The sequence below is a fragment of the Enterovibrio qingdaonensis genome, assembly GCF_028683135.1.
GTDB lineage: Bacteria > Pseudomonadota > Gammaproteobacteria > Enterobacterales > Vibrionaceae > Enterovibrio > Enterovibrio qingdaonensis.
Window position 1 is genome coordinate 57,672 of sequence record NZ_JAJUBB010000015.1, and the last position, 57,671, is coordinate 115,342.

Below are 57,671 nucleotides of genomic sequence, written 5' to 3' on the forward strand. Positions count from 1 at the left end.
GCTTCAACAACGGCGTCGATATCGCCCTGACTGATGGTTTGTTTTCCGTAGGGAATCATGCTTGTTGCTCGAATTCCAGAATCTGCTCGACAGTCAAAAACTCAGGGTTAGTCCCCGAGTGATACTCGAAGCCTGCAGGCACAGGTTCACCGATTTCGCCTAGTGGGTTTTGCGAGTAATCATAGTCTGCAGAGTAAAACTTGATGGTTGGACGCATCACGTAGTGGTCAGAAAACTCTAACGTTAGATGTGAGTCGTCGCTTGGACACATAATTTCATGCATCTTCTCACCCGGACGAATACCAATTTCTTTAACTGGTGTGCCGTTACCATAAGCGGTGGCCAAATCCAGTAGGCGAACAGAAGGGATTTTCGGCACGAAAATTTCGCCGCCCTGCATACGAGCAAAGTTCTTCAGTACGAAATCTACGCCTTGTTGAAGCGTGATCCAAAATCGCGTCATGTCTGGGTGTGTGATTGGCAGTGACTCTGCACCTTCTGCAACCAGCTTTTTGAAAAATGGCACAACAGAGCCGCGAGACCCTACAACGTTACCGTAACGAACAACCGCGAATTGCGTTTGTGCGCCACCTGTCATGTTGTTAGCTGCGACAAACAGTTTGTCCGAACACAGTTTGGTTGCGCCATAGAGGTTATTTGGGCTGGCTGCTTTGTCGGTAGACAGAGCAATGACCTTTTGAACGTTATTGGCAATCGCAGCACGGATGATATTTTCGGCACCGTGAACGTTGGTTTTGATACATTCCATCGGATTGTATTCTGCCGCTGGAACCTGTTTCAGAGCAGCTGCGTGAATCACGTAGTCGACGTCATTCATTGCCTGCATCATGCGGTCAGCATCGCGCACATCGCCGATGAAATAACGCATGCACGGGTCGTTGAACTCTTGCTGCATTTCGAACTGCTTGAGCTCATCGCGAGAAAGGATGATCAGTCGCTTAGGCTTGTAATGCGCGAGAATGGTCTTGGTGTATTTTTTCCCGAAAGAGCCGGTACCGCCGGTGATCAAAATTGACTTGCCGTTAAACATTGCAATCCTTAAGCGTTTGTCTCAGTAATTAAATGAATTTTAACGTATCGCCGTTAGATAGATCGCAGAAAAATACGCACTCCGTGATTGGTTGTCCAAAAAAAAGCAACCCATTGGGTTGCTTCGGTGAAGTTTTGTGTAATTTGATTACTTATGACGCTCTTTTAGCTTATTTGCTACGTCTTCCAGCGAGAAGCCTTGATCTTGCAGCAGCACCATCAGGTGATACATCAGGTCTGCGGATTCGTTAATTAACTCCTCCTTATCGCCCGACGTCGCTGCAAGCGCGACTTCGACGCCTTCTTCGCCCACTTTCTGCGAAATGCGCTTGGTGCCCTTTGCATACAAGGACGCCGTATAAGACGTTGAAGGATCGGATCCTCGACGGGATGCCAACACCTGCTCCAGTTGATGAAGAAACACCAGAGAGGGTTTGTTTGCGTCGTCTTCACCCCAACATGTTTCGGTGCCCAAGTGACAGGTTGGGCCGATGGGGTCAGCTTGAACCAGCAGGGTGTCTTTATCGCAGTCGACAGAGATGTGCTTAAGCTGCAGCACGTTACCTGAGGACTCGCCCTTGGTCCAAAGACGCTCCTTTGAGCGGGACCAGAAGGTGACTTGTTGGGTATCTAGCGTTTTAGCCAAAGCGTCTTGGTTCATGTATCCCAGCATGAGTACCGCACCGCTTTTGGCGTTCTGCACGATGGCAGGGATCAAGCCTTGGGTCTTTTCCCAATCGATTTGCTCCGCCAGGGCAGCATTTCCTTGTGTCTGACTCATAAGCGGATCTCCACGTTTTGTTGTTTTAAGTATTTCTTGAGATCACCAATATTGATGATCTGCTTGTGGAACACGGACGCTGCGAGCGCACCGTCAACATTTGCTTTTTCAAAGGCGTCAGCAAAGTGAACCATTTCACCCGCGCCGCCAGAAGCAATCAGTGGAACATGGCAGACTTCGCGCACCATGTTGAGCTGTTCAAGATCGTAGCCGTTGCGCACACCATCTTGGTTCATCATGTTCAACACGATTTCACCCGCGCCACGTTTTTGCACTTCCTGGACCCAATCGCGCGTTTCCCATTGGGTTGCTTTGGTACGGTGTTCATCGCCCGTGAATTGGTAAACCTGATATTTGCCGGTCTCTTTGTCGTAGTAAGAGTCCACGCCGACAACGATGCATTGCACACCAAACTTTTCTGCAAGTTCAGTGATGAGCTCTGGGTTTGCCAGAGCAGGGGAATTGATGGAAATTTTGTCTGCACCGAATTCCAGAATGCGTTTTGCGTCTTCGGCTGACTTAATACCGCCTGCGACGCAGAAAGGGATGTCGATGACTTCTGCGACACGCGCTACCCAGCTTTTATCGACGACACGGCCATCACTGGATGCTGTAATATCGTAAAACACCAATTCATCCGCGCCTTCTTCCGCGTAACGCGCGGCTAAAGGCACGATATCACCAATGATTTCGTGGTTACGGAACTGAACGCCTTTTACCACTTGACCATCACGAACATCTAAACAAGGAATTATCCTTCTTGCCAACATGCGAATGCCTCCTCAGCGGTAAATTTGCCGTCTAGCAGGGCACGGCCTACGATGACCCCAGCCACGCCAGAACCTTTCAATGCTTCGATGTCAGCGAGTGAGCCGATGCCACCGGAAGACTGGAATTGCACTTGCGGGTAAGCCGCACACAGGTCTTTGTAGAGTTCGACGTTAGAGCCTGCCAAGGTGCCATCGCGGGAAATGTCCGTACATAACACGTGCTTAAGACCAACCTTCAGAAAGTCTTCGAGCAGTGCTTCAATGGTTACGCCAGAATCTTCCTGCCAGCCAGAGACGGCGACAATTCGGTTGCCTTCCTCGTCAATGTTGATGTCCAGTGCCAGCACGATGTGTTCTGGGCCGTACTTTTCCATCCACCCTTTGACGATTTCGGGTTGTTTAACGGCAGTCGAACCAATCACGACGCGCTTTGCGCCAGCACGCAGCAGCTCAACGACATCACTTTCTTTTCGAACACCGCCGCCAATCTGAATATTGGCAGGTGTGCTGGCAATCAGTTTTTCAATCAGTGGCAGTTGACGAGCGGTCGTATCTTTTGCGCCCGTCAGGTCAACGAGGTGCAGCCAGTTTGCGCCGGCATTGTGATAAATCGCGAACTGTTCGCTTGGGTCGACTTTATACTCAGTGACCTGTCCGTAATCGCCTTGATAAAGGCGGACGACTTGGCCTTCAATCAAATCTAATGCAGGAATTATCATCCTTATAACTCCAAAAAGTTCTTAATCAGTTGCGCGCCCGCTTTGCTTGAACGCTCTGGGTGGAATTGCACACCGTAGTAATTTCCACTTTGTACGGCAGCGGTGAAAGGCTTGCCGTAATCGCATTGGCCGATGGTGTAATCACCAACAGGCATGGCGTAGCTGTGTACGAAGTAGAAGTAGCTGTTCTCAGGAATATCTTTGAACAGCGGGTGATTATCGACTGGTGTGACGGTATTCCAACCCATATGGGGCAGGGGAAGAGTGTCGGTTTCCATCAAGGTTGTGTCAGCATCGACATGACCCAGGCAGTTCACTGTCTCTTTCCCTTCCTGAGAAGACTTACCGAGAAGTTGCATACCAAGACAAATGCCTAAGAGCGGCTGCTTAACTTGGCGGACAAGCGCGATCAAATCGCGCTCTTCTAGGTTTTTCATGGCTTCGGTTGCGGTGCCGACGCCAGGTAAAAACAGTTTGTCAGCGGCTAGCACAACGTCGGGGTCGCGACTGATAGTCACATCGTAGCCCAAACGCTCAATGGCGAAGCGTACTGAGCTGACGTTGGCACAACCGGTATCAATGATAACGATCTTGCTCATTACAACACCCCTTTACTGCTTGGCAATTCATTACCTTCCACGCGAATTGCCTGACGCAATGTACGGCCGAACGCTTTAAACAGACTTTCTACGATGTGGTGCGTGTTGTGACCGTCTGATGAAAGGTGCAAGGTGCACGCAAGCGTATCAGTCAACGAGCGGAAGAAGTGTTCCACCATTTCGGTAGAAAGGTCACCGACTTTCTCTTGCGAGAAGGTAGCATCAAATTTCAGGTAAGGACGACCAGACAAGTCGAGCGCACATTGTGCAAGGCATTCATCCATCGGAAGACTGAAACCAAAACGGCCAATGCCGCGTTTGTTACCTAGGGCATCTTTCAGAGCCTGACCTAACGCCAGTGCCGTGTCTTCCACTGTGTGGTGGTCATCAATGTGTAAATCACCGTCAACGGCCACTTCCATGCGGAAGCCGCCGTGCGTGGCGATTTGATCCAGCATGTGGTCAAAGAAACCAAGGCCAGTATTGATGCTGTTACCGCCGCTTTCATCAAGGTTCACGGTGATACGGATGTCAGTTTCTTTTGTGGTACGGACAACCGTTGCAATACGCGGGTTGGTAGTCAAATCCTTAAGGATTTTCGGCCAGTCCATGGTTTCAGGGTTGTACTGAATACCGCGGATAGCCATGTTCTCTGCCAGTTGGATATCGGTCTGGCGATCGCCAATGACGGCAGAGGTTTTGAAATCCACACGGCCTTGCTGCAGGTAGTCTTTGACCAAGCCGAGCTTAGGCTTTCTGCAGCTACAACCTTCGTGGTCGAAGTGCGGGCAAATCAGTACGTCGGCAAACTTCACGCCTTGAGATTCGAAAATCTCCATCATCATGTCATGCGGTGCATCGAAGTCCGCTTGTGGGTAGCTGTCAGTGCCCAAGCCGTCTTGGTTGGTCACCATCACCAGCTTGTAGCCTGCATCCTGCAAAGCCAGCAGTGATGGGATGACGTACGGCTCTAGCTTGAGTTTGTCGAGACGGTCAACCTGAAAGTCCACAGGTGGCTCGACAATCAAGGTGCCGTCACGGTCGATAAAGAGGATTTTTTCTTTCACAACAAATTCCTTTTTGTTTCGCGCTTTTATGCCAACTGTTGGCGGATAAAGGTTAGCGTTTTTTCACACTCTTCACGGTTACCGACGCTGATACGAATGCAGCCTTCGATTGGAGAGCGGCGAAGAATAATGCCGTGGTCCCAAAGGGCACTAAACAGCAGTTCCGCGTCAGGGAATTTCACTAGCAGGTAGTTGCCGTACCCATCAAACACTTCCACGCCAGAGAGCATGGACAGGCCTGCTTGTAAGTATGCGCGATTTGCATTCAAATCCAGCACTTGATACTTCATGCGTGCCAGACCTGCTTCATTTAAAGCCTGACAAGCAATCTCCGTCACTGGTACTGGCACAGGGTATGGCGCGATGACTTTTTGCATCAGCTGAATGATTTGCTGATTCGCAAGGGTGAAGCCACAGCGCAGACCCGCTAGCGCAAATGCTTTAGACAGGGTGCGAAGGATGGCCAGATTAGGATAGCGAACCAGAAGATCAACCGTTGACGCTTCCGGACAGAAATCGATATAGGCTTCATCCATCACGACCAACGCACGACCCGCCGTCATTTCCAGCAGTGCTTCAATGTCGTTGCGGTCAATCAGGTTGCCGGTCGGGTTGTTTGGGCTACATACAAATACTAACTTCACGGTGTCGAGGTTCTTCTCGATTTCTGGCAGGTTAAGCTGCCAGAAATCCGTCAGTGGTACCGTCTTACGCGCAACACCTGCTGTTTCAGCACTGATGCTGTACATGCCGTAAGTTGGCGGACAGAACAGAATGCTGTCTTCGCCCGTTTCACAGAAGGTGCGAACCAAAAGCTCAATGCTTTCATCCGCTCCGCGCGAGGTCAGTACTTGTTCTGGGCGAACACCTGCATACTCAGCGTAAGCACGGATAAGCTCTTCTGGCTGACAGGTGCTGTAGCGGTTTAGACCTGCACCATTGATGGTGTATTCGTTGTTAAACGGTGATTCATTGGCATTCAGCCAAACATCACCAGAGCCACCCAAGCGGCGGGCAGACATGTAAGGGGTCAATGCCTGAACATCCTTACGGGCTAATTTTTCAATGTCCATAGAAACCCCTGAAATCACTGTAACTTGTTGAGCTTTTCGACGCGGATAGTCACTGCATTGCGATGTGCGTCCAAGCCTTCTGCATTGGCCATCGCTACCACGGTTGGTGCGAGAGCCTGTAATCCATTTGCAGACAGTTCTTGCACTGTCATGCGCTTACTAAAGTCCGCCAAACCCAAGCTTGAGTATGTGCGTGTGTAACCATAGGTTGGCAGCACGTGATTGGTACCTGAAGCGTAATCGCCAACAGATTCCGGTGACCATGCACCAAGGAAAATTGAGCCTGCATTGTCCAGTAGTGGAAGAAGCTCTCGTGGGTTCTTGGTTTGGACAATCAGGTGTTCAGGACCATAGTTATTCGAGATAGCAACACACTGTGTGAGGCTTTCCGCGATGATGATCACGCTTGAACCCAATGCTTGGCTGGCAATGTCAGCTCGGGTTAGCTGCTTCAGTTGTTTTTGAACCGCATCGGCGACTTTCTCTGCCAGCACGGGGGATGGCGTGACAAGAACCACTTGAGAGTCTGGGCCGTGCTCAGCTTGGCTTAGCAGGTCTGCTGCAACGAAATCTGCGTCTGCATCTTCATCTGCTATGACCAATACCTCTGAAGGGCCTGCGGGCATATCAATGGCTGCGCCAGCGTGATCATTGCTAACTTGACGTTTAGCCTCGGTCACGAAGGCATTGCCGGGACCGAAAATTTTATCGACTTTGCAGACGGTCTCGGTGCCGTAAGCCATCGCCGCAACTGCTTGGGCACCGCCAAGGTTATAAACCTGATCGATACCACAAAGCTTGGCAACGTAGAGAATCTCGTCAGCAATCGGTGGCGGTGAACAGAGCACCACTTTTCTGCAACCAGCAATTTGAGAAGGCACGCCAAGCATCAATACGGTAGAAGGCAATGGTGCGCTGCCGCCAGGGATGTACAAGCCGACACGGTTTATCGGGCGGGTAACTAATTCACAGACGACGCCTGGCATGGTTTCAACCGTCAGCGGTTCCGGTTTTTGCGCTTTGTGGAAACAGGCGATATTGTTGTAAGCCTGTTTCAATGCCGTCTTGATTTCTTCACCAAGACGAGAAGCCGCAGCGTCGATTTCTTCCTGAGACACACGGATGTTCTCTGGCACGACTTTATCAAATTTCTCGGTCAGTGCTTTGAGCGCGGCATCACCACCAGTGCGAACATCATTAATGACCGATGTTACCGCGTCTGTGATTGATGCACTTTCTGAAATAGCAGGACGTTCTAACGCTTTCTCCTGCTGTTGTTCACCGAGTGATTTCCAAACCACTGTTTTCATGGCTTACTCCATCATCTTCTCAATTGGCAGCACCAGAATGGAGCTTGCACCCAATTCTTTTAGCTTTTCCATGGTTTCCCAGAATAGGTTTTCGGTACTGACCAGATGTACAGCAACACGCTGTTTGTCGTGTGCCAAAGGTAGGATGGTAGGGTCTTCTGCTCCTGGAAGTAGTTCAACAATCTTCTCCAGCGTTTCGCTTGGCGCATGAAGCATGATGTACTTAGACTCTTTTGCTTGAATCACACCGTTGATACGGGTCAACAGGCGGTCGATCAGTGCGGCTTTGTCTTGCGCAAACTCGCCAGTACGTTGAATAAGAACAGCTTTTGAACGGAAGATGACTTCAGCTTCTTTCAAGCCGTTTGCTTCTAGCGTTGCACCTGTCGACACCAAGTCACAGATTGCGTCTGCTAGACCTGCGCGCGGGGCAACCTCTACTGAACCATTCAGCATACAAGTGCTGAATTTCACGTCTTGTTTATCGAGGTAGGCCTTAAGAATGTTTGGATAGGTCGTGGCGATACGTTTGCCAGCCAGATCTTGCGGGCCGTTATATTCTTGGCCTTTTTCAATTGCTACGGAAAGGCGGCAACCGCCAAAACCAAGTCGGCGAAGTTTATTGAATTCGCTTGGTTCACCCAGCGCAACACGCTCTAGTCGAACTTCTTCTAGCTCGTTTTCGCCAATGACGCCAAGATCTACCACGCCATCCATGATGAGGCCTGGAATGTCATCATCACGCACTAGCAGGAGGTCGATTGGCATGTTTTCAGCGTGAACCACTAAGCGGTCACCCGAAAAGTTTATTTTCACACCGCATCGCTTGAGCAGTTCCTGACACTCTTTCGCAAGGCGGCCTTTTTTCTGAATGGCAATTCTTAGACGTTCTGTTTGCATGATCTATTCCCTGTATCTTTTCGCTCGACCCTATTTCCTTGAAGTCTGAGCGCAATTTTTAAAATCCTAAAAAGTAAAAACCCCCGGAAGGTGCTCTTCCGGGGGTCTGAAACTTGTGTTCGCTTTGATGACCGTGGAAGAACTTTTCCTCGTCTTCCAGTCGAAACCAACTCTCCCGAAAGACTACTCAGGATGGTGATGATGGTGAATGGTCATTAGCGATTGTTGCATACTGCTTATCTCGTTCCGTGATTCAAATTTGCAGGACGTTTTAACGTCTACTTGGTAATCACACTAACAAACTCACTAAATATTGCAACAAGTAATTGAGGGATTTTGCCATTTAGCGGTGCTGTTAACACAGAGCAGTGAAAAGTCGGTATTTAGGCAGAAAAGGACGTCGTTAGATGAAGGGTAAGTGACGGTAATTTTTAAAGATAATTGCAAGCGAAGGCGGGGCTAAGCGAAGTGAGCGCATACCCAAAATGGTTTTCATTATATGTATATATCTAGCAAGCTGTTCTTCTTCTTTTGGGTTTCTGTGGAAGACTGCTCTTGCTCGACCTCTTCGCGTTCTTCTTCCTCAGTGATTTTCTGCTGTTGTTGTTTCGCTTTATCTTGCTTCAGAACCGTGTGCACCTTTTGGGGGGCAAGGTCTGTAATTTTGGGGAACCAAGTCATCGCAATGCTCCATGATTTGCTCCCCCAACTTATCGGCTAATTATTGAACTTCTTGAGTGTTTTTTAACCGCAGCACTTTTTGTGCTTTTTACCGCTTCCACAAGGGCAGGGATCGTTACGGCCTACTTTCTCGGCTTTTGGATATTCGCCATCGATATAAAACCACAGATTCTTACCGTTTTTTTCTTCGTTCAAGAATCGCGATTTTTCATGCAGGGTGTATTGCTTCCCGCCATCAACATAATGGGCCTTAAATTCGACGAAGCCTTGCGTTCCATCGGCGTCAACAGAGCTGTTGAGCACTTGAAGCATCAGCCATTCGCTGTTGATGGAGTCGGCAATAGCATCTCGATGTTGCTCCGCGCCGCAAGACGGATGGTAGGTATTGACGACATAATCGACCAAGCCTTTTACATGTGCACTGTAGCGGGAGCGCATCAGCTTCTCAGGGTGATCGGCTTTGGCGTGATCTAGATGGATAGGTTCACAGCATTGACTGTAGTCAGCCTGACTACCACAAGGGCAAAGTTCTGCGGTCATGAATAGGACACCGAATTAATAAAAAATCGCGCCTATTCTCTGAATCGCCCTTGCGTTAGTCAAGCTGTTCAAGAGGCTAGAAGGTTCTTAGGTACCAGTCGTATTCGAGCGTTGTAATATGTTGCTCAAACTCTTCCAATTCCTTCTCTTTGCAAGTAACGAACACATCAATGAAATCAGTGCCCATATACTGACGGAGAATGTCACAGTCACTGAGTTCGCGCAGCGCATCACGAAGGTTATTTGGCAAAGGAGTATTTGGCACATCGTAGGCATTACCGACGATTTCCGCAGGAGGCTCAATGTTGTTATCTATGCCATACATGATGGAGGCAAGGAAAGCACTCATCATCAAGTAGGGATTTGCATCCGTGCCAGCAACACGGTGCTCGATGCGTGTGGCAGCCGGGACATCGCTTGGGATGCGCAGTGCTGTTGTACGATTTTCTACGCCCCATGTCGCCGCATTGGGGACATAAAAGTCAGGGCTGAAACGGCGATAAGAGTTGATGTTTGGACACAATATGGCGAGATATTGTGGAAGTAAGGTCAGTAACCCTCCCAACGCATATTTTAAGGTGTCGGTCATTTCACCTTGCTCTGCAGGTTCAAACACATTCTTGCCATCATCATCAAGCAGGCTGAGGTGAAGATGCATGCCATTTCCCGCTTGATCGGCGTAGGGCTTGGCCATGAAGGTGACATCATATTCGTGGTTATGCGCTACTTGTTTTATGACACGTCGAAGCAGCAGAGCGTGGTCACAAGATGCAAGTGCATCGTTAGTATGCTTCAAATTAATCTCAAATTGCCCCGGTGCGGATTCCGCCACAATGGTGTCGGCAGGCAAGCCTTGAGCACGTGCAGCATCAATGATTTCAGTCAACAGGTCGGCGTATTCATCAAGATCGTCCAGAGAGTAGACCTGGGTGTTTTCGGGGCGCTTACCCGTTACAGGGGAAATGGGTGGAAGAGGAGCCTTACCTTCTCCCTTGGCATCGATTAAATAGAACTCCAACTCAAAGGCTGACACTGGCGTCAAACCGCGCGCTTTCATTTGTCTCAGCGTACGGCGAAGGATCATTCTTGGATCGCCAAAAAAGGGCGTTTCAGGGGTTTCGTACATTTCCAAAAGTAATTGAGCAATGGCGCGTTTTTGCCATGGTTGACGCGTGAGTGAACCGGCGACGGGAAAACAAATGGCGTCAGATTCGCCAATCTCGAGCCCTAATCCTGTTTCTTCTACAGGCGTACCTTTGATGTTCATGCCATAGATGGAAATGGGGAGTGCGATACCTAATTCATACGCTTTAGTCAGTTTGTCTTTCTCGACACGCTTGCCTCGGACAATTCCGTTCATATCCAAAAGCAATAGGTCGACAAAATCCACATCTGGGTTCTGTTCTAGAAACTGAACGGCTTCGTTTATATCGGGCAAATTGGTATCTGCCGAGGTAAACATTTCCCTGTCTGTTTGATATCGCATGCGTCACCTGCCTGGGTGTAAATTATATCAATCACTCCTAGTGATACCCCTGAGTGAATAGTAAACCGCCCATCTTGTCAACTGAGATCACGGTCACGCTTTGTCTATTTTGGCTTCAAATCAATGCGATAAGGCCTTAGGAATTGGTGAGTTACCATTGTTAAGAAAATGTTTAATAATTCGTCAAGAAGTGTTGATTAGCTCACTTGCGTCATTTATTTTTAACGTGTAGCGTGTGAAAAAATGAACGCTTTGTTCAAGTGAACCATGCGTAATAGGAATAGCCAGTACCTTTCTAGGGATAGATATTTGAGGTGTTTATGCTCCAGTCCGTGATGCCACTTGTCGGTGTTACAGCGTGTACCAGCCAGCTAGGTCTGCATCCTTTTCATATTGCAGGCGATAAGTATGTGCGGAGCGTGGTGGACGGCGCAGGCTGCTGCCCGATGATCATTCCTGCGTTGGCTGATGCCTTACCCATGGATCGTCTTCTCTCAAACCTTGATGGGGTGATGTTTACGGGATCACCTTCAAATATCGAGCCTCACCATTACGATGGTGAAGCCAGTGACTCAGATACCCATCATGATCCTGCGCGTGATGCCACCACATTGCCGATGCTGAAACGCGCGGTTGAGCTTGGTATTCCAGTGTTGGCGATATGCCGCGGCTTTCAAGAAATGAACGTGGTGTTTGGTGGGTCACTTCACCAAAAACTGCACGACGTAGGTGGCTATATTGAACACCGCGAAGACAAGACCGCAACCGTGGGCGTGCAATATGGTTTATCTCACACAATTACAATTGAACCGGGGGGTGTGCTCTGCGAGGCGTGGGGCCGTTCCTCTGCTGACGTTAACTCTGTTCATACTCAAGGCATAGACAGATTAGGCAAGGGATTGCGGCCAGAAGCTTACGCGCCAGATGGTCTTATTGAGGCTGTCTCTGTCATACATGCTAAACAATTTGCTTTAGGGGTTCAGTGGCATCCTGAGTGGGAAGTCACAAAAAATCCTTTTTATTCAGCTATCTTCGAAGTATTCGGAAACGCCTGTCGGCTGAAGGCAAAGGAACGTGAGACAAACTATGAACAAGCTTAAGAAATGGTTAAAGGACAACGAAATCACTGAAGTTGAGTGTGTCGTCAGCGACCTGTCAGGGATTGCTCGCGGTAAAATTGCACCTGTCGATAAATTTCTCCACGAAGGAGAAATGCGGCTGCCTGAAAGCGTACTTTTACAAACAGTCACGGGTGACTATGTCGATGACGATTTGTATTACGCACTGCTCGATGAAGCAGACATCGACTTCATTTGTAAACCCGATGAGGATGCGGTTTATCTGCTTCCTTGGACGATTGAGAAAACAGCACAAATCATTCACGACACCTTCGATAAGATGGGAAATCCTATCGATCTTACGCCTCGTAACGTATTGAAAAAAGTACTTAAGCTTTACGAAAACAAGAATTGGAAGCCTGTCGTTGCACCTGAGATGGAGTTCTATCTCACCGCGCGTTGTGATGATCCCGATTTGCCTCTAGAGCCACCGATTGGTCGCTCAGGTCGCGTAGAAACCGGGCGTCAGTCATTCTCGATTGATGCGGCCAATGAATTCGACCCACTGTTTGAAGACATGTATGACTGGTGTGAAACGCAGGGACTTGCCATTGATACCTTGATCCATGAAGAGGGTGTGGCGCAGATGGAAATTAACTTCCGTCATGGTGACCCGCTTGTACTCGCTGATCAGGTGTTTTTGTTTAAACGTACGTTACGCGAAGCCGCACTTAAACATGAAGTCGTGGCAACGTTTATGTCCAAACCCATAACGGACGAACCGGGTAGTGCTATGCACTTGCACCAAAGCATTGTGAGCACAGAAACCGGCAAAAATATATTCACCAATGAAGATGGCACCAGCTCGTCGCTATTCTATGGGCACATCGCAGGACTTCAGCAATACATTCCGCAAATGCTTCCTATGTTTGCACCGAATGTGAATTCTTTCCGCCGATTCCTTCCTGATACGTCTGCGCCAGTCAATGTGGAATGGGGAGAAGAGAACCGCACTTGTGGCCTTCGAGTTCCAAGCTGTTCACCACAAAGCCGCCGTGTCGAAAATCGATTACCGGGCGCAGATGCGAACCCGTATATTGCCATTGCGGCGAGTTTACTTTGCGGCTACATCGGCATGGTTAAAGACCTTAAGCCAACGCCACCCGCGCAAGGCAGAGGCTACGAGCTTCGCAGCCCCACATTGCCTTACACCTTAGAAAATGCGCTTGAGCGAATGGAAGACTGTGATGAAGTCGCCGAGTACTTGGGTGAGTCCTTCGCCCGTGGCTACATCGCGGTTAAGCGAAAAGAGCAGGAGAATTTCAAGCGAGTGATCAGCTCGTGGGAACGCGAGTTTCTGCTACTGACAGTGTAATAGGGGACAACCTAACGGTTGCGATTAAATCACCAACAAGGATGTGGGAGGCGATATGACTCACGCCGTACAAAATCTAGATACACGATCTCTGCAAGCATTGGACAACGCACATTATTTGCACCCGTTTAGCGACCATAAATCGCTACGAGAAAAGGGTGCGAGAATGATCGTGCGAGCGGAGGGCGTTTATATCTGGGACAGCGACGGCAACCGCATTCTTGATGGTATGGCTGGCCTTTGGTGCACCAACATTGGTTATGGCGAAAAGCGATTGGCTGATGCCGCTTATCGCCAAATGATGGAACTGCCTTACTACAACAGTTTCTTTCAGTGTGCGCATCCGCCAGTGGTTGAACTGGCAAAAGAGATTGCCGCATTGGCGCCTGATCATATGAATCAAGTGTTCTTTACGGGGTCTGGTTCTGAATCGAACGACACAGTTCTGCGAATGGTACGCCACTATTGGTCGCTCAAAGGTCAACCCGACAAGTTTACGATTATCGGTCGTCATAACGGTTATCACGGTTCAACGGTTGCCGGTGCCAGCCTTGGTGGTATGAAAGCCATGCACAAACAGGGCGGCCTTCCTATTCCTGGTATCCACCATATTCCTCAACCTTATTGGTTTGGTGAAGGTGGCGATCTTTCCCCGGAAGAGTTTGGTATTCAGGCTGCGCAGGAATTGGAGAAAGCGATTCTCGACATCGGTGAAGACAAAGTGGCTGCCTTTATCGCTGAACCCATTCAGGGGGCAGGTGGTGTTGTTATCCCTCCTTCTACCTACTGGCCTGAAATCAACCGTATTTTAGCGAAATACGACATCTTGATGATTGCTGACGAGGTTATTTGCGGATTTGGACGCACAGGCGAATGGTTTGGTAGCCAATACTTCGGTATCAAGCCTGACTTTATGCCAATCGCCAAGGGGATGACATCAGGTTATATCCCGATGGGAGGTGTCATAGTCAGTGATCGCGTTGCCAATGCCTTTGAAGAAAAAGGCGGTGACTTTAACCACGGTTATACCTATTCAGGTCACCCCGTTTCGGCCGCGGTCGCATTAGAAAATCTCCGTGTGATGAAGGAGAAAAACCTCGTCCACTATGTCAAAAATGACATTGGCCCTTACCTTCAATCGAAATGGCAAACGCTGGCAGAGCACCCGCTTGTCGGTGAAGCGCGAGGTGTGGGGTTAGTTGCTGCGATTGAGCTTGTGAAAGACAAAGCAACGCGTACACGATTTGGTGAGGACGTGGGAATTGGTGAGGTTTGCCGAGACTTCAGTGTCAACAATGGCCTCGTGATGCGAGCATGTGGTGACACCATGATCATCAGCCCCCCTTTGGTGATCACGCATAAAGAAGTAGATGAATTGATTGAAAAAGCCTGGTTGGCATTGGATTTGACGCTATCGCATTTGCAGGCTCAGGGGGTTGTTTAACGCTTGGTTAAACAACACCAAAACGGTTCAAAGTGCTAGTGCTCTCGAGCACTAGCAAACCATCAACACTGATTTAATAAAAGCTAATCAGTGAGGAGCTAACTCCGAAAAGGAAGAACCCAAAGGAGAGAACATGAAGATGGCAACTCGACTAAAGGTCACGGCAACCATGCTTGCAGGCCTGATGGTTTCAACTGGGCTACATGCTGAAGAAATCCTTCGTATTTATAATTGGAGTGATTACATCGCCGAAGATACGATTGAAAACTTCGAGAAAGAAACAGGCATCAAAGTCACTTACGATGTCTATGACAGTAACGATGTACTCGAAGCGAAGTTGCTCTCTGGCAACTCAGGCTATGATCTCGTCGTACCGTCGAACAACTTCCTTGCTAAACAAATCAAAGCCGGTGCATTCCAGCCGTTGGATAAGAGTCTATTAACTAACGGTGGCAACCTCGATGCGAAATTGATGCAACGCCTTGAAATGGCGGATCCCGGGAACCAATATGCGATTCCTTATATGTGGGGGACGAATGGTATTGGCTATAACGTCGATAAAATCAAAGAACGCCTTGGCGATGACATTCCAGAGAACAAACTGGACTTATTGCTGGATCCCAAATACGCCGCCAAGCTAAAAGATTGTGGCATAGCTATGGTCGACTCTGCGGATGAAGTGATGCCGCAAGTACTGCAATACATAGGCAAAGATCCAAACTCTACGGCAAAAGGCGACTACAAAGAAGCGGGCGAAGCGCTGGCGAAAATCCGTCCCTACGTGACGTATTTCCACTCTTCTCGCTATATCACTGACCTTGCAAATGGTGACATTTGCCTTGCTTACGGTTTTTCTGGTGACATTTTCCAAGCGGCGTATCGTGCTGAGGAAGCAGGGAATGGACAGGTCATTGACTATGCCATTCCAAGTGAAGGTGCGCAGCTTTGGTTTGACATGATGGCGATCCCTGCTGACGCGAAAAACGCGAAAAACGCGCATGCATTTATGAACTACATTCTGCGTCCTGAGGTTATCGCGCCGATCACTGACTATGTGGCGTATGCCAATCCAAATCCGGCATCCAACAAGCTGGTGGATCCTGACGTCCTGAATAACCCTTCCATCTACCCTCCTCAGGAAGTCATGGCGAAGTTGTTCGTGTCTGAAGTCTTGCCACTCAAGATCAGTCGATTGAACAACCGAACCTGGACCCGAATGAAAACTGGCCAGTAAGGAAAAGGGGAGGGCCTATCGTAGGCTTTCCCCGTTAATCACAGTCTGAGTAGTAACAGGGAGGGACGGAGTGTGACCAGTCCACAAAGTACCGGTAACGGCAAAACGACACAGGAATTACTGCGAATCGATCGCGTCAGCAAGCTCTTTGGCGATGTTCGCGCAGTTGATGATGTCTCACTGACCATCGAGAAAGGCGAAATATTCTCTTTGTTGGGGGGCTCAGGGTCGGGAAAATCAACCTTGTTACGCATGTTAGCCGGGTTTGAAAAACCCTCCAGCGGTCGTATTTATCTCGACGGCGAAGACATCACAGACATGCCACCGTATGAGCGTCCTATCAATATGATGTTTCAGTCTTACGCACTGTTTCCTCACATGACTGTGGCGCAAAACATCGCGTTTGGCCTCAAGCAGGACAAACTGAAAAGAGCGGATATTGACGAACGTGTCAGCGAGATGTTGCGTCTGGTGCATATGGAGCAATATGCCAAACGTAAGCCGCACCAACTCTCTGGTGGTCAGCGACAGCGTGTTGCATTGGCTCGCTCGTTAGCGAAACGCCCCAAACTCCTACTTCTTGATGAACCCATGGGGGCGTTAGATAAAAAGCTCCGCACCCAAATGCAGCTTGAAGTGGTAGAAATTCTTGAGCGTGTTGGTGTGACTTGCGTGATGGTGACACACGATCAGGAAGAAGCCATGACAATGGCAGGGCGCATTTCCATCATGCATGAAGGATGGATTGCACAGACGGGCACGCCGACCGATATCTACGAAAGCCCAAATAGCCGTATGATTGCGGAATTCATTGGATCAGTGAACCTGTTTGAAGGTGAAATCGTGGTGGATGAAACTGACCACTGCATTATTGAATCCCATGAAACGGTGAAACCCATTTATGTCGGACACGGCGTCGATACCAATGTAGAAGATAAAAAAGTCTGGTTGGCATTGAGACCAGAGAAAGCTTTGCTATCTCGCGAAGAGCCGCAGGAAGACTATAACTGGTCAAAAGGGGTGGTGCATGACATCGCCTACCTTGGTGGTACGTCGGTGTACTACGTAAAGTTGCCCAGCAACAAAGTCGTGATGTGCAGCATGGCAAACATCTCTCGCCGACAGGAACGCCCTACCTGGGATGATGAAGTGTTTATCAGCTGGGAGGCCACCAGTGGTGTGGTGTTACGCGTATGACCGTATCAACGAAACCCAAAACCTCGGTGTCTGATCTGATCAAAGCACCCCATAAAAACCGCATTCTATTTCCCAAGGGGCGGCACATCACCATGGGGATCCCGTACCTTTGGTTGTCGCTGTTTTTCGCTGTTCCGTTTCTTATCGTATTTAAAATAAGCTTTTCTATGGCGGCGTTAGCCATACCGCCTTATGAAGCTATCTTTGAATACGTCGATGAAGTGATAGAAATATCGCTGAATCTAGAAAATTACCTGCGCATTTTTGACGACGATTTGTATTACCTTGCGTATCTTAGCTCGTTAAAAATTGCCTTTATTTCTACGCTGGGTTGTTTGTTTCTTGGCTATCCCATGGCCTATGCCATTGCGCGAGCCCCCGCCAAAATGCAGACCGTGTTGTTGCTTCTTATCATGCTCCCTTCATGGACCTCTTTTCTCATACGCGTTTATGCATGGATGGGGCTACTGAGCAACACGGGGATCATCAATAACACCTTGATATGGATTGGCATTATTTCCGAACCAATCCAAATATTGAATACCAATATCGCTGTATATATCGGCATTGTTTATACCTACTTGCCGTTTATGGTGCTGCCGCTCTATGCCAATTTAGTGAAGTTAGATGGGAGCTTGCTAGAAGCAGCGTCTGACTTGGGCTCCCGCAACTTTAATACCTTCTGGACAGTCACGTTGCCTTTGTCAAAAGGCGGCATTATTGCCGGCTCCATGCTGGTGTTTATTCCTGTGGTTGGGGAGGTGGTCATACCTGAACTACTTGGTGGACCAGAAACCCTCATGATCGGCAAAGTGCTGTGGCAAGAGTTCTTTAATAACCGTGATTGGCCTGTGGCGTCAGCGTTGGCGATCGTGATGTTGCTGTTGCTCATTATCCCCATCACGCTGTTCCACCACTATCAATCCAAAGACATGGAGGCTGACCGATGAAACGCTGGCAATTTTCCACGGTCATGCTTTGGGTAGGTTTAGTGTTTCTCTACCTGCCGATGTTGATCCTGGTTATCTATTCTTTCAATGCTTCCAAATTGGTGACAGTGTGGGGTGGCTTCTCCCCAAAATGGTATGGCGAATTGTTCAAAGATGAGCAGATTCTTCAAGCTGTTTGGACGAGTTTGCGGATTGCATTTTACAGCTCCACCATGGCAGTGATCATCGGTACCCTCGCCGCGTTTGTCATGACACGTTTCCGTCGTTCATGGGGCAGGCTCACGCTTTCCAATATGATCACCGCACCGCTAGTCATGCCCGATGTCATCATCGGTTTGTCGCTGCTTCTGCTATTTGTACAGATGGGTGAGCTATTTGGTTGGCCCGCAGAGCGGGGCATGACGACAGTATGGATTGCGCACTCCACGTTTTGTGCCGCGTATGTGGCCGTCGTGGTTTCTTCCCGATTACGCGAGCTGGACTTTTCCATTGAAGAAGCGGGTATGGACTTGGGGGCGACACCGCTCAAAGTCTTCTTTGTGATCACCATGCCCATGATTGCACCCGCATTAATTGCCGGTTGGTTGCTGAGTTTCAGCTTGTCGCTGGATGATTTGGTGATCGCGAGCTTTGTCTCTGGCCCGGGTTCAACGACCTTGCCTATGGTGGTCTTCTCCTCGGTAAGGCTGGGTGTATCGCCGAAAATTAATGCATTGGCAACGCTGATTATCCTTGTTGTTTCCCTGTTTGCTTTCTTGTCTTGGTATATCGCCAAGCGTGCAGAGCAAAAATCGCTGGAAGAAATGAAACGACTGAAAGAGGAAACAGAATAAGCTTCATCAACATTGCAGTAATCAAAACAGCATAAATCAGGACGGAATCATTATGTTGGAACAAACTGAATCCATTGCGTTGCAGCAACCCAGACAGGCGACTCAATCCGACCATGCGCCGTCCTATTATGCTGCGTCTGCGAATGCCTCTCCGGCAAGAGAAACGCTGAAAGACAACATCACAACGGATGTGTGCATTATCGGAGCAGGCTATACGGGATTGTCCTCAGCACTCCATTTATTGGAAGCGGGCTTCAACGTTGTTGTGCTGGAAGCAGCCAAAGTCGGTTGGGGCGCATCTGGGCGGAATGGCGGGCAGATTGTTAACAGCTATAGCCGCGACATTGACGTGATTGAAAAGACCGTAGGGAAAGACAAAGCGGCACTGTTTGGTGAAATGGCGTTTGAAGGTGGCAAGATCATTCGCGAGCGTGTCGAGAAATATAACATTCAGTGCGATCTGAAAGACGGCGGTATTTTCGCTGCATTGAACGATAAACAAATCAAAGAGCTAGAACATCAAAAAGCTCTTTGGGAACGCCATGGGAATAGTCAGCTAGAGCTTCTCTCAGCCAATGATATTCGCAATATGGTGGGTTCTGAACGCTATGTCGGCGGGTTGCTGGATAAAAGTGGTGGGCATATTCATCCACTTAATCTAGCACTTGGTGAAGCGGCGGCTGTAGAAAGCCTAGGCGGACAAATTTTTGAGCACTCTGCCGTTGAGCGCGTCACTCGTGGTGAGCCCGTGAGAGTGCATACCGCTGGCGGATCCGTGACTGCGGATTTTCTGATTGTGGCGGGGAATGCGTACCTTGGTGGGTTGGTGCCTGAGCTTCAAGCGAAATCTATGCCTTGCGGTACGCAAGTGGTCACGACTGAACCTTTATCCGATGAGATGGCAGCAAGTCTGCTGCCACAAGATTACTGCGTCGAAGACTGTAACTACTTGTTGGATTACTTCCGTTTATCTGGTGACAAGCGGCTTATCTATGGAGGAGGGGTCGTTTACGGCGCGCGAGATCCGGAAAATATTGAAGCGATTATTCGCCCTAAAATGCTTAAAACCTTTCCACAACTCGCCAACGTGAAAATTGATTATTGCTGGACAGGTAATTTCCTGATGACCTTATCTCGATTGCCACAAGTGGGACGGATTGGGAGTAACATTTACTACTCGCAAGGGTGCAGTGGTCACGGTGTAACTTATACCCACTTGGCAGGACGTTTGGTGTCCGAAGTCTTGCGAGGGCAAGCAGAGCGGTTTGATGCGTTCGCCAGCTTGCCGCACCTTCCTTTCCCTGGTGGGCATATGCTAAGTGTGCCATTTTCCGCACTGGGGGCGTGGTATTACACGTTGAGGGATAAACTTGGAGTGTGAACTGTTAAGTAAAAAAGCGTCCGTGTCGGACGCTTTTTTTAAAAATTCGCAGGCGTTGTCGCACTAAACAACCGACATGTCGTATCAAATGGATTGGCAAATTTGTGCGGCTTATTGCTGTCGAAGTAGTAACTGTCACCTTCTTCCAAGACGAACACATCATCGCCTACAGTGAGCTCTAAACGGCCTTCAATGACAATGCCGGACTCTTCGCCTTCATGTTGTAGCATGTCGTCACCAGAATCTGATCCGGGTGGATAGATCTCAGAGAGGACAGACAGCGCGCGGTTTGGGAATTCTTTACCGACCACTTTCATAGAGACGGTTTCTGAGCCTATTTCAAGCAAGTCTTCCTGACGATAGACGACAGGTGTGGTATCGCTTTCGGCCATGTCAGCTGAAAAGAATTCCACCAATGACATTGGGATGCCGGACAATACTTTTTTCAGCGAGCTGACGGAAGGGCTGACACTGTTTTTCTCAATCATTGAGATGGTGCTGTTGGTAACGCCTGCGCGTTTAGCCAATTCACGCTGTGAAAGCCCGCGGCCTTTTCGTACTGCCTTGAGGTTTGCACCGATATCCAATGTCACACACTCCTTTTCTGACTCATTACAGTATCTGTAGTAGATTTTGAACATTCAATCCTACTTACCCTGTGCGCTATATCAAGTTTTTTGTGCCGCTTTGCGGGTTCCGTAAATAATATCGAGCAAAAGGGCATTTCATGTGAGATCTGTTGGACGCAAGGTACTGTTTTCTTATCATCATCTCATTACTCATCTTTCGTGGTTCTTGGTAGGGAAATCGGTAACGTGACCCAGTCATGATATTGATGAAGATGTGTACAATTTATGCTTCACCCCCGTGATGAAAATACGTTAGGCTTTGTTGATTATATTTTACAAAGGATGTTGTTATGGGTACGCCTCTATTTCAATTGCCACATACGCAGTCTTATTACGCAGCAACAGCCAAGTACCCGCAGCGATATCCTGAATTGACTGAAGCTATTACTGTCGATGTGTGTATTGTCGGTGGCGGTCTCAGTGGTATTAACTGTGCGCTAGAGTTGGCGCAACGTGGCTATTCGGTTGCGTTGCTCGAAGCCAACAAAATCGGATGGGGCGCATCGGGTCGAAATGGTGGCGAGCTAATCCGTGGGATTGGTCATGGGATTGAGCAATTCACCAATCAGATAGGACGAGAAGGTGTCGACGCTATCAACCAAATGGGTGTGGAGGCGGTTCAGATCGTCAAAGATCGCGTTGATGAATTTAACATCGACTGTGATCTGGTGATGGGGTATTGCGATCTCGCCCTAAAGCCTTCCCATATGAAGGAATTGCAGGAAGATTTTGATTCGTTGGCTGAAAGTGGCTATCCCCATGAAACGCGAATGCTCAGCAAAGCAGATTTATCAGAAGTTATTGGTTCAGAACGCTATATCGGCGGAATGCTCGACATGGGCAGTGGTCACTTGCACCCATTAAACTTAGTGACAGGTGAAGCGGTTGCCGCTGCAAGTCTTGGCGTTCAACTGTTTGAAGACAGCCCAGCAGTAGAAATTCAAAAGGGCACCAAGCCGCTTGTCAAAACACCCAATGGGCAGGTGACATGCAGTTACGTGTTGCTGGCGGGCAATGCGTATATTGGTAATAAACTCGAGCCCTACGTCGGTGGTAAAGTTCTGCCTGCAGGCAGCTATATCATCGCAACAGAGCCGCTTTCCGATGAACAGGTAGCAAGCACTATTCCCAAGAACATGTCATTTGCTGATCTCAGCATCGCGTTGGACTACTACCATCTCTCCGGCGACAATCGACTCTTGTTTGGCGGCTTGTGTACCTATTCAGGAAAAGACCCGCGTGATATAACCGCAGCGTTGCTACCCAATTTGGAACGCGTATTCCCGCAACTCAAAGGTGTGAATATCGACTTTGAATGGGGCGGCATGATTGGTATCGGCGCAAATCGCTTGCCTCAAATTGGTACCTTGCCAGACGCACCGAATATTTTCTACGCGCAAGCATATTCAGGGCATGGCCTCAATGCAACGCACATGGCGGGCAGGGTGGTAGCAGAAGCGATTTCTGGCACGGCAGAACGGTTTGATGTGTTCGCCAAGGTCAAACATATGACATTCCCAGGAGGCCCTCTATTACGTTCGCCTTTGCTGGCTATTGGGATGACGTATTACAAGATTCTAGAGGCACTACAATAGTCCCGTGTCTAATTGAAGGCATGGCTTAGCAGCTCTACGGCGAATTCCCACACTATAAAACGCTGGTAATGTGGTATGTCGGGCTAGGTCGTGCCAAAAATTTTAGTTTATTCCATGTGTACAATTGATTAATATCCGCGCCCTTTTTATATAAAAGTGCGTCGATGCTGCTTAGGTGGTTTGTCGAAGTATTGCGCTGCGCACTGGCACTAAGGCAATGATTAACATCGATTTCAACAAGCATTTTCTCACCCGCTTTCTCTTATTTAGTGTGTTTTTTCTCGCCGCCATGTATCTCGTGCTGCTTTCACACATCGTCACCCATAAAGAGAAATTGGATGACCGCGCAGCGGCGAGACAGCTGACCATCATTGAAAGTCAAAAGCACTACATTCAATCAACGATGAAATCCGTGGTTAAAGACACCTTATTTGTTTATGACCTGTCGGGACAGTTACGTATATACGACTACCTTGACCAAGTTTCGTCTCCAAATAGCGAGGAGGTACTAAGTACTTACAAAGCATTGTTGTACGCATTCGTTAAGCGAAAAGGTATTTATGACCAAGTTCGATATTTAGACACGTCTGGCCGGGAACGAGTGCGGATTAACTTTAACCAAGGCTGTCCAGAAATCGTCGAGGACGCTCAACTACAGTCCAAAGGTGCACGTTATTACTTCCAAGAAGCACTTGCACTCAGCAAGCACCAAATCTATGTATCTCCACTTGATTTGAATATGGAAAGGAAAAAGATTGAGATTCCCTATAAGCCAATGATAAGGCTATCGATTCCCGTCTTTGACGACAAAGGAGAAAAGCGAGGGTTGGTCGTACTTAATTACCTCGCAAGTCATTTGCTTGATGGTGTAAAACTGCTGGCGTTGTCTGATAACGTTGAGTACATGTTGGTCAATGCTGATGGCTACTACCTGTCACACACGCACCATCCAGAAAAAGAATTCTCGTTCATGTTCGACAAGGACAGTCAGCAGACTATCTATCAACACTTTCCCGGTATTGAATCCTTGTTGAAATCGGCAGAGCCACTCCAAATAGATAGAGAAGAAGGACTGTTTACTGCAGCAAGCATTGGGCCTAAAAACGCGGTGAATCCATATTGTTTTGGTGGATATCATGTGAAAAATGGACGCTATCTGTCTTGGGAACTCATCTCCTTAATTCCGAGAAAAACCAACAGCCTCATTGCACATAGCTTTTCGAATTATGGCTCACTCATCGCTTTTTTGAGCGTAGTATGTGTGTTGGCAGGTTATATAACGGCTCGTTATCAGCAAAATAGGAAATTGGCGGTGCAGCGAGTGTTTCATCTTGCGCATACCGACGCGTTATCGGGTTTGCACAATAGAATGTCATTTGAGAAAAATGTTCAGCGAGCTCTCGATAATCAACACACAGGTTTCCTGCTTTACATTGACCTTGATGACTTTAAGCAGGTGAATGACGATCACAGCCACTTTGCTGGGGACAGTATCTTATTGCATGTCGCAGACAGTATGAGGGCGATATTTGGTGAGAGTGCGATATTGGGAAGGTTAGGGGGGGATGAATTTTCTGCTTTCGTCTATCACACCAATAAACAGCATGACATCAAGGAACAAGTTGGTTTGTTACAAACCCTGATTAAAAGCCCAATCACCTATGATGGGGAATATATTCGGGTTGGGTCGAGCATTGGCGGGGTGGAAGTCTGTTCCTTTGACACAGATTTACCGGTATTGATGCAGCGTGCCGACCAAGCGATGTATGTTGCCAAGCGTTTAGGTAAAGACCAGGCACATATACTTACCGCTTAAGCATGACAGAAACCAAAAGCCTCGCGTCATCGCGAGGCTTTTACTGTTGATGCCCGTATTCAAAGAGCTATCCAAACTTTAAAGAGCAATCCAAGTCGCTTTGACCTCGGTGTACTTTTCAAAGGCATGCAGCGACTTATCGCGCCCGTTTCCAGATTGTTTGTAGCCACCGAAGGGGGCTGTCATATCGCCGCCGTCATAATGATTAATCCACACCATGCCCGTTTTAAGGGCTTTCGCCGTTTTGTGCGCTTTGCTGATATCTGACGTCCACACTGCGGAAGCGAGACCATAGTCGGTGTCGTTAGCAATCGCGATGGCTTCTTCGGGGGAATTAAACGTGATGACCGACAGGACGGGACCAAAGATCTCTTCCTGAGCAATCACCATTTCATTGTTCACATTATCAAACACAGTCGGGGCCACAAACAGACCGCCCGTTTCTTCCATCACGCGTTGACCACCGCACAGTAACGCGGCACCTGCGTTTTGGCCTTTTTCAACGTAAGAGAGCACCGTATCGAGTTGATGTTGGTCAACCATCGCACCGACCTGTGTTTCGGGATCAAGAGGATGGCCGGGTTGCCATGTTTTGAGGGCTTCAACGACTTTAGAAACAAACGTGTTCTTGATAGAGGCCTCAACGAGTAAGCGAGAACCCGCTGTACACACTTCACCTTGGTTGAATGCAATCGCAACCGCTGCTGCTTCTGCGGCTGCGTCCAAATCAGGGGCGTCGGCGAAGACGATATTGGGACTTTTGCCGCCAGCTTCCAACCACACACGTTTCATGTTGGACTCACCTGCATAGATCATTAATTGTTTTGCGATGCGTGTAGAGCCCGTAAATACCAAGGTATCGACATCCATGTGCAATGCGAGTGATTTGCCTACCGTGTGCCCAAAGCCCGGAAGAACATTCAGAACGCCTTTTGGCATGCCGGCTTCCAGTGCGAGTTGCCCGAGCTTTATGGCCGTGAGAGGCGATTTTTCCGAAGGCTTGAGGATCACCGAGTTACCGGCGGCGAGCGCAGGACCAAGTTTCCAGCACGCCATCAGCATAGGGAAATTCCAAGGCACAATCGCGGCAACAACACCAATAGGCTCTCGAGTGATCATGCCGATTTCATTGTGAGGCGTGGGCGCGAGTTCGTCATAAATCTTGTCGACTGCCTCGCCCGACCAGCGAATGGCGCGTGCGGCACCGTAAACATCTACGGCTTTGGAATAGCGAATAGGTTTACCCATATCGAGGGTTTCAAGCAGTGCCAGTTCATCACCGTTTTCTTCAATGAGCTCAGCGAAACGGATAACGATTTTTTTCCGTTCAGCGGGCGGAAGGTGAGACCACGCCCCGCTCTCAAAGGTATTCCTTGCGCTGACGACGGCTTTGTTAGCATCGTCCAAATCACAACTTGCAACCTTTGTGAGTAACCGTCCATCAATGGGGCTAAAGCAGTCAAAGGTATCACCAGAGGTGGCGTTTTGGTATTCACCATCAATAAATGCGCGGCCTTCGATGGTCAGTGATTGCGCCATCGTTTCCCACTCATTGCGAGACAATCGAGCACTCATAAATTCCATTCCTTTCGTTAGATTTATACCGAACACACACGATGTATTCACTGTGCACTATTTCAAAATATTTTACAATTTCGCAAATTATTCTTTTTATCTTGAACACAGTTTATATACTGTTCATTATATTTGACATGGTGTTGTCCAAACGACAACGTGTAACGAGTAAGGAAACGTGACTATGGCAGTGCAAAAAACACGCAGCGAAGGGACGAGTCTGGATAACTTTTGGATGCCGTTTACGGCAAACCGTCAGTACAAAACGACCCCGAGGTTGCTCGTCAAAGCTGAAGGCATGTATTACACCGATGTAGAAGGCAATTCGGTGCTGGATTCCACCGCAGGCCTTTGGTGTTGTAACGCAGGACACAGTCGACAGGAAATCACCGAGGCGGTGAGTCGACAGATTTCTGAGCTGGATTACGCGCCAACGTTTCAGATGGGGCATCCACTCCCGTTTGAACTGGCTGAACGTTTGGCGGATATGGCTCCTGGTGATTTGAACCATGTCTTTTTTACCAACTCGGGATCGGAGTCTGGTGATACGGCGTTAAAAATTGCATTGGCGTACCAACGTGCGCGAGGCCATGCTAATCGCACCATGTTTATTGGTCGTGAGCTTGGATACCACGGTACAGGTTTTGGTGGAATCTCTGTGGGTGGCATGGTGAATAACCGCAAAGCGTTTAACAGCCAACTTCTGCCAAGTGTGGCTCACCTTCCCCATACGCTGGATATCGAACGAAACGCGTTTTCTAAAGGATTACCGGAAAATGGTATTGAGAAGGCGGACTATTTAGAGCACCTCATCATGCAACATGGCGCGGAGAATATTGCCGCTGTGATGGTGGAGCCAATGTCTGGTTCTGGGGGGGTTGTTCTTCCTCCTGTCGGCTATCTAAAACGTCTTCGCGAAATCACCGCCAAGCATGACATCTTGCTCATTTTTGATGAAGTCATTACCGCATTTGGTCGAGTGGGAGATGCTTTCGCCGCCCAGCGTTGGGACGTTATTCCTGACATTATCACTACGGCCAAAGCACTAACAAACGGTGCTATCCCCATGGGGGCGGTGATTGTCAGTGAGAAAATCTATGACGCTTGTATGCAGGCACCGGAAGATACGATTGAACTGTTCCACGGCTATACCTATTCAGGGCACCCAGTAGCGGCTGCAGCAGCGTTGGCAACCTTGGATATTTATCGCGATGAGAAACTCTTCGAGCGCGCGCGAGAGATGGAAGTGGAATGGGAAGATGCGGTGCATTCATTGGCTAATTTGCCCAATGTTATCGATGTGAGGAACACGGGGCTCATTGCGGGTATTCAGTTTGCACCGAGTGAGAAGGGCGTTGGCAAGCGTGGCTATGATGTGTTCACGCAATGTTTTTATGACGGCCTGTTAGTGCGTGCGTCGGGAGATATTATCGCCATGTCGCCACCACTCATCGTTGAATCCAAACACATCGACCAGATTGTCAGTACGTTAGAAAAAGCGATACGAAATTCAATATAACTTTCAGGGAAGAACAACATGGCATCAGTAACACATTATATCGACGGACGTCATACCGTAGAAAGCGAGCGCAAACAGGCACTGTATAACCCTGCCACTGGCGAAGTGAGTGGGGAAGTCTCTCTCGCTTCAACGGGTGAAACTGAAGCGGCTATTACATCGGCAAAAGCGGCGTTTCCGGTGTGGTCTGAAATGTCGCCGCTTCGACGAGCACGTGTGCTTTTCAAGTTTAAGTCGCTGGTGGAAGAGCACATTGACGAACTCGCCGCACTAATTACGCAAGAGCACGGTAAGGTCTTGGACGATGCGAAAGGCGAGCTGACGCGTGGATTGGAAGTGGTGGAATTTGCTTGTGGTATTCCCCATTTGTTGAAAGGCGAAATTACCGAACAAATCGCAAATGGCGTGGATTCGTGGTCGCTCAATCAACCGCTTGGTGTGGTGGCGGGTATCTCTCCCTTTAATTTTCCCGTGATGGTACCGATGTGGATGTTTCCAATCGCCATTGCGTGTGGAAACTGCTTCATCATGAAACCATCGGAAAAAGACCCAAGTTCAACTATGCGGATTGCAGAGCTTCTGAAAGAAGCAGGACTTCCTGATGGTGTCTTCAATGTCGTAAATGGTGACAAAGAGGCGGTGGATGTATTGCTGACACACCCTGATGTGCAGGCGGTAAGCTTTGTAGGGTCAACCCCAATTGCAGAGTATATCTACAGCACTGCCTCGCATCATGGGAAGCGCGTTCAAGCACTAGGTGGTGCGAAAAACCACATGGTGGTGATGCCAGATGCAGATTTAGATCAGGCCGTTGCCGCCCTTATGGGAGCAGCATATGGATCAGCGGGTGAACGTTGTATGGCGATTTCTGTCGCTGTAGCTGTCGGTAATGTTGCGGATGCTTTGATAGAAAAACTGACGCCCAAAGTTGAGGCTCTGCGCGTGGGTAACGGGGTAATTGAAGGCATGGAAATGGGGCCGTTGGTCACAGCCGATCACCTGAAAAAAGTAGAAGGTTATGTTGCTGCCGGTGTGGAAGAAGGTGCCACCTTGGTCGTTGATGGAAGAGGTGTTGAACCCGAAGGTGGCGAAGGTTTCTTCCTAGGAGGCTGTTTGTTCGATAACGTTACGCCAGAGATGACGATTTATCGCGATGAAATCTTTGGGCCTGTACTTGCTGTGGTTCGCGTACCTGACTATGCAACAGCAGTTAAGCTGATTAACGAGCACGAGTTTGGCAACGGTACCGCCATTTTCACCCAAAATGGTGATGCAGCACGTCAGTTCTGTCATGAAATTCAGGTGGGCATGGTAGGTGTCAATGTTCCCATTCCTGTGCCAATGGCGTTTCATAGCTTTGGTGGTTGGAAACGATCTTTATTTGGGGCGCTGCATATGCATGGTCCGGATGGTGTGCGTTTTTACACAAGGCGCAAAGCCATTACGGCGCGCTGGCCTACGGGATTAAGGGCTCAGGCCGACTTTATCATGCCGACGATGAAGTAAGGTTTAAAGGCCAATCAAAAAGGAGCCCTTTGGCTCCTTTTTTTATGCAACCTTAATGGCTTCGGCATGTTCGAGACGTTCAGGCTTGCTGAACTGGTAGCCTTGGAATAAATCAAATCCCAATGCGAGGGCAAATTCGCATTCAGCTTGAGTCTCTATTTTTTCCGCCAATAACTGGAAAGAAAAGGCATGTCGGTATTGGGAAACAAAGGCTTCGATTTCCCTAAAAGATAGCTGTTGAAAATCGATTTTGATGATATCCGCAAGTGGAATAAATGACAGCCAGCGTTCACTAGGCACAAAGTCATCGAACGCAATTTTATACCCATGGGACTTCAACGTAGTGAGTGCTGAAAACAGTGCGGCGTTGGGTTCGCAATCTTCTAACACCTCGACGATGAGAGAGTCTTTGGGGTATTGCAGTGCGGTACCGTCGACCAGACTTTCGAAACCAAAATTGATGAAAACAGGTTTGTTGTCTGTCAGAGATATCGGTTGGAGCCCTTGGCTAAACAATATTTCCAGCACAGACTGGGTGGCATACCTTGAAGGTACACAAGGAAAGCAATCGCTTTTACCTTCGCGAAAGAGGAGTTCGTAAGCCACAACGTTGTGTTGTCGGTCGAAAATGGCTTGTCGTGCGATGCGAGAACTCATAAAAAATTCGATGTGCCTTGAAATAAAGATACGAAACTAAGTGTACAAAATGTCTCAAAGTTGAGAGTGTTAATTAAGTCTGATATTTCGCGATGAAAAATAACGGTGCAAACCATACTTTTCTCATCTTGATCTGGCAAACTTTTCTTTCTGAAATTTTTAGTTAGGGAGGTATTGCGTCAAATGCGCGGGTTTCCAACTCGCATCCGTTGGCGGTACAGCGAAGGATTGAGCCTTGCGTATACCAGTCACCGAGCACAATTCGATGTGCAGATTGATTGCTAATACTTATCTCATGCTTGGCAGGACGATGGGTATGTCCGTGAATCAATTGTGTTACGTTTTCACTGTCCATCACACGAATCACCTCGCTCGGGTCCACGTCCATGATGTCATAAGATTTGAGTTGGTTGCTGTCACTGCTGCTTTGGCGAAGCTTTTCACCAACTTTCTTTCGGATACGTAAAGGTAAACGGAAGAAGAGCCATTGAATCAATTTGTTATGCACTTTCTTGCGATACCGTTGATAGGCTTCATCTTGAATACAAAGCGTATCACCATGCATTATCAGCGTGGGTTTACCGAACAAATCAATGACGCAATGCTCTGGGAGTAAAGTCATGCCTGCCTGCTTGGCAAAACGTTTTCCAACCAGAAAGTCGCGGTTACCGTGAATAAAATACACGGGAACACCACGATCGTGCAAAGACTTAAATGCCGCTGCAACACTTACGTGTAAGGGGGTTTCATCATCATCGCCAATCCAAGACTCGAAAAGGTCACCTAGCACGTAGAGTGCAGATGCTTCCGTTGCCTCTTCCTTTAAGAACCGAAAAAAGCAGTGTGTGATTTCCGGGTGAGATGGGCTGAGATGGAGATCTGAAATAAATAATACGGTCATAGAAAGAGGGCAGTGGAAATCCACTGCCCCTCAACATCTTATTCTTCGATGGTAACGCTTTCGATGATAACTTCTTCAACAGGTACGTCTTGGTGAACGTAACCCCAGTTACCCGTAGCAACATCTTTGATTTTATTCACGATGTCCATGCCTTCAACGACTTCTGCGAATACACAGTAACCCCAACCGTCCATAGACTCAGATTTGAAATCTAGGAAGGTGTTGTTGTTAACGTTGATGAAAAACTGAGAGCTAGCAGAATGCGGTTCCATAGTACGAGCCATCGCCAGTGTGCCGATTTTGTTGCTCAGACCGTTGTTTGCTTCGTTCTTGATTGGCGCGCGGGTTTCTTTCTCTTCCATGCCAGAAGCCATGCCGCCGCCTTGGATCATGAAACCATCGATTACACGGTGGAAAAGCGTGCCGTTGTAGAAACCGTCGCGGCAGTATTGCAGAAAGTTTTCTGCAGTTACCGGCGCTTTCTCAGTGTTAAGTTGGATTTTGATGTCACCAAAGTTGGTATGAAGCGTAACCATGATATGTTCCTAATTAGGGACTGTTAACGTTGCAACCCAAGGACTCAAGTAAGTTCCCTGAACGCGTTTGGCTTTAAACGGTTGATTCTATCTCAGTGGTAGTCACATTCAACCGATCTCGCGCGAAAAAAGCACATAGATCGAGCCAAGTGCTTTTCTCTTAGTCGAATTCTTAGTCCTTCCCTTGTATTGCCTTGCCTAAAACCAAAGGAAAGGGTGTAATATGCCTTTCTTATATTCACTGTTTTATTGTAATGGGTAACCCGACTACCATGTTGAAGATTTACAACTCCCTCACCAAGCAAAAAGAAGAATTTAAACCTATTCAGCCTGGCAAGGTTGGCATGTATGTGTGTGGGGTTACCATTTACGATTTATGTCATATCGGCCATGGTCGTACTTTTGTGTCTTTTGACGTGGTATCCCGCTACCTGCGTTACTCAGGTTATGACCTGAAATTCGTACGTAACATCACCGATATCGACGACAAGATCATCAAGCGTGCTAACGAATATGGCGAAACCTGTGATTCGTTAACCGAGCGTCTGATTGGCGAAATGCATGCAGACTTTGACGCACTGAACATGAAACGCCCGGATGTTGAACCTCGTGCGACGCAATTCATTGCAGAGATCGTTGAGCTGGTGGAACGTCTTATCGAACGCGGCTTTGCTTATGTGGCATCAAACGGTGACGTACTGTTTGAAGTGGCGAAATTTGACGAGTACGGCAAACTGTCTCGCCAAGACCTAGACCAGCTTCAAGCGGGCGCGCGTGTTGATATCGAAGAAGCGAAGAAAAGCCCATTAGATTTCGTGCTTTGGAAAATGTCGAAGCCAGGCGAGCCAACGTGGGAATCACCTTGGGGTCCTGGTCGCCCAGGTTGGCACATTGAATGTTCAGCAATGAACTCCGCCATTTTGGGTAATCACTTCGATATTCACGGCGGTGGCTCAGATCTGACGTTCCCACACCACGAGAACGAAATTGCACAATCGTGCTGCGCGCATGACACCCAGTATGTAAATACATGGATGCACAGCGGCATGGTAATGGTTGACCGTGAGAAGATGTCAAAATCACTGGGTAACTTCTTCACCATTCGTGACGTTCTTGCGCATTACGATGCAGAAACTGTTCGTTACTTCTTGATGTCTGGTCATTACCGTAGCCAATTGAACTACAGCGAAGAAAACCTGAAGCAAGCTCGTGCTGCGGTTGAGCGTTTGTACACGTCTCTTCGTGGTTTGGATTTGTCCGTAGCTGCAGAAGGTGGCGAAGTGTTCGTTGAACGTTTTAAAACGGCAATGGACGATGACTTCAATACGCCAGAAGCGTACTCAGTGCTGTTTGATATGGCGCGTGAAATTAACCGCCTGAAAGCGGAAGATGAATCTTCAGCGGCGAAACTGGCCGCGCGTATGCGCGAGCTGGCAGATGTGCTTGGCCTATTGGGCCAAGAGCCTGAAGCATTCCTTAAAGGAAATGCACAAGGCGGTGATGATGAAGTCGCTAAAATCGAAGGCTTGATCAAAGCACGTAACGATGCACGTGCGAGCAAAGATTGGGCAGCAGCAGATGCTGCGCGTGATGCACTGACCGAAATGGGCATTGTGCTGGAAGACGGTGCTGCTGGTACCACTTGGCGCCGTAAGTAATTCACGACAATCTACACGCTTTTTATCAAAACAAAAACGGTGCAATCGCACCGTTTTTTTGTATCTGCAGTGGGTGAATTTTATTCACGAATCCCCTTAATTTTCGCCTTATCAGGCGACTAAGCGATACGCGTTATGAGACTGTATTGCTATATGTCGTGATTTCTCACTAGTTAGAACTAATTAGCCCAAGTTATCGACAATCCTTCACAAGTAGTCTTTCGGCCAGAGATGGCATTGAGTGAACATTTGAGGAAGGAAGTATGAACAAGCTAACGACTATCGCATTCTTAATCAGCAGTACGATTAGCTTTGGTGCACAAGCAGTCAACATATACAAAACGGCAGACGCTTCATTGGATATTGGTGGACGGGTAGAGCCACGCTTTAATATTTCTGATGCAAATGAACTGAATTCGAGTAATTCAAGCTCATTTGATGATATCAGCCGTGCCCGCCTTTATATCGACGGTAAAACAAAAGTTACTGATTCCATACATGTCTTCGGTTACTACAACGGTGAGATGTTCTCAGGCAGTTCTGACATCAAAAACCGCTATATGTACGCCGGTATTGGCACACCTTACGGCGCGTTTTCCTACGGTATTCAAGACTCTGCGCAGGTGATTGTGACCAATGTTACTGACATCATGGAGACATTCGGCGGTAACTCGGCAGATATTCTAAATGGCAATGCCGATGAGCAAGAGAACAACTTTGTTTATCTTACACAGCTACCTATGGATCTGACGCTAACGCTGAATTACATCAAAGACGACGACAAAGGCAACTACACGGGCGGGGGATCGGTATTCTATACATCACCCGTTGGTATTCAGGTGGGGCTGGGTTATATCTCAGGTGAACAAGGCAGTGTAGATGCAGACCAATATAATTTCGCTTTAGCCTATACATGGGAAGATCTGTATATCGGTGCATTATATGTGTCGGGTGAAATAGATAGCGTAGATATTGAAGGCTATGAAATAGCCACACAATATACGTTAGGGGATTTTATATTCAGATATGTATATAACTATCGAGATTCAGATTATAAAACCGCAGCAAAAATAAGCGACTATGCCGTAAATAGTAATGCGATTGAAGGCGTTTATAATATAACAAATAATTTTGTTACTTATGCTGGTTATGAATTTAATCGACTGGATGGTCAAGCGAACGATAACCAACTACAAGCAGGTATTCGTTACAGCTTCTAACAGATACATCCGAGCTTACTGTATCCTATATACGAGAGCATTCGTGTGGGGAGCAAGCTAGGGAAGGACCAGAAAGACCGCGTTGAAAGGGCATTCTGCGAGGGGAGATCTCTCAGTCAAGGTTACTAAAGGACAGTAAGTAACCTTGCCTGCCTTCCTAGCTTGCAAGTAAAGGCAGCTCACCAGATCCTTCCGCTTCGAATGCCTTCGAAGTCACTTTAATAAACCAACCTGAATATAAGTTGAATTTTATCGTATTAATTTTGTTTTTTCGACGGTTAACACAATACGTTGAATGTCACCTGAACGAAATATGCGTATAATAATTTATTGAAACATGCGTAATAGCTATAGTTATACATAATTAATAAATGCGCAATGAATAGAAATTGCTCTCTTTTAATTAAATTGAAATAAACCTTAACCCACGCTAAACAGATTCCCGATTTATATTTCATCAAATAGAAAGAGACGTTACCTTGATTTCAGGTGTTTACTCCCTGAACTAAAAGGTAAAATAATGAAAAAAGTTGTTCTAGCTACTGCCATTTTGGGTACATTTGCTGCCGCTTCTTCACAAGCTATTACTGTCTATTCTGATGATGACTCAAGTCTGGAGATTGGTGGTCGTGCTGAAGCACGTTTCAACATCTCCGATGCAAACGAATCAGATAGCACCACATCATTTGATGACATCAGCCGAGCCCGTATCAATATCGCGGGTGAAACGAAGGTCAATGACAACGTATCTGTATTTGGTTTCTACGAGGCAGAACTGAATGCAGAAACCTCAGACATCGACAACCGTTACCTGTTTGCGGGCTTTGATACCACCTACGGTGCGTTTTCCTACGGTAAACAAGACTCAGCTCAGGTAATTCTGACCAACGCGACGGATATCCTTTATACCTTTGGTGGAGACGCTGCAGATCTCACGAAGGGTAACGCGGATAAAGTGGACAATAACTTTGTGTACAGCAATACCTTTGCTGACTCAGTGATTGTTACCGTGAACCATGCTCAAGAAGAAGAGAAAGGCAACTACAGCTCAGGTGCTTCGGTTGCTTATGAATTGCCATTTGGTCTGCAAATCGGTGCGGGTTACGTCGATGGTAAGCAAGATGATGAGAAAGCGAAACAATACAACTTGTCAGCGGCATATTCTCTGAATGACTTTTACGTCGGTGCATTAGTAACGCGCGGTGAAATCGACAATGTAGACTTAGAAGGCTACGAGTTTGCTGCATCTTACACCCTGAATGATTTCGCTGTTCAGTACGTATACAACTACAAAGATGTAGACAATAACCACAGCCTTCAAGGTGTCGATGAAGTTGATTATCACGCGATTGAAGGCGCATACACAGTCAGTGCAGACTTCACTGCATACGCGGGTTATAAGTTTGATCGACTGAAAACAGATGGTCACCGCAATGACGACCAAATTCAGGTTGGTCTGCGTTACGACTTCTAAGTGCCTGAAAATAAAAAGGAGCCGAAAGGCTCCTTTTTTGTGTGCATCACTCTTCACTCTTCACTCTTCACTTTTCGCAATCGCATTCAAATCGCTCCCGCAGTACTTACAAAAAGACGCATCGTTTTCATGTCCTGCTTTTGAACAGTTAGGGCAGTTGGTCGCTTGTCGTTGGGTTTTTAACTGCTGCCCCATTTGAGCCGTGATAATGCCGGTCGGCACAGCAATAATGGAGTAACCCATCAGCATGGTAATCGAGGCCAACGCTTTACCAACGTCGGTTTGGGGGACGAGGTCACCATAGCCGACCGTTGTCATTGTCACGATCGCCCAATAGATACTGTAGGGGATGCTCGTAAAACCATGCTCGGGTCCTTCAATGACAAACATTAATGATCCAAATATGGTGACCAACACAATCACAGCGTAGAAAAAGATAAAGATTTTTCTGCCTGACATTTTTAGTGCTGATAACAATACGTCGGATTCTTGTAAATATCGCATCAATTTCAGCACGCGAAAGATACGAAGCACCCGCAACAAACGTATCGCCATTAAGTAATTGGTGCCAGGGAAGAGCATTGCTAAATAGGTGGGGAGTATCGCCAAGAGATCGACAATGCCGTAAAAACTTTTGGCATAGGCTTTTGGCGCGGGGGAGCAATACAGGCGTAATGCATATTCAATGGTAAAGAAAATCGTAAAGCCCCACTCAATCGTGAAGAACCAGAATCCGTACTTTGCCTGCATTTCGCCGATAGACTCTGCCATCAACACCACAATCGACGCGATAATGATGATGATCAAAGCGATATCAAAGGCTTTCCCATCACGGGTTTCAGTGCCAAAGATGGTCGTGTAGAGGTACTCCTGAACAGCATTCCTGCTCATGATTGCTCTCAAAGAAAAGGGTGGTTTATGAGAAGTTTAGCAGCCGTCACCCACTTGTGTGGCAGTGGGTGACAGAGAAGGTAGGTGTGCGGTTAGCTTAAACCTGGGAAAAGCGCGCGAAGGCCATTTGTAATAAACTCGATGCCCAAAGCCGCGAGGATCAAGCCCATGATACGGGTAATGACGTTGATGCCTGTTTGACCCAAGAACTTTACAATTGTTGGCGCAAGTTTGAGTAATCCCCAAATACCCGCTGCAAAGACACAGATCGACGCGATTAGCCCAACCGTATCAACAGAGCTTGGGTAGCGGCTGGCATAAACAATCGTCGAACTGATCGCACCTGGACCTGCCAACAGCGGCATAGCCAAAGGAACAACGCCGATTTGTTCTCTGCTGACGGATTCGGATTGCTCTTGTTTGTTTTGTTTATCCTCACCTAGCTTACCGCTCATCATGGTAAACGCGATGCTAACCAGCAGCAGACCACCTGCGACACGGAACGAATCAAGCGAGATACTAAAGAAATCTAACAGTAACTGGCCGGCCAAAAGGGATATGATCAAAATAGCTGCGACTGCAATACTGGCGGTATAAGCGGTTTTGTTCCGCTCAACAGGATCTTGATGCGCAGTTAAAGAAACAAATATTGGCATGATCCCTAGCGGGTTCACTGCGGCGAACAAGCCAATGAAAAATTGAAAAAATATTACAAGCTCGATGCTATTCATTCCCAATTACTCTGTGGGTATATAAAGGAGAGAACCTGACGCAGATCTCATAATCTGCATCTTGGCCGCTAGTATAGCGATGAAAGATTAAATGCCAATATGTAGAGGGTTTGATAGAGATAAATTCTCGATATTGTATTAAAGGCGGTGTTTACCCTAGTGTACAGTGGGATTGATTAATAATTTGAGCTTTAAACTTTTTCCTAAAATGCACCTGCAATAGACTGAAAGTTTGAGCTGTGTCGCAATTTATTTCACGCTTCGAAATATGTGATCTGGCGCACCTAAAATTGAATGTGAGACACGAATCATATGTGGTACATTCACGTAGTTTTCTTGCGGGATTTGCTGATTTAAAGCACATTTTTAGTAAGAATTGATGGTGTTTTGACCGATTGGTGAAAAAGATTATGAAAGTTTACTACACATGATCCGGATCAACTTTCTGCTTTAGCGAAATTCTATAATCGGTTTTGAGAGTTATTTACTAAACGCTTGCCAAACAGCATAGAGGATGTGTGTTGTTTAGGCCTCTAAGCAAAGAGCGTGTGGTTACTAAATAATTTTCAAACTTTAGGTATGTAGGAGACAAATATGCCTGTAACTAACGTAGCCGAACTCAACGCAATGGTTGAACGTGTTAAGAAAGCACAGAAAGAGTTTGCGACTTTCTCTCAAGAGCAAGTTGACCAAATCTTCCGCGCTGCTTCTCTGGCTGCTAACAATGCTCGTATTCCTTTGGCACAACAAGCTGTTGAAGAATCTGGCATGGGTATCGTCGAAGACAAGGTTATCAAAAACCACTTCGCATCAGAATTTATCTACAACAAATACAAAGATGAAAAAACCTGCGGCATTTTGGAAGAGAACGAAGAGTTCGGTACTTTCACTATCGCTGAACCAGTAGGTATCATCTGTGGTATCGTCCCAACTACCAACCCTACTTCAACTGCGATCTTCAAATCTCTGATTTCTCTGAAGACCCGTAACGGTATTATCTTCTCGCCACACCCACGTGCGAAAAACTCTACAAATGATGCAGCTAAACTGGTTCTAGACGCAGCAGTAGCAGCGGGCGCACCAAAAGACATCATTGGCTGGATCGACGAGCCTTCAGTAGAACTGTCAAACCTTCTGATGAAGCACGACGACATCAACCTGATCCTTGCAACTGGTGGTCCAGGCATGGTTAAAGCGGCTTACTCTTCTGGTAAACCAGCTATCGGTGTTGGCGCGGGTAACGTTCCAGTTGTTATCGATGAAACTGCAGACGTAAAACGTGCTGTTGCTTCTATCCTAATGTCTAAGACGTTCGATAACGGCGTAGTTTGTGCATCTGAGCAAGCGGCAATTGTTGTTGATTCAGTATATGACGAAGTGAAAGCGCGTTTTGCTTCTCACAAAGGTCACGTACTTAACAAAGACGACGCAGCAAAAGTACGTAAAGTACTTCTGATTGACGGCGCACTAAACGCGAAAATCGTTGGCCAGCCAGCGGTTAAGATTGCTGAAATGGCAGGCGTAACTGTACCAGCAGACACCAAAGTACTTATCGGTGAAGGTCTGGGCAAAGTTTCTTATGACGACGAGTTCGCACACGAGAAACTGTCTCCAACTCTGGGTCTGTTCCGTGCAACGGATTTCGAAGACGCAGTAGCACAAGCAGTTACCATGGTTGAAATTGGCGGTATCGGCCACACGTCTGGTCTTTACACTAACCAAGACGTAAACCAAGACCGCATCAAGTACTTCGGCGACAAGCTGAAAACTGCACGTATTCTTGTAAACATCCCAACCACTCACGGTGGTATCGGTGACCTGTACAACTTCAACGTTGCACCGTCACTGACTCTGGGCTGTGGTTCATGGGGCGGTAACTCAATCTCTGAGAACGTTGGTCCTAAGCACCTTATCAACAAGAAGACTGTAGCGAAGCGAGCTGAAAATATGCTGTGGCACAAACTACCTAAATCTATCTACTTCCGTCGTGGTAGCCTGCCAATCGCACTGAGCGATCTGGAAGGTAAAAAACGCGCAATGGTTGTAACTGACCGCTTCCTGTTCAACAACGGTTACTCTGATGAAATCGTTGCGCTGCTAAAAGCACAAGGCATGGAAGTTCAGACGTTCTTCGAAGTTGAAGCTGACCCAACACTGTCTGTTGTACAAAAAGGTGCAGCGGCAATGCAAAGCTTCCAACCTGACGTAATCATCGCATTGGGCGGCGGTTCACCGATGGACGCAGCGAAAATCATGTGGGTAATGTACGAGCACCCAGAAACGCATTTCGAAGAACTGTCAATGCGCTTCATGGACATCCGTAAGCGTATCTACAAGTTCCCTAAAATGGGTAAAAAAGCTGAGTTGGTATGTATCACTACCACATCAGGTACAGGTTCAGAAGTTACACCTTTCGCAGTTGTAACTGACGACAAGACCGGTGCGAAATACCCACTGGCTGACTACGAATTGACACCACAAATGGCAATCGTAGATGCGAACCTAGTAATGAACATGCCTAAGTCTCTGACTGCGTTCGGTGGTTACGATGCAGTAACTCACGCACTGGAAGCTTACGTATCTGTTCTTGCGAACGAGTACTCTGATGGTCAAGCACTTCAAGCTCTGAAGATGCTGAAAGAATACCTACCATCAAGCTACGCGAACGGTTCTAAAGACCCAATCGCTCGTGAGAAAGTACACAACGCAGCGACTATCGCAGGTATCGCGTTTGCGAACGCATTCCTGGGTGTATGTCACTCAATGGCGCACAAAATCGGTGCTGAGTTCCACCTGCCACACGGCTTGGCGAACGCACTGCTGATTTCTAACGTTGTACGTTACAACGCAAACGACAACCCAACGAAGCAAACTGCATTCTCTCAATACGACCGTCCACAAGCACGTCGTCGTTACGCAGAAGTTGCTGACCACCTGGGTCTGTCTCAAGCTGGCGACCGTACTTCTCAGAAAATCGAGCGTCTGCTGGGTTGGTTGGAAGAGCTGAAAGGCGACCTAGATATCCCACTGTCTATCCAAGCTGCGGGTGTATCTGAGTCAGACTTCCTGGCAAAAGTGAACGAGCTAGCGGTTGAAGCGTTCGATGACCAATGTACTGGTGCGAACCCACGCTACCCTCTGATTGCTGAGCTGAAAGAAGTTCTGCTGGCTTCTTACTACGGTAAAGCGTTCGTTGAAGGCGAAACGGTAGAAGGCACTTCAGTAATCAAGAAGAAAGCTGACCAAGAAGCTGCTGCGAAACCAGCTGCTAAAGAGAAGAAAGAAGCTGCTAAAGCATAATTCTCTCAAAGCATGAAAAAAAGCCCGCATTAAGCGGGCTTTTTTATTGGCAGTGGCATACCTGATATTGCTCAGAACAACCAATCGGAGAGAAAGCTATCCTTTTGCCAGCTCGCCGTTAAGCGAAAAAGGCACTTTCTCAATTGGCTGCTTTTACAATATTTTCAGGTAGTTGAAGCGGCTACGGCTAAATTCACTGGCCGTTTAACTCGCTGCTTCTAAGATACGGCCAGTGAAACTGTCGTTCTCAACGATGTACGCGGCACCATCAATCATGTCGTAATTGATAGCGGAGTGATAATGCACCATACCATTGTCATAGTGGCGCATTCGCGGAAGAACGCCGCCAACGCGAATATTGGCGTGTTCGAGTTCTTGTGCCCAGCTTTGTGTAAGGCCACGGATTACAGCATTTGAGCTGTCTAAGTTTAGGCTTGCTTCATTGGCTGCACCTAAACCCGGTATATTGACGATAACCCCTTTGCGGCCGCAGTCGAGCATATTGATTGCAGCACCACGACCGAATAGATATAGGTTTGAGGCTACATCGGCAATGGTTTGATCGGCAATAGTTTGGTCGACAACGGTGTTACTTGCGAGCAGACTAGGCACACCACCGCCTCCTGCTTGCCAGTAATTAATCAAAACATCCACAGCTCCCATCTCACGGTTTACTTCCGTAAACAAATGGGAAATGTTTTCGACACTGCGATTTGCTAGATAAAACGAATAGCAGATCCCCCCCACCTTTAGGCAGTTTTCATATGTTGTTTGCAGGTTACTGCTGTCCGTATCTACGAGTGCAACGCGGGCGTTGAGTCTACAAAAGTGTTCAGCCATAGCTCTTCCGGTTGGTGTGCCGGCGGCTGTAATCACGATGACAGATTTAGCTATGTCCATTGTCTGACCTTTTCTTATAATTTCGTTCTATCTCAACTTGCACCCAGAAAGTTAACAACTTATACCCAGCTTTTTCAAAGGTGGATAACAATCTTGGACCAAGATTTGTGAATGTGGTGTGAAATTGTTCAAAAAAGGTTGTGCAAACTGTGTGCAAAATTAATTTATTAGTTAGTGATCACAGATTGGTTTTTTGAGGTGGAAGAAGTTGAATTGGTAAATTAGCTATGTTATTGGAATGAAATTAATCTAGCAAATACAATGTCTTATGCAGTAGCGTTAAGCTCTTGAAACCGCTTAGAGAGAACCAGTTGGTTATACAGATTTACCGGATTATATGCGGTTAGGTTGGGTTTTTCTTCGGCGAGCTGTCTTCTCTGGTGACCAGACAAATTATGGTAAACATCTTCGCCTAAATCGTGGGTTCCGTGGGCAGGGAAATGCAAAGCACTTGGAGACACGCAGTGGTTCAGGCGCGTACTGGTTATGCTTGATGTGTGGAATAATTCAGCCTGCGTACCGCACAGTTCGTAGTCCACATCTTCCGCAATCAGTCGGTTTGGTTCTGGCAGTTCTAGGATTTCTCGTAGCTCTGCGTCTGTCGCCTTTTCTGGATAGGCTGGGGTGAGTGGTGTCGATTCTGTCGCATCACCTGAAAGAAGGGCCAACATGAGAGCAAAATCTGAGCGACGACCTTGCGTCACGGCGTGGCTAAGGTGATTCCCTAGCTGTACATCCGTAATTAGCTTAGCTTTGTCGAGCGCGTGAACTTGCATAATTCTCAGTCAGTATCTTCGTTACCCTTTGTTTATCGGCAATACAGGGCTGAGCTTTAGCAAAATTGTGCGGTTTTTCTTTGGCTTAAAACCTAAAACGGCCTATGAACAAAAAAGCCCGCTGGAATGCGGGCTTTGTCGTGCTTATTGCTTGAACCTTGGTGGTTTAAGCGTTCAGTGCCTGTTCAAGGTCGGCAATGATGTCTTCAATGTGCTCAATACCGACAGACAAGCGGATCATCTCTGGAGACACGCCCGCTTGTGCTTGTTCTTCGACGCTCAATTGACGGTGAGTGGTGGAAGCAGGGTGACAAGCTAGTGATTTCGCATCGCCAATGTTTACCAAGCGTTTGAACAGGCCTAGCGCATCGTAGAAACGCACGCCTGCGTCATAGCCGTCTTTCAAACCGAAAGAAAGGATTGCTGATGGGTTACCTTTCATGTACTTCTGTGCCAGTGCATAGTGTTCAGACTCTGGCAGCCCTGCATAACTTACCCAGCTAACTTTCTCATGCCCTTGTAGGTACTCGGCGACTTTCTTAGCGTTTTCGACATGACGTTCCATGCGAAGAGACAGTGTTTCCAGACCCTGCATCAGCATAAACGCGTTCATTGGCGATAGGGCTGAACCCGTGTTTCGTAGCGGAACAGTACGCGCACGTCCGATAAACGCCGCTTCACCAAACGCCTCAGTGTAAACAACACCGTGGTATGAAGGCTCGGGTTGGTTTAACACTGGGAAACGGTCTTTGTGCTGTGCCCATGGGAATTTGCCTGAGTCGACAATCACACCGCCTAAGGTAGTGCCATGACCCCCAATGTATTTAGTCAGTGAGTGAACGACGATGTCGGCACCAAACTCAATCGGTTTACAAAGTACAGGTGTTGCAACGGTATTATCCACAATGACTGGAACACCTTGCGCATGCGCTAACTCTGACACCTTTTCAATATCAATAATGTTACCGGCAGGGTTACCGATACTTTCGCAATATACCGCTTTGGTGTTTTCATCAATCAGTGCCGCAAGAGATTCTGGCTTGTCGTCTTTCGCGAATTTCACATCTATACCCAGTTTCGGCAGCATGTGCGCAAATAACGTATAAGTACCACCATAAAGTTGCGGCGTAGAAACGATGTTATCGCCTGCTTCAGCAAGCGTTAGGATGGCATAGTGGATAGCCGCACTGCCTGCACTAACAACCAAAGACGCGATACCGCCTTCCAACGCAGCCATGCGCTGTTCTAGTACGTCATTAGTAGGGTTCATAATGCGGGTGTAAATGTTGCCTGGCACTTCAAGGTTGAACAGGTCTGCACCGTGTTGTGCGCTGTCGAATTCGTAGGCAACGGTTTGATAAATTGGTGTAGCAACAGACTTGGTCGTTGGGTCTGTCTGGTAACCCGCGTGAATAGCTAATGTTTCGTCTTTCATTGTTCTTCCTTGAATGTTGTGAAACAGCAATTGATCACTATGGCACAAACCAACGAGGTGTAAATTGTCGGGGCTCAAGAATCTTTGAAGAGAGACAAGATGAAAGGGAGTGATAAAAAATACAGGGGAAGCGGCGTGGAGTATAAGCGCGCCCAATGTGATGAACGCGCAAAATTGTTCGTTTATCTCATGCGAATCTTTGCTCGCCACATATAGACGCGATAAACAATTGCTAGTGAAATACAAACGCCTGCTGGCACGGCAAAGCTATATGCACCCAACATAGGGAACAAAATACCGCTCAGTACACCACCCAGCACAAAGCCTGCGACGATAACGAGAAACAGCACGAGCTTACGTTTATTCAATGGCTGCCCGCGTAGCAATGCGCCAAACATCAAGCCCAGATCGGTAATGATGCCGGTAATATGCGTTGTTCGGACAATCGCACCGCTATAGCTGGTCACAAGTGCGTTTTGTAAACCACAAGCGGCAGAAGCGAGGTACAAGCCATAAATAGCGTTATGAGAAAGGGGATAAACGGCACCTAGCAACAACATCGCTTCGATAACCAACAGCAAATCATAACGACGGCCAAGGGACAGCGTCCCGTCTTTCAATACCAAGCCAGAGAGTGTGGCTCCACCGAAAAATCCCGCCACAATCAGTAATAAATGGACCAGCTTAACAGGGTGGTCATTAATGAAATCCGTTCCAATCAGTGTTGCCGTCCCAGACAAATGCGATATGGCCTGATGCTCGAAACCAAGCAGACCAATGCCATTTATGCACCCAGCAGTAAGAGCGAGGATAAAAGCACCGTATTCGACCCATTTGGGCAGTTTGGAAATCACGCGTTAACCTTCGAAAAAAGAAGAGAACAAGAGAGCTTTCCGTATTATCACGGAAAAGGGCGGGAATTCTACACCAAATACAGGTAAAACGCGTGGGTTAGATCAAGCAATCATTGCTTTCAATCCACTGATTTCGCCGACTGTTTAAACCGCGAGATTTAAACCCACGCCACAGATAGTGTGTAGCTTTAGTTCAGGGGATTCACCGTGATATCGCCATGAATTTTGCATTGGCAAGCGAGACGACGATTTTCACCATCCATATCGAGGTCGCTCAAAAGGTCCTGCTCTTCTTCGGTGCGTTGGTTGAGGTTATTCATTCCTGTGACAACATCAATCAAGCAGGTACCACAAGCCGCCGAACGACAGCCGAAGGGGACTTCGCTTTTACCTGTGTCTTCAAGATCGATCAATGAACTGCCAGTAGTAAGCTCGACAGCGTTGCCTGTTCTACTGAATGTTACTTTCGGCATGACGATTGCTCCTTCGCATCACGTTCTTATAGATAAAGAATAGCGGGGAAGGGAGTATCATGCTGTTGATATTGAGGGAAAATAGATGTTGATGGCAGAAATGTGTTTTGGTCGAAGCTATTGATTGATCGTTTTATACCTTCAACCATGCCAATGTAGTAGCTCTCGATTTCTACGTATTCGATACAAAAGTGCCTACAACTTCATCAGACAAAGCTGAAACTTGGCGAGATATTTATTACGTTGCGTATCTCGATGTGTACGTCGGTGGCTACGATAGACAGTTGGATAAGCACTACAAGCACCGCCGCGACTGCATAGAAAAGTGCTTACTGCAATTGGAAAAGATTTTGTATTGATCTTTGTGCGTACACCAGTATGAGTTTCTTAGGGTGTTTGTCCCTGTTAGTTCTTTTCGCTAACTAATCGTTTCGTTTTTCAATCTTAAATAGATTAGAACTGACGCAATTATTGGGAATAATAGTGCGATCATAAATAGCATAAATCTATCTTTGATATTGTTTTTTGTTGCTAATATGTAAAATGGCAATATCCACAATAAGAACAAGTTACCAATTAGAAGCACACCATGTATTATATAAACATATCTATACTCATTCACATTAGGTGAAAGCAATTCAATTAAAACAAATAAGAATAACAAGGCAAAAAATGAGTTCAGTAGTATGTAAAGTGAGTTTTTCAAGGTTTTACCAATTTAAGTTTGTGACTTCTTATGTATAACTTCGAATTTCAAGAGTTCAGAGTTGTTGTCAATTATAAATTTTACGCCAATAATAAGTGAGAATGAAACAAGAAATATTAGTAGGTTATTCAGTCTGAATTGGAATTTTATAATACCAAGGACGAAGTACACCAAATTAATTAGTGCGTATATGAATAATACCATTGCAATTAGTACTAGGAAAAAACCTACGAATTCCACTATCTCACCTATTAAATATAAGCCAACATGCCCGGTAACCACATTCGTCTTCATAGTTATTGGCTTTCACGCCATCTTTTTAAATCTTCACCGAGTGTAATGACGGACTTGTTTGTTTTAAAAATGAGGGCAGGCACTTTAAAAAACCTAGGAGCAGCAATATTTGCTATGAAGCAGTACGAATTCTGATCGCAAACCTTCGTTGAATGCTGTTCAGTTTAATATTGTTTTACGCTAGGGGATTACTATTGGATTTCTCTTGGGGTGTCTGTTCCAGTGGTTTTGCTACTTAACGTTCGAATGATTTCGTCTTTTTGGGCTTTGCTTACTCCATATATGCCACTTCCAAAGTGGCTCATATCTTCAAGGGTTCCTAAAGAACTTATAATTGAGTCATTAAAAATTATATCAAATGACATAAATCTTCTAGTTACCTTGAATTTCCTGTTTTGAATGGATTCCACTCTTACTTTTGAAAGGCTGTAAACATATTTAATATGGTCATTTTCTATTAAGTAGTATCCGCCATGGCGCATAAATTTTGACCTTATGTATCCTCGCCAAAACATCCCTAACAGCAACGAAATAGATAATATAAGCCCTAAAAAAGGTGATATATCGTCTGTTGTTTTAATGGCATACAAGCAAAACAAAGAAAATAAAAACAGGAACGGAATTCCAATTGCTATTCGCAAAATTTCCATGCCAGTAAGATACAAGTATCTATTCCGCTTGGGTTCTATTTTCATTTAAAATCCATAGGGAGATGAGGGCGGTCACTTTATTGATGAATAAATCTATATAGTATAGAGTTGCCGATAGATGAGTTATGGGATTTCTGTTAGGCTGTATGTCCCTGTCAGTTCTACTTCAGTGTGTAAAATGTTTCTTGACTAAGTCACAGTCTTCTTTACTTAAATTATATATTCCACTGCCAATGTATCGCAAATCACCAAAATGTCCTATACCATCTAAAAAATTGTTTTTATGAAACATAACATCATAGCTCCACATTCTTTTTTTAATTATTAGTGTTCTTCCATATACATTGAGAGTGAATGTTGAACTATTTGGCTTTTTATACGCTATTCTCTCTTTCGTTATGATGTACTTTCTATTATTTCTTATGAATCTTGCTCTAAGATACGGTCGATTTAATATCATGGGTATTGCTATTAAAGGTATTATAACGCCCATTATCGATGAACCATAACTCCAGAGAAAAGACATGAAAACACTGATTGGGATTACAAATATTGCTTCGACTAGCTCTTTTCGATCAAAATAAAAAATACCACTTTTAAGGGGGGGGACCTCTAATTCATTAGAACTCATAAATAATATCCTGTTCGTGAAAACCCTTAGAGTAACTCATAGTAAATTTTGAAATACGGCCAATAGTGTCTGTCCCGTTAACTTTCCAATTGCTATTTCTTATGTTTAGTTCGTCTCAAGTGAAAAGATAGAGCTATGACATACACAATGTGAGGGACTATGAATGCGGTAAATTCGTGTCCAGTCATTCCTATAATCCATACGAAAACAAATGATGTATATAGCCATCCTCTATATGTATTACAAGAGTCAATCATCATTGAAATGGTTACTATAAAACAAGGGACTAATGATGCAAAAATCAACACTCCGACAGTGTCAGTATATGTTTTATTTTTCAGATCAAAAAACACATACCCCAACAAATACCATATAACGGCCAGCCAAACTATCAGCTCGTATCTGTTTGCGAATACTTTACTTTTCATAAACTTCAATCACCACTTCAAGTCAAATCTCAGAAACTGTCCCCGTTAGTTAGACAAAATCATAGTGTTCATCAATATTCAATTTCCCGACGCTGTGATTTAGTATGTTCAATGTTTAATGTCCGTTTACTTAGGTGTGAATTTTACATAAAAAACACTCCCGGAGAGTTTATAGTATGGATAGTAAACCCAATACATATTGGCATCTCTAGAGTCTGCTCTAAATATCAGATTTAGAACAAGGTTTTTCCCAGTTACTTGCACTTCAAATTTTTTAGTGGGATGGCTTCCGCTTAGTTTGGAATTAATTATATCTATTGTTTTACCTTGTATGTTAAATGGAGTTTCTGAGTTTAATATCATGATTTCAAAGTCATGTGATCGCGAGATGTTTGAAAAAATTGCCTCTACTTTTCCATCCATAATTTTTTTTGTTGCTATTAGAGTGAATGGAATTAAAAGTATAAATGCAAAGGGTGGTATTAACGTTGTTATTCTAGACTTTCTTTTTCTGTTTGAAATCACTTTGCATAGAGTGGTCAAAAAAAGAACAGATAGGGTGGCTAATGCCGCAATGATTGCGATAATAATAAATGGGTATATGTATTCATACATTGTTAGCATAAAGTATGTCTAGGGTTTGTTTGATTTCATATGTTGAAAACCAATTTTCACCTTGCGTCTTCATCAATGGTTATTCCGTAGTCGCTAAAATTATTACAATGTCATCCACCCGATCATATTGATAATTAGAACGGCGATGGAGGCGACTTTATCCTTGTTGTAGACAAGTAGCCTAAATACTAATATTGAGTTGAGGGCTATGATGATGAGCTCAAATGTCATGTCTGTTGTTGTGTTGGAATTAGATAGTTGACTTTTTAATTCATGCTTTGACAATTCCTGAAGCGTTTCAATCTCTTTATTTGTTAAGTAACCTTTTTCATTGTATTCAGTGTGGAGTTGGTAATATGAAGAGTTTTCATCATGGACTTCAATTGTGGTGTGATTTTTAACGTGCAAAGCAAAAAATCCAAATATGGAAAGCGAAATTAAAAATATGTAATTAGTTTGGCTCTGTTTTTCTTAATCATTTTTTCCATCTCACATGCTTTGTTGCTAAAAAATTAACACCGTTTGCGTTTTTCCTGTCATATTTAAAATCGTCCTTAGAAGGGATTATGTAGCGAGTGAGGGGCGAACATAATAATATTTACTTTGATTTATTAAAGCTGTAAGGGCAGATCTAACCGAAAACCGCGGGATGGTAGGGGAGTGGCTGGTGAATGCTGCAGCGTTATCTAATACAACAGTCCATCGGGGGCGTCAGTAAGCGGAACCATAAAAAGAGGAAATGAAAGATACGCTACCGCCCTTCGTCGTCAAACGAATAACACTAAGTTTAGAACCTGACTATGTAACGTGAGGGATGTAACCGCCGATAAACGTGGTATTTGAAGGTGTGAGTCGAAATTTTTATTTAACAACGACTGACATATTAATGAGACAAATGCCTAGGGTGAGGTAGGAATCCAACACACGACGACATGTTTTCAAATAGGTGTGATCCATGCTTTGAATTTATCTATTCCGGCAGGGTGTGCTATTCCTATGAGTACAGACTAAAAAAGAAGAAGCTAATATGCCGTCAGACTACCCCTCGCCGGAAGAAGGCGTATCTATTCGTCAGTTGTTGTCTACATTTCCATTAATTGCGCGTCAGCAAGACGTTGAATTCACTAAATGGTGCAAGTCGTTACTGCAAGCTGGGCTTGAGTATTTTGGTGCCTCGGAGGCAAGGGTAGCGCGCATTAGTAATGATGAGCTTTACGTTGTGGCTTCCGTCTTTGAAGGCGTGAGTGGTGCGATACATCGTGAAAATGTGTATCCACTCGCGACGACGTTTTGCAGCGTCACTGCCCGCAAATCGAACGTCATTTTGGCTCCTGAAACAGCGAAACATCCTGAACTGTCCAAACATGCAGCGCGTAGCTCCCTTGCGCCAGCGTATTGGGGGGTCTGTCTGTATTTTGGCGGTGCAGTGTGGGGAAGTTTGAGTTTTAGTAGTGAGATCATTGGTCGAGAGCAAGCTGATGACGAAAGTGTACTGAGGCTGTTAGCAAGTCTTATTGAACTCAGGCTCGAAAATGAAGAACTTCGGGAAGAAGTGAATGGAGCAAGGGCGTCTTTGTTAACGATGAGTCAAAGGCTGGAAAGTTTACAGCTTTTTGATCCGCTGACAGATCTTCCCAATCGGCGTGCCTTGTTTGATCATCTTCACCGAGAACTTAATCAGTTGATTAGGCGTAATGGAGAAGGGGCAATTGCCATTGTCGATATTGACTACTTCCGTATGCTTAACGAACAGCACGGGCATGAAGAAGGGGACACGATTCTCTGTGGAGTCGCGAATGCGCTACGACAGGCAGTGAGAAATTACGATTTTGTCGCGCGCTACAACGGTGAACAGTTCTTGGTTTGGTTGCCTGACACCTTGCAATCAGAAGTGGTTAAGGTGTGTGAACGCATGGCGGAAAACGTGGCTAATTGTGAAGTGGAAGGAAAGCCCATTACCATCAGCATTGGCTTTTGTGCGTTCCATGGGGAAAGTGAAACGCAATTATCGTTCTCACGTACGTTAGATAAGTTGATCGATTTGGCGCATGAGGCGTTGAATACGGCCAAAGCCAATGGTCGAAACTGTGCCGTTGCATCGTCTAGTCGTCCCATACCTATCAATACACTATCTGCTTAAAATAATTAGAAATATCGCTTTGTTTCATTTCTATTCCATGACTATTCTTTACGTAGGTATTTGAATAGGTAAGACCAAGACATGGAAATGTCCGAAAGTGAAAAAGTTATCCGGTGCTTGTACCAAATCACCAATGATTTTGATAAAGGACTCGACCACCAAATTAACGAATTGCTCAAAATGGGACTGGAGCGATTTGGGTTGGACATTGGTATTTTGTCCTTCATTTCAGACGGACGATATCAGGTTAAAAACGTGGTTTGTCCTGATTCGGTGCCGCTTCAGCCAGGTGCTGAATTTCCCTACGATCTTTCGTATTGTTGGGTAACGCTGGGAGCTGATGGCCCTGTTGCCATGGAAAACGTCGGTGAGACCGATATTCTCGGAAATCATCCTGCCTATCGAGAATTTGGGTTGGAGTCGTACATTGGTGTGCCTATTCGCGTGAATGGACATGTATACGGAACGCTCAATTTTACAAGTCCCAACCCTTATCCGAGAAAATTCAAAGATATCGACATCGATTCCCTTTGTTTGATGGCGTCGTGGATCGAGGTGGAATTGGCTCGTGAGCAACAACGTGATGAGCTGGAAAGGCTGAACGGAAAACTTGAAGCTTTAGTGCGGACCGATCCATTGACGGGCATTCCAAATCGTCGGCACTTGTTTGAACATATTGAGCAAAACATTAATCTGCTAAGTCGCCGACGTTCTCAAGGAGCGGTGGTGATCATCGACCTCGACTATTTTAAAACAATTAACGATAAGTTCGGGCATTTACGCGGCGACGATGTACTGGTGGAAGTGGCATCTGTCTTGAAAAAAGCCCTTCGAAGTTACGATTTTGTCGGCCGTTATGGTGGTGAAGAGTTTTTACTTTGGCTGCAAGATATTGAGCTTGAAGAAGTGAAGGAAGTCTGTGTCCGTATCCAGAAAGGTTTAGCGACACTTCCATTCGACGACTTCACGATAACGGCCAGTATGGGTGTGTGTCATTTCACGTGCAGTGATTCAATCCATTTGGAAGAAAGTAAATGCGTTGAATTGCTGATTTCGCAAGCGGATGCAGCGTTGTACAGTGCGAAGGCGCAGGGCCGAGATCAGTTTGTGATCAGTGGTGAAGAATCGCTGCATCTTGGCTGGGCCAACGATGCGTTTGCCTGAGCAGGACGGCGTTAGATATCGTGTGAATGGAATAAAGGGGCTGAGTGCCCCTTTTTTGTTGTCTGGGTCTCAGCGGTATAAGTAGACGGAAAGAAAGTAATTAATCTGATCGTTGATGTATTTAATGATCTGTCTTTGCTCGGTTAACTCACCGCCTTCAGTGATATCCCAAGGAATGAACTTGTCATAGCGCGGGAGTCTTTTGCCTGATTGGATTGATGATGGGGATAACGCAATCAGGTAATCAATCCGCTCGCTGCTGTATGCCTCAATCGTGTCTAAGTGTTTATCCGTGCAATCAATGTTGAAGTGTCTCAGTGAGCGACACGCAGATTCGATATTGCAGTTATCGTTGGTATACGCGCAAAGGCTGTGAAAATAGCTGTCGGCTTTATGGTTGAGTATGGATTGCGCGACCAACGAATAGCCGTCATTCCCGTCGCAAAGGAAAAGCACACTCGGTTTGGCGCGTCGTTTTTGGGGTGCATCAGGGTCTCTTTTTATCGGTCGCTGTACCATGATTTCTCTCTTTTTTTCTCGTCGTTAAGTTCTCCGCTACGTCGCCACTACTATTTTGCTGTTGGAGAGATTCAATACGCAGTATCCCTTGCGCACTAATAACCTAGGGGGAGTTTATTTCATTTGCGTGAAGTATTGATGTATTCAATGTGTCACGTGGTGCGCATATGCTCTCGTAATCAAATGTTCACATTTTGTTAAGGTTAGTGTCACACGCCTTATCTAAGTTTTAGTCAGTTTTAAAGCAAACTCGAAAGTGGTGATTGGCAGTTCTAACTTCCTAACCACTTCAATTTAAAAGACTATCGACTTGGAGGTTGATGTGAAATTTAAGGCTCTGATTGCAGCTTCTGCACTGTGTGTAACAACATTCGCGGCGACAAATGCTGCTGCTGCATCACGTGACTACATCAGTATTGTTGGTTCCTCAACAGTCTACCCATTTGCAACCGTTGTCGCGGAGCGTTTCGGTCGTACTTCAGAATTTTCTGTACCTAAAATCGAGTCAACGGGCTCTGGTGGCGGCTTGAAACTGTTCTGTGCGGGTGTTGGCGAAAACACTCCGGATATCACCAATGCATCTCGCAAAATCAAAAGCTCTGAAGTGGAGCTGTGTGCGAAGAACGGCGTAAAAGACATCGTTGAAATCAAAATTGGTTATGACGGTATCGCCTTTGCGAACTCTAAACAGTCTGAGCAGTTTGATATCACGCTGAAAGACCTCTTCACTGCGTTGGCGAAAGTGGTACCTGATGCAAACGGTAACCTCATTGAGAACCCGAACAAAACGTGGAAAGACGTTAACGCATCGCTTCCAGCTACCAAAATCGAAGTGCTGGGTCCCCCACCAACATCGGGTACGCGTGATGCGTTCGTAGAGTTGGCAATGGAAGGTGGTTGTAAGCAATATCCTGCATTGAAAGCGATGAAAAAAGTCGACAAGAAGAAGTACAAAGCAGTGTGTCACGGTATTCGTGAAGATGGCGCGTTCATCGAAGCGGGTGAGAATGACAACCTGATCGTTCAAAAACTGGATGCAAACCCGAATGCATTCGGCATCTTTGGCTACAGCTTCCTTGAGCAAAATTCTGACAAAGTTCAGGGCTCAAAGATCAGCGGTGTGGTGCCAACGTTTGATGCTATCGGTGACGGTTCATACCCGGTTTCTCGCTCACTGTATTTCTACGTGAAGAAAGCACACCAGGACGTGGTGCCTGGCTTGCAAGAGTACGTTTCTTCATTCACGTCTGAAGACGCGATTGGTGACGAAGGTTACCTGACTGACCGTGGCCTGATTCCACTGTCAGCACGTGATTGGAAACTGGTTCGCAACAGCGCGGTTGATCTGAAACCAAACCTGTAATGGCGAAACCATAAGGGTGGTGCGTGAAAGCGCACCACCCTTTAGCTGTAAAGGGATGTAAGGAAAAGGGATGCAGACGTCCACATTGATGGTGATAGTGTTGGTGCTGACCTTCAGCGCGTACCTACTTGCCAAAAAACGGTCTCGGGACCTTGCCGCCGCGCAGGGTAGCTTGAGCACACTACACTCACGACCGGCCTACTACGGGTCATTCGCGGCCATTTTGGCAGCGGTACCTGCAGTGTTGCTTCTTATTATTTGGCAGGCTATTGAGCCAGGTATGGTTGAGTCGCTTGTGATGGCGCAATTGCCGCAATCGGTAATCGATTCACACGAAAACAGCCAACTCCTGTTTAGCCAAATTACCCACATTGCCAATGGTGTACTGAAAACCGAAAATCCAGCGTTGCTCGCGGCGGCCGGTCACTATCTGCATTTAGAAAGCATCGGGCAGACACTGCGCTTTGTCGGTGTTGGGGCTCTATCTTTAGCCGGGCTTGCATTGGGCTGGCGCATTGTTCGACCGAAATTGAAAGCACGAAACCACGTTGAGAAATGCCTTCAGTTTTTCTTGATGTTCTGCTCAACACTGGCCATTTTGACTACGCTCGGTATCGTGCTGTCGGTGTTGTTTGAAGCGATACGCTTTTTTCAGATTATTCCAATCACTGACTTCCTGTTTGGCACCGAATGGTCGCCGCAGATCGCGTTACGCGCCGATCAACAAGGCGCGAGTGGCGCGTTTGGTGCCATTCCACTGTTTACCGGCACATTAATGATCTCTTTCATCGCCATGTGCATTGCGGCTCCCATCGGATTGATGAGCGCAATCTATCTGGCGGAGTATGCCTCACCCACCGTGCGTAACATCGTGAAGCCCGTACTCGAAGTACTGGCCGGGATCCCTACGGTTGTGTACGGCTTTTTCGCCGCACTGACGGCTGCGCCTTTCATTAGAGACATCGCGCATGCGATTGGGCTTTCAGGTGCTTCTTCTGAAAGTGCGTTGGCTGCAGGTGCAGTAATGGGCGTGATGATCATTCCTTTTGTTTCCTCTTTGTCAGATGACGTCATTACCGCCGTCCCGCAATCACTCAGAGACGGATCTTTGGGTTTAGGCGCGACACGCTCTGAAACCATTGTGAATGTGGTAATACCCGCGGCACTCCCAGGCATTGTCGGTGGTCTGCTTTTGGCTGTATCCCGCGCAATTGGTGAAACCATGATTGTGGTGATGGCAGCAGGCCTTTCCGCCAACTTAACGGCGAATCCGTTGGATTCCGTCACAACAGTGACGGTGCAAATCGTGACCTTGTTGGTGGGTGACCAAGAGTTTGACAGTCCGAAAACACTGGCTGCCTTCGCACTTGGGTTGACCTTGTTTGTGGTGACGTTGGCACTGAACTTTGTCGCACTCCGTATCGTGAAGAAGTATCGAGAGCAGTATGACTGATAGATTATTGAAAATTGCAGAGACCAAACGCCAACGCGTGAAAGCGGGCGTGGCTCGTCGCCGTGCAAAAGAGAAACGCTTTCGCTTTTATGGCATCGCATCGATCTCAATGGCGTTTGCTTTCCTTATCGTGTTGATGACGACAATCGTGTCAGACGGGTACACCGCATTCGTGACGACTGAAATTAAGCTGACCGTTGATTTATCGCCAGAGACGTTGGGTATCGAAAGCGGAGAGACGGATAAAAAAGCCTTGATGCAGGCCAGCTTTAGAAAAGTGCTACGTAAGGCGATTTTGCAAGAAATCCCCGTTGATGGCCGCAAGCAGAAACGTGCCCTGTACAAATTCCTATCTAACGGCGCGGAATATGACCTTCGTGACATGGTGATTGCCGACCCGTCTTTGATTGGCAAGACAATAGAATACTGGGCCCAAGCGGGTGATAACTTTAATCAATTCAACAAAGGCAATATCAAAGCCAGTACGCCAGAAGACGGCCGTCAGTTTAAAGACCTGCAAATAGAGTGGTACGACGAACTGGTGAAAGAAGGCAATGTGCGCACTGTCTTTAACAAGAACTTCTTCACCAACGGTGATAGCCGTGATGCTGAGTTAGCGGGCATTTGGGGCGCGACCGTCGGCTCTTTCTATACCTTGATCGTGACCTTGGCGTTGAGCTTCCCCATTGGTGTTGCGGCGGCGATTTATCTTGAAGAATTTGCCCCGCGTAATCGTGCAACAGAGCTGATTGAAATCAACATCAATAACCTCGCAGCAGTACCTTCGATTGTGTTTGGTTTGTTGGGCTTGGCGGTATTTCTCAACGTTGCAGACTTGCCACGCTCTGCGCCTGTCGTGGGCGGTTTAGTGCTGACGCTGATGACACTGCCTACCATCATAATTTCCAGCCGCGCAGCCATTAAGGCGGTACCACCTTCAGTGCGCGATGCTGCACTTGGTGTGGGCGCGTCAAAAATGCAGATGGTGTTACACCATGTTTTACCGCTCGCGATGCCCGGAATGCTGACAGGCACCATTATTGGCATGGCGCAGGCATTGGGCGAAACCGCGCCGCTTTTGATGATCGGCATGGTGGCCTTTGTGGTGGACATTCCGGGCGGGCCGCTCGATGCCGCAACCGCTTTGCCCGTTCAGATATACCTTTGGGCCGAAAACCCAGAGAAAGGATTTGTCGAGAATACGTCAGGCGCAATCATGGTATTGCTGGCGTTTTTAGCATTTATGAACGCATGTGCCGTGATCATGCGTAAGCGTTTAGAGCGCAGATGGTAGGAGTAGGGATATGACAACAATTATCACCCATGCGGGAAGCGTCCCACAGAGCGAACATATGATGGCAGCAGAAAAAACCTTAGCGCCGAAAGAAACCTGTGGCATGCCCTTCGTGAATGCGCCAAGGATGACAGCACGCGATGTCAGCGTGAGTTATGAGAACGGGGCAAAGTCCGCCATTCGCAATATCAACTTAGATATTGGAGAGAAGCAAGTGCTGGCGATGATTGGCCCATCAGGTTGCGGTAAATCCACGTTTCTACGTTGCTTGAACCGTATGAATGACACCGTCCCAGGCTGTGAAGTGAAAGGGGAAATCCTACTCGATGGTCACAACATCTATGCTAAAGACCAAGAGATCGTCGAACTGCGCTCTCAGGTTGGCATGGTGTTCCAGCGTCCGAACCCTTTCCCGAAGTCGATTTATGACAATGTTGCCTATGGTCCGCGTATTCATGGGCTGGTGGATACCAAAGATGAACTCGATGAGGTCATTGAGCAGTCTCTTCGTCGTGCGGGTTTATGGGAAGAAGTGAAAACGCGCCTCGATCAGCCTGCAACAGGGCTGTCTGGTGGTCAGCAACAACGTTTATGTATTGCTCGCACCATTGCGATTGCTCCAGAAGTGATATTGATGGATGAGCCTTGTTCGGCACTGGACCCGATTGCAACGGGTATCATTGAAGATCTGATCAATGAACTGAAAGAGAACTTCTCCATTGTGATTGTTACACACTCCATGTCACAGGCGTCTCGCGTGTCGGATCGCACGGCGTATTTCCATTTAGGGGACTTGGTTGAGGTGAATGAGACCAAGAAAGTGTTTGAAGACCCAGAGCATAAACTGACACGGGATTACATTGGTGGCCGCTTCGGCTAACGGCTATAACCCAGCGAGTGTCAGGTGAAAAACGGTGCAAATAAGCACCGTTTTTCTTTTCACTTTGTTTGACCTGATTTGCTTGACCTGAGATGGTCAAATACCTGCTTTGCCGCTCACGTTTCGTTACATTCTTATCCCCTAAAGAAGTAGGGATTTTGACATACTGATGGCATTGTTTGGCTTTGTTTCAGTGAGAGAGAATCTGCATAGAATGAGCACGCTTTATCCTCTTATTCTTCTGGCATCCATCTGGCTCTTTTTCTTTGCACAACTTTCCACCTCCATCAATTGGCAGTTTGTGAGTGATGTTGGCGCATACGGTTTAGTGACAACGGCGATAGCCTTTCCCGTGTTTTACGGTGAATGGCAAGAGCTTCAACAAGCATTGCTTATCATCGCTTGTGCTTCCGCTATAGGTCTGCTTGGTAAATTACTTATTAGTGCGAAGCGTCCCGATCTTAGTGGAAACGACAGCTTCCCTTCAAACCACACTGCAAACGCAGTGGCGGCTTCCACCGCGTTGATGCTTTGCTACGGGTGGTTTATCGGGTTGCTTTCTTATGGTCTCGCTGTCTGTGTTGGTCTTGGCCGCGTGAAGGCATTTAAGCATCACTGGCGAGATGTTGTAGTGGGGTTA

52 protein-coding genes and 1 other annotated feature (2 of these 53 cut by a window edge) are annotated in these 57,671 nt (G+C 46.8%); of the genes, 23 read left to right on the forward strand and 29 right to left on the reverse strand.

Going from position 1 to position 57,671, the window contains the following annotated elements:
• From pseC to LRP49_RS18045, 13 genes are all read right to left on the reverse strand, one after another.
• Positions 1-59 carry the 5' portion of a UDP-4-amino-4,6-dideoxy-N-acetyl-beta-L-altrosamine transaminase gene (gene pseC, locus LRP49_RS17985; protein WP_274143690.1) on the reverse strand. The gene continues 1,090 nt to the left of window position 1, outside the view, so the window shows 59 of its 1,149 coding nt (coding positions 1-59); its start codon is at positions 57-59; the stop codon falls past the left edge of the window.
• Complete coding sequence (pseB, locus tag LRP49_RS17990) at positions 56-1,051, reverse strand: UDP-N-acetylglucosamine 4,6-dehydratase (inverting) (protein WP_274143691.1); 996 nt, start codon at positions 1,049-1,051, stop codon at positions 56-58. Before pseB ends, pseC begins: the two co-directional genes overlap by 4 nt.
• Positions 1,052-1,198: 147 nt before the next feature.
• Positions 1,199-1,831, reverse strand: a complete 633-nt coding sequence (gene hisIE, locus LRP49_RS17995; RefSeq protein WP_274143692.1) for a bifunctional phosphoribosyl-AMP cyclohydrolase/phosphoribosyl-ATP diphosphatase HisIE — start codon at positions 1,829-1,831, stop codon at positions 1,199-1,201.
• The gene (hisF, locus tag LRP49_RS18000; protein ID WP_274143693.1) at positions 1,828-2,601 is read right to left on the reverse strand and encodes an imidazole glycerol phosphate synthase subunit HisF; all 774 of its coding nucleotides are present in this window, start codon (positions 2,599-2,601) and stop codon (positions 1,828-1,830) included. Before hisF ends, hisIE begins: the two co-directional genes overlap by 4 nt.
• On the reverse strand, positions 2,583-3,320 hold the full coding sequence (gene hisA, locus LRP49_RS18005; protein WP_274143694.1) for a 1-(5-phosphoribosyl)-5-[(5-phosphoribosylamino)methylideneamino]imidazole-4-carboxamide isomerase: 738 nt from the start codon (positions 3,318-3,320) through the stop codon (positions 2,583-2,585). The genes hisF and hisA overlap by 19 nt, the downstream gene beginning before the upstream one ends.
• Positions 3,321-3,322: 2 nt before the next feature.
• Positions 3,323-3,919, reverse strand: coding sequence for an imidazole glycerol phosphate synthase subunit HisH (hisH, locus tag LRP49_RS18010; RefSeq protein ID WP_274143695.1), 597 nt, complete (start codon positions 3,917-3,919; stop codon positions 3,323-3,325).
• Positions 3,919-4,986, reverse strand: coding sequence for a bifunctional histidinol-phosphatase/imidazoleglycerol-phosphate dehydratase HisB (gene hisB, locus LRP49_RS18015; RefSeq protein WP_274143696.1), 1,068 nt, complete (start codon positions 4,984-4,986; stop codon positions 3,919-3,921). Before hisB ends, hisH begins: the two co-directional genes overlap by 1 nt.
• 26 nt (positions 4,987-5,012) lie before the next feature.
• Positions 5,013-6,053, reverse strand: coding sequence for a histidinol-phosphate transaminase (gene hisC, locus LRP49_RS18020; RefSeq protein ID WP_274143764.1), 1,041 nt, complete (start codon positions 6,051-6,053; stop codon positions 5,013-5,015).
• Between the two features lie 20 nt (positions 6,054-6,073).
• A complete protein-coding gene (hisD, locus tag LRP49_RS18025) occupies positions 6,074-7,369 on the reverse strand; it encodes a histidinol dehydrogenase (protein ID WP_274143697.1) in 1,296 nt (431 codons plus the stop codon).
• A gap of 3 nt (positions 7,370-7,372) precedes the next feature.
• Positions 7,373-8,269 (reverse strand): ATP phosphoribosyltransferase, encoded by an 897-nt coding sequence (hisG, locus tag LRP49_RS18030; protein WP_274143698.1) that lies wholly within the window; start codon positions 8,267-8,269, stop codon positions 7,373-7,375.
• Positions 8,270-8,340: 71 nt separating this feature from the next.
• Positions 8,341-8,477: a sequence feature (His leader region), on the reverse strand.
• Positions 8,478-8,764: 287 nt separating this feature from the next.
• Entirely contained in the window at positions 8,765-8,950 is a 186-nt protein-coding gene (locus tag LRP49_RS18035) for a hypothetical protein (protein WP_274143699.1), read from the reverse strand.
• Between the two features lie 63 nt (positions 8,951-9,013).
• Positions 9,014-9,490, reverse strand: a complete 477-nt coding sequence (locus LRP49_RS18040) for a YchJ family metal-binding protein (RefSeq protein WP_274143700.1) — start codon at positions 9,488-9,490, stop codon at positions 9,014-9,016.
• 76 nt (positions 9,491-9,566) lie between these two features.
• Positions 9,567-10,976 (reverse strand): glutamine synthetase family protein, encoded by a 1,410-nt coding sequence (locus LRP49_RS18045; RefSeq protein WP_274143701.1) that lies wholly within the window; start codon positions 10,974-10,976, stop codon positions 9,567-9,569.
• Positions 10,977-11,296: 320 nt separating this feature from the next.
• Here LRP49_RS18045 and LRP49_RS18050 point away from each other — a divergent pair, with 320 nt between their 5' ends.
• From LRP49_RS18050 to LRP49_RS18085, 8 genes are all read left to right on the forward strand, one after another.
• Complete coding sequence (locus LRP49_RS18050) at positions 11,297-12,076, forward strand: gamma-glutamyl-gamma-aminobutyrate hydrolase family protein (RefSeq protein WP_274143702.1); 780 nt, start codon at positions 11,297-11,299, stop codon at positions 12,074-12,076.
• Positions 12,063-13,409: a glutamine synthetase family protein gene (locus LRP49_RS18055; RefSeq protein ID WP_274143703.1), complete on the forward strand. Its 1,347-nt coding sequence runs from the start codon at positions 12,063-12,065 to the stop codon at positions 13,407-13,409. The genes LRP49_RS18050 and LRP49_RS18055 overlap by 14 nt, the downstream gene beginning before the upstream one ends.
• A 55-nt stretch (positions 13,410-13,464) precedes the next feature.
• Complete coding sequence (locus LRP49_RS18060; RefSeq protein ID WP_274143704.1) at positions 13,465-14,853, forward strand: aspartate aminotransferase family protein; 1,389 nt, start codon at positions 13,465-13,467, stop codon at positions 14,851-14,853.
• A gap of 133 nt (positions 14,854-14,986) precedes the next feature.
• Positions 14,987-16,087 carry a polyamine ABC transporter substrate-binding protein gene (locus tag LRP49_RS18065; RefSeq protein ID WP_274143705.1) on the forward strand — a complete coding sequence of 367 codons (1,101 nt, stop codon included), beginning with the start codon at positions 14,987-14,989 and terminating at the stop codon, positions 16,085-16,087.
• Between the two features lie 72 nt (positions 16,088-16,159).
• The gene (gene potA / locus LRP49_RS18070) at positions 16,160-17,284 is read left to right on the forward strand and encodes a polyamine ABC transporter ATP-binding protein (protein ID WP_274143706.1); all 1,125 of its coding nucleotides are present in this window, start codon (positions 16,160-16,162) and stop codon (positions 17,282-17,284) included.
• On the forward strand, positions 17,281-18,234 hold the full coding sequence (locus LRP49_RS18075; RefSeq protein ID WP_274143707.1) for an ABC transporter permease subunit: 954 nt from the start codon (positions 17,281-17,283) through the stop codon (positions 18,232-18,234). The genes potA and LRP49_RS18075 overlap by 4 nt, the downstream gene beginning before the upstream one ends.
• The gene (locus LRP49_RS18080) at positions 18,231-19,067 is read left to right on the forward strand and encodes an ABC transporter permease subunit (protein ID WP_274143708.1); all 837 of its coding nucleotides are present in this window, start codon (positions 18,231-18,233) and stop codon (positions 19,065-19,067) included. The genes LRP49_RS18075 and LRP49_RS18080 overlap by 4 nt, the downstream gene beginning before the upstream one ends.
• A 52-nt stretch (positions 19,068-19,119) precedes the next feature.
• On the forward strand, positions 19,120-20,448 hold the full coding sequence (locus LRP49_RS18085; RefSeq protein WP_274143709.1) for an NAD(P)/FAD-dependent oxidoreductase: 1,329 nt from the start codon (positions 19,120-19,122) through the stop codon (positions 20,446-20,448).
• Between the two features lie 38 nt (positions 20,449-20,486).
• Here LRP49_RS18085 and LRP49_RS18090 read toward each other — a convergent pair whose 3' ends face one another.
• Entirely contained in the window at positions 20,487-21,035 is a 549-nt protein-coding gene (locus LRP49_RS18090) for a cupin domain-containing protein (RefSeq protein ID WP_274143765.1), read from the reverse strand.
• Positions 21,036-21,367: 332 nt separating this feature from the next.
• Here LRP49_RS18090 and LRP49_RS18095 point away from each other — a divergent pair, with 332 nt between their 5' ends.
• Positions 21,368-22,672 (forward strand): NAD(P)/FAD-dependent oxidoreductase, encoded by a 1,305-nt coding sequence (locus LRP49_RS18095; protein ID WP_274143710.1) that lies wholly within the window; start codon positions 21,368-21,370, stop codon positions 22,670-22,672.
• A gap of 217 nt (positions 22,673-22,889) precedes the next feature.
• A complete protein-coding gene (locus tag LRP49_RS18100; protein ID WP_274143711.1) occupies positions 22,890-24,488 on the forward strand; it encodes a sensor domain-containing diguanylate cyclase in 1,599 nt (532 codons plus the stop codon).
• Between the two features lie 78 nt (positions 24,489-24,566).
• Here the strand turns inward: LRP49_RS18100 and LRP49_RS18105 are convergent, their stop codons facing one another.
• Positions 24,567-26,063 (reverse strand): aldehyde dehydrogenase, encoded by a 1,497-nt coding sequence (locus tag LRP49_RS18105; RefSeq protein WP_274143712.1) that lies wholly within the window; start codon positions 26,061-26,063, stop codon positions 24,567-24,569.
• Positions 26,064-26,247: 184 nt separating this feature from the next.
• On the opposite strand from LRP49_RS18105, the gene aptA reads away from it, so the two are divergent.
• On the forward strand, positions 26,248-27,582 hold the full coding sequence (gene aptA / locus LRP49_RS18110; RefSeq protein ID WP_274143713.1) for an omega-aminotransferase AptA: 1,335 nt from the start codon (positions 26,248-26,250) through the stop codon (positions 27,580-27,582).
• An 18-nt stretch (positions 27,583-27,600) separates the two neighbouring features.
• Complete coding sequence (locus LRP49_RS18115) at positions 27,601-29,088, forward strand: CoA-acylating methylmalonate-semialdehyde dehydrogenase (RefSeq protein ID WP_274143714.1); 1,488 nt, start codon at positions 27,601-27,603, stop codon at positions 29,086-29,088.
• Between the two features lie 42 nt (positions 29,089-29,130).
• On the opposite strand, the gene LRP49_RS18120 is transcribed toward LRP49_RS18115, so the two are convergent.
• The 3 genes from LRP49_RS18120 to LRP49_RS18130 form a co-directional block, all read right to left on the reverse strand.
• On the reverse strand, positions 29,131-29,745 hold the full coding sequence (locus tag LRP49_RS18120) for an EAL and HDOD domain-containing protein (protein WP_274143716.1): 615 nt from the start codon (positions 29,743-29,745) through the stop codon (positions 29,131-29,133).
• A gap of 163 nt (positions 29,746-29,908) precedes the next feature.
• Positions 29,909-30,646 carry a UDP-2,3-diacylglucosamine diphosphatase gene (gene lpxH, locus LRP49_RS18125; protein WP_274143718.1) on the reverse strand — a complete coding sequence of 246 codons (738 nt, stop codon included), beginning with the start codon at positions 30,644-30,646 and terminating at the stop codon, positions 29,909-29,911.
• Between the two features lie 38 nt (positions 30,647-30,684).
• A complete protein-coding gene (locus LRP49_RS18130) occupies positions 30,685-31,182 on the reverse strand; it encodes a peptidylprolyl isomerase (RefSeq protein WP_274143719.1) in 498 nt (165 codons plus the stop codon).
• A 272-nt stretch (positions 31,183-31,454) separates the two neighbouring features.
• Between LRP49_RS18130 and cysS the strand changes: the two genes are divergently transcribed.
• The 3 genes from cysS (at position 31,455) to LRP49_RS18145 (ending at position 35,534) form a co-directional block, all read left to right on the forward strand.
• Positions 31,455-32,840 carry a cysteine--tRNA ligase gene (gene cysS, locus LRP49_RS18135; RefSeq protein WP_274143721.1) on the forward strand — a complete coding sequence of 462 codons (1,386 nt, stop codon included), beginning with the start codon at positions 31,455-31,457 and terminating at the stop codon, positions 32,838-32,840.
• Between the two features lie 263 nt (positions 32,841-33,103).
• A complete protein-coding gene (locus LRP49_RS18140) occupies positions 33,104-34,060 on the forward strand; it encodes a porin (RefSeq protein WP_274143722.1) in 957 nt (318 codons plus the stop codon).
• 520 nt (positions 34,061-34,580) lie between these two features.
• A complete protein-coding gene (locus LRP49_RS18145; protein ID WP_274143724.1) occupies positions 34,581-35,534 on the forward strand; it encodes a porin in 954 nt (317 codons plus the stop codon).
• A gap of 60 nt (positions 35,535-35,594) precedes the next feature.
• On the opposite strand, the gene LRP49_RS18150 is transcribed toward LRP49_RS18145, so the two are convergent.
• Positions 35,595-36,425, reverse strand: a complete 831-nt coding sequence (locus LRP49_RS18150) for an ion transporter (protein ID WP_274143726.1) — start codon at positions 36,423-36,425, stop codon at positions 35,595-35,597.
• Between the two features lie 92 nt (positions 36,426-36,517).
• Positions 36,518-37,156 (reverse strand): YchE family NAAT transporter, encoded by a 639-nt coding sequence (locus LRP49_RS18155; protein ID WP_274143728.1) that lies wholly within the window; start codon positions 37,154-37,156, stop codon positions 36,518-36,520.
• A 594-nt stretch (positions 37,157-37,750) separates the two neighbouring features.
• Here LRP49_RS18155 and adhE point away from each other — a divergent pair.
• Entirely contained in the window at positions 37,751-40,456 is a 2,706-nt protein-coding gene (gene adhE / locus LRP49_RS18160) for a bifunctional acetaldehyde-CoA/alcohol dehydrogenase (protein ID WP_274143729.1), read from the forward strand.
• 204 nt (positions 40,457-40,660) lie between these two features.
• On the opposite strand, the gene LRP49_RS18165 is transcribed toward adhE, so the two are convergent.
• The 8 genes from LRP49_RS18165 to LRP49_RS18200 all read right to left on the reverse strand — a co-directional run bounded on the left by LRP49_RS18165 (position 40,661) and on the right by LRP49_RS18200 (position 48,227).
• Positions 40,661-41,356: an SDR family NAD(P)-dependent oxidoreductase gene (locus tag LRP49_RS18165; RefSeq protein ID WP_274143731.1), complete on the reverse strand. Its 696-nt coding sequence runs from the start codon at positions 41,354-41,356 to the stop codon at positions 40,661-40,663.
• 266 nt (positions 41,357-41,622) lie between these two features.
• Positions 41,623-42,132, reverse strand: a complete 510-nt coding sequence (locus tag LRP49_RS18170; protein WP_274143733.1) for a VC2046/SO_2500 family protein — start codon at positions 42,130-42,132, stop codon at positions 41,623-41,625.
• Between the two features lie 166 nt (positions 42,133-42,298).
• Positions 42,299-43,567, reverse strand: coding sequence for an O-acetylhomoserine aminocarboxypropyltransferase/cysteine synthase family protein (locus tag LRP49_RS18175; RefSeq protein ID WP_274143734.1), 1,269 nt, complete (start codon positions 43,565-43,567; stop codon positions 42,299-42,301).
• 182 nt (positions 43,568-43,749) lie between these two features.
• Complete coding sequence (locus LRP49_RS18180) at positions 43,750-44,421, reverse strand: YoaK family protein (RefSeq protein ID WP_274143736.1); 672 nt, start codon at positions 44,419-44,421, stop codon at positions 43,750-43,752.
• A gap of 188 nt (positions 44,422-44,609) precedes the next feature.
• Positions 44,610-44,894: a 2Fe-2S iron-sulfur cluster-binding protein gene (locus tag LRP49_RS18185; protein ID WP_274143737.1), complete on the reverse strand. Its 285-nt coding sequence runs from the start codon at positions 44,892-44,894 to the stop codon at positions 44,610-44,612.
• A 1,191-nt stretch (positions 44,895-46,085) separates the two neighbouring features.
• Positions 46,086-46,589 carry a hypothetical protein gene (locus LRP49_RS18190; protein WP_274143739.1) on the reverse strand — a complete coding sequence of 168 codons (504 nt, stop codon included), beginning with the start codon at positions 46,587-46,589 and terminating at the stop codon, positions 46,086-46,088.
• A 121-nt stretch (positions 46,590-46,710) separates the two neighbouring features.
• Complete coding sequence (locus LRP49_RS18195) at positions 46,711-47,175, reverse strand: hypothetical protein (RefSeq protein ID WP_274143741.1); 465 nt, start codon at positions 47,173-47,175, stop codon at positions 46,711-46,713.
• Positions 47,176-47,729: 554 nt separating this feature from the next.
• Positions 47,730-48,227, reverse strand: a complete 498-nt coding sequence (locus LRP49_RS18200; RefSeq protein WP_274143743.1) for a hypothetical protein — start codon at positions 48,225-48,227, stop codon at positions 47,730-47,732.
• Positions 48,228-49,245: 1,018 nt separating this feature from the next.
• Here LRP49_RS18200 and LRP49_RS18205 point away from each other — a divergent pair.
• Together LRP49_RS18205 and LRP49_RS18210 are read left to right on the forward strand one after the other, a co-directional pair.
• Positions 49,246-50,358, forward strand: a complete 1,113-nt coding sequence (locus LRP49_RS18205; protein ID WP_274143745.1) for a sensor domain-containing diguanylate cyclase — start codon at positions 49,246-49,248, stop codon at positions 50,356-50,358.
• 81 nt (positions 50,359-50,439) lie between these two features.
• A complete protein-coding gene (locus LRP49_RS18210; RefSeq protein WP_274143747.1) occupies positions 50,440-51,522 on the forward strand; it encodes a sensor domain-containing diguanylate cyclase in 1,083 nt (360 codons plus the stop codon).
• A 69-nt stretch (positions 51,523-51,591) separates the two neighbouring features.
• Here the strand turns inward: LRP49_RS18210 and LRP49_RS18215 are convergent, their stop codons facing one another.
• Positions 51,592-52,041: a hypothetical protein gene (locus LRP49_RS18215; RefSeq protein ID WP_274143748.1), complete on the reverse strand. Its 450-nt coding sequence runs from the start codon at positions 52,039-52,041 to the stop codon at positions 51,592-51,594.
• Between the two features lie 322 nt (positions 52,042-52,363).
• Between LRP49_RS18215 and LRP49_RS18220 the strand changes: the two genes are divergently transcribed.
• From LRP49_RS18220 to LRP49_RS18240, 5 genes are all read left to right on the forward strand, one after another.
• A complete protein-coding gene (locus tag LRP49_RS18220; protein ID WP_274143750.1) occupies positions 52,364-53,404 on the forward strand; it encodes a substrate-binding domain-containing protein in 1,041 nt (346 codons plus the stop codon).
• Between the two features lie 70 nt (positions 53,405-53,474).
• Positions 53,475-54,857 carry a phosphate ABC transporter permease subunit PstC gene (gene pstC, locus LRP49_RS18225; protein WP_274143752.1) on the forward strand — a complete coding sequence of 461 codons (1,383 nt, stop codon included), beginning with the start codon at positions 53,475-53,477 and terminating at the stop codon, positions 54,855-54,857.
• The gene (pstA, locus tag LRP49_RS18230) at positions 54,850-56,151 is read left to right on the forward strand and encodes a phosphate ABC transporter permease PstA (RefSeq protein ID WP_274143754.1); all 1,302 of its coding nucleotides are present in this window, start codon (positions 54,850-54,852) and stop codon (positions 56,149-56,151) included. The genes pstC and pstA overlap by 8 nt, the downstream gene beginning before the upstream one ends.
• A gap of 58 nt (positions 56,152-56,209) precedes the next feature.
• Positions 56,210-57,031, forward strand: coding sequence for a phosphate ABC transporter ATP-binding protein PstB (pstB, locus tag LRP49_RS18235; RefSeq protein WP_476397343.1), 822 nt, complete (start codon positions 56,210-56,212; stop codon positions 57,029-57,031).
• A gap of 214 nt (positions 57,032-57,245) precedes the next feature.
• Positions 57,246-57,671, forward strand: partial view of a phosphatase PAP2 family protein gene (locus LRP49_RS18240; RefSeq protein WP_274143756.1) — the 5' portion only. It continues 45 nt past the right edge of the window; the window shows 426 of its 471 coding nt (coding positions 1-426); it begins with the start codon at positions 57,246-57,248; its stop codon lies off the right edge, out of view.

Bases quoted from the DNA above. Each gene is read 5' to 3' on its own strand.
- LRP49_RS18085 (WP_274143709.1), top strand. From the start codon at position 19,120: ATGTTGGAACAAACTGAATCCATTGCGTTGCAGCAACCCAGACAGGCG.
- hisF (WP_274143693.1), bottom strand. From the start codon at position 2,601: ATGTTGGCAAGAAGGATAATTCCTTGTTTAGATGTTCGTGATGGTCAA.
- LRP49_RS18190 (WP_274143739.1), bottom strand. From the start codon at position 46,589: ATGAAAATAGAACCCAAGCGGAATAGATACTTGTATCTTACTGGCATG.
- LRP49_RS18130 (WP_274143719.1), bottom strand. From the start codon at position 31,182: ATGGTTACGCTTCATACCAACTTTGGTGACATCAAAATCCAACTTAAC.
- pstB (WP_476397343.1), top strand. From the start codon at position 56,210: ATGATGGCAGCAGAAAAAACCTTAGCGCCGAAAGAAACCTGTGGCATG.
- adhE (WP_274143729.1), top strand. From the start codon at position 37,751: ATGCCTGTAACTAACGTAGCCGAACTCAACGCAATGGTTGAACGTGTT.
- LRP49_RS18095 (WP_274143710.1), top strand. From the start codon at position 21,368: ATGGGTACGCCTCTATTTCAATTGCCACATACGCAGTCTTATTACGCA.
- LRP49_RS18035 (WP_274143699.1), bottom strand. From the start codon at position 8,950: ATGACTTGGTTCCCCAAAATTACAGACCTTGCCCCCCAAAAGGTGCAC.
- LRP49_RS18150 (WP_274143726.1), bottom strand. From the start codon at position 36,425: ATGAGCAGGAATGCTGTTCAGGAGTACCTCTACACGACCATCTTTGGC.
- LRP49_RS18040 (WP_274143700.1), bottom strand. From the start codon at position 9,490: ATGACCGCAGAACTTTGCCCTTGTGGTAGTCAGGCTGACTACAGTCAA.
- hisH (WP_274143695.1), bottom strand. From the start codon at position 3,919: ATGAGCAAGATCGTTATCATTGATACCGGTTGTGCCAACGTCAGCTCA.
- hisD (WP_274143697.1), bottom strand. From the start codon at position 7,369: ATGAAAACAGTGGTTTGGAAATCACTCGGTGAACAACAGCAGGAGAAA.
- LRP49_RS18200 (WP_274143743.1), bottom strand. From the start codon at position 48,227: ATGCTAACAATGTATGAATACATATACCCATTTATTATTATCGCAATC.
- LRP49_RS18215 (WP_274143748.1), bottom strand. From the start codon at position 52,041: ATGGTACAGCGACCGATAAAAAGAGACCCTGATGCACCCCAAAAACGA.
- LRP49_RS18105 (WP_274143712.1), bottom strand. From the start codon at position 26,063: ATGAGTGCTCGATTGTCTCGCAATGAGTGGGAAACGATGGCGCAATCA.
- LRP49_RS18170 (WP_274143733.1), bottom strand. From the start codon at position 42,132: ATGCAAGTTCACGCGCTCGACAAAGCTAAGCTAATTACGGATGTACAG.
- LRP49_RS18065 (WP_274143705.1), top strand. From the start codon at position 14,987: ATGAAGATGGCAACTCGACTAAAGGTCACGGCAACCATGCTTGCAGGC.
- LRP49_RS18195 (WP_274143741.1), bottom strand. From the start codon at position 47,175: ATGAGTTCTAATGAATTAGAGGTCCCCCCCCTTAAAAGTGGTATTTTT.
- LRP49_RS18045 (WP_274143701.1), bottom strand. From the start codon at position 10,976: ATGCGATATCAAACAGACAGGGAAATGTTTACCTCGGCAGATACCAAT.
- LRP49_RS18080 (WP_274143708.1), top strand. From the start codon at position 18,231: ATGAAACGCTGGCAATTTTCCACGGTCATGCTTTGGGTAGGTTTAGTG.
- LRP49_RS18140 (WP_274143722.1), top strand. From the start codon at position 33,104: ATGAACAAGCTAACGACTATCGCATTCTTAATCAGCAGTACGATTAGC.
- pstC (WP_274143752.1), top strand. From the start codon at position 53,475: ATGCAGACGTCCACATTGATGGTGATAGTGTTGGTGCTGACCTTCAGC.
- LRP49_RS18060 (WP_274143704.1), top strand. From the start codon at position 13,465: ATGACTCACGCCGTACAAAATCTAGATACACGATCTCTGCAAGCATTG.
- LRP49_RS18075 (WP_274143707.1), top strand. From the start codon at position 17,281: ATGACCGTATCAACGAAACCCAAAACCTCGGTGTCTGATCTGATCAAA.
- LRP49_RS18205 (WP_274143745.1), top strand. From the start codon at position 49,246: ATGCCGTCAGACTACCCCTCGCCGGAAGAAGGCGTATCTATTCGTCAG.
- lpxH (WP_274143718.1), bottom strand. From the start codon at position 30,646: ATGACCGTATTATTTATTTCAGATCTCCATCTCAGCCCATCTCACCCG.
- LRP49_RS18120 (WP_274143716.1), bottom strand. From the start codon at position 29,745: ATGAGTTCTCGCATCGCACGACAAGCCATTTTCGACCGACAACACAAC.
- LRP49_RS18115 (WP_274143714.1), top strand. From the start codon at position 27,601: ATGGCATCAGTAACACATTATATCGACGGACGTCATACCGTAGAAAGC.
- hisA (WP_274143694.1), bottom strand. From the start codon at position 3,320: ATGATAATTCCTGCATTAGATTTGATTGAAGGCCAAGTCGTCCGCCTT.
- LRP49_RS18185 (WP_274143737.1), bottom strand. From the start codon at position 44,894: ATGCCGAAAGTAACATTCAGTAGAACAGGCAACGCTGTCGAGCTTACT.
- pseB (WP_274143691.1), bottom strand. From the start codon at position 1,051: ATGTTTAACGGCAAGTCAATTTTGATCACCGGCGGTACCGGCTCTTTC.
- pstA (WP_274143754.1), top strand. From the start codon at position 54,850: ATGACTGATAGATTATTGAAAATTGCAGAGACCAAACGCCAACGCGTG.
- cysS (WP_274143721.1), top strand. From the start codon at position 31,455: ATGTTGAAGATTTACAACTCCCTCACCAAGCAAAAAGAAGAATTTAAA.
- hisG (WP_274143698.1), bottom strand. From the start codon at position 8,269: ATGCAAACAGAACGTCTAAGAATTGCCATTCAGAAAAAAGGCCGCCTT.
- LRP49_RS18145 (WP_274143724.1), top strand. From the start codon at position 34,581: ATGAAAAAAGTTGTTCTAGCTACTGCCATTTTGGGTACATTTGCTGCC.
- LRP49_RS18100 (WP_274143711.1), top strand. From the start codon at position 22,890: ATGATTAACATCGATTTCAACAAGCATTTTCTCACCCGCTTTCTCTTA.
- LRP49_RS18210 (WP_274143747.1), top strand. From the start codon at position 50,440: ATGGAAATGTCCGAAAGTGAAAAAGTTATCCGGTGCTTGTACCAAATC.
- LRP49_RS18050 (WP_274143702.1), top strand. From the start codon at position 11,297: ATGCTCCAGTCCGTGATGCCACTTGTCGGTGTTACAGCGTGTACCAGC.
- LRP49_RS18175 (WP_274143734.1), bottom strand. From the start codon at position 43,567: ATGAAAGACGAAACATTAGCTATTCACGCGGGTTACCAGACAGACCCA.
- hisIE (WP_274143692.1), bottom strand. From the start codon at position 1,831: ATGAGTCAGACACAAGGAAATGCTGCCCTGGCGGAGCAAATCGATTGG.
- LRP49_RS18155 (WP_274143728.1), bottom strand. From the start codon at position 37,156: ATGAATAGCATCGAGCTTGTAATATTTTTTCAATTTTTCATTGGCTTG.
- LRP49_RS18055 (WP_274143703.1), top strand. From the start codon at position 12,063: ATGAACAAGCTTAAGAAATGGTTAAAGGACAACGAAATCACTGAAGTT.
- LRP49_RS18165 (WP_274143731.1), bottom strand. From the start codon at position 41,356: ATGGACATAGCTAAATCTGTCATCGTGATTACAGCCGCCGGCACACCA.
- aptA (WP_274143713.1), top strand. From the start codon at position 26,248: ATGGCAGTGCAAAAAACACGCAGCGAAGGGACGAGTCTGGATAACTTT.